At 73.4% G+C, this 53623-nt stretch carries 58 protein-coding genes (2 of these 58 only partly in view); 30 read left to right on the plus strand and 28 right to left on the minus strand.

Annotated elements, in window-relative coordinates:
• A protein-coding gene (locus ACIQFU_RS29205) for a DNA polymerase III subunit alpha (protein WP_402555383.1) crosses the window boundary here: on the plus strand, nucleotides 1-528 show its 3' portion. It extends 3042 nt beyond the left edge of the window; 528 of the gene's 3570 nt are visible here — the last part of the coding sequence; its start codon lies off the left edge, out of view; it ends in the stop codon at nucleotides 526-528.
• Nucleotides 525-1493, plus strand: coding sequence for a DNA polymerase thumb domain-containing protein (locus ACIQFU_RS29210; protein WP_402555384.1), 969 nt, complete (start codon nucleotides 525-527; stop codon nucleotides 1491-1493). The genes ACIQFU_RS29205 and ACIQFU_RS29210 overlap by 4 nt, the downstream gene beginning before the upstream one ends.
• An 18-nt stretch (nucleotides 1494-1511) precedes the next feature.
• Here the strand turns inward: ACIQFU_RS29210 and ACIQFU_RS29215 are convergent, their stop codons facing one another.
• A complete protein-coding gene (locus ACIQFU_RS29215; RefSeq protein ID WP_402555385.1) occupies nucleotides 1512-1886 on the minus strand; it encodes a cupin domain-containing protein in 375 nt (124 codons plus the stop codon).
• Nucleotides 1887-2000: 114 nt separating this feature from the next.
• Between ACIQFU_RS29215 and ACIQFU_RS29220 the strand changes: the two genes are divergently transcribed.
• On the plus strand, nucleotides 2001-2447 hold the full coding sequence (locus tag ACIQFU_RS29220; protein WP_402555386.1) for a MarR family winged helix-turn-helix transcriptional regulator: 447 nt from the start codon (nucleotides 2001-2003) through the stop codon (nucleotides 2445-2447).
• A 181-nt stretch (nucleotides 2448-2628) separates the two neighbouring features.
• Complete coding sequence (locus ACIQFU_RS29225; protein WP_402555388.1) at nucleotides 2629-3501, plus strand: esterase/lipase family protein; 873 nt, start codon at nucleotides 2629-2631, stop codon at nucleotides 3499-3501.
• 110 nt (nucleotides 3502-3611) lie between these two features.
• Here the strand turns inward: ACIQFU_RS29225 and ACIQFU_RS29230 are convergent, their stop codons facing one another.
• Nucleotides 3612-4679: a lytic polysaccharide monooxygenase gene (locus tag ACIQFU_RS29230; protein WP_402555389.1), complete on the minus strand. Its 1068-nt coding sequence runs from the start codon at nucleotides 4677-4679 to the stop codon at nucleotides 3612-3614.
• Nucleotides 4680-4857: 178 nt separating this feature from the next.
• Here ACIQFU_RS29230 and ACIQFU_RS29235 point away from each other — a divergent pair, with 178 nt between their 5' ends.
• Nucleotides 4858-5325 carry a GNAT family N-acetyltransferase gene (locus tag ACIQFU_RS29235; RefSeq protein ID WP_402555391.1) on the plus strand — a complete coding sequence of 156 codons (468 nt, stop codon included), beginning with the start codon at nucleotides 4858-4860 and terminating at the stop codon, nucleotides 5323-5325.
• Between the two features lie 25 nt (nucleotides 5326-5350).
• Here the strand turns inward: ACIQFU_RS29235 and ACIQFU_RS29240 are convergent, their stop codons facing one another.
• Nucleotides 5351-5485 (minus strand): hypothetical protein, encoded by a 135-nt coding sequence (locus ACIQFU_RS29240; protein ID WP_402555393.1) that lies wholly within the window; start codon nucleotides 5483-5485, stop codon nucleotides 5351-5353.
• A 151-nt stretch (nucleotides 5486-5636) separates the two neighbouring features.
• On the opposite strand from ACIQFU_RS29240, the gene ACIQFU_RS29245 reads away from it, so the two are divergent.
• A complete protein-coding gene (locus tag ACIQFU_RS29245; RefSeq protein ID WP_402555395.1) occupies nucleotides 5637-6254 on the plus strand; it encodes a class I SAM-dependent methyltransferase in 618 nt (205 codons plus the stop codon).
• Between the two features lie 12 nt (nucleotides 6255-6266).
• On the opposite strand, the gene ACIQFU_RS29250 is transcribed toward ACIQFU_RS29245, so the two are convergent.
• Nucleotides 6267-6755, minus strand: a complete 489-nt coding sequence (locus tag ACIQFU_RS29250) for a DUF402 domain-containing protein (RefSeq protein WP_402555396.1) — start codon at nucleotides 6753-6755, stop codon at nucleotides 6267-6269.
• Nucleotides 6736-7662 carry a GNAT family N-acetyltransferase gene (locus tag ACIQFU_RS29255; protein ID WP_402555397.1) on the minus strand — a complete coding sequence of 309 codons (927 nt, stop codon included), beginning with the start codon at nucleotides 7660-7662 and terminating at the stop codon, nucleotides 6736-6738. The genes ACIQFU_RS29250 and ACIQFU_RS29255 overlap by 20 nt, the downstream gene beginning before the upstream one ends.
• A gap of 71 nt (nucleotides 7663-7733) precedes the next feature.
• Between ACIQFU_RS29255 and ACIQFU_RS29260 the strand changes: the two genes are divergently transcribed.
• A complete protein-coding gene (locus ACIQFU_RS29260; RefSeq protein WP_402555399.1) occupies nucleotides 7734-8102 on the plus strand; it encodes a GntR family transcriptional regulator in 369 nt (122 codons plus the stop codon).
• Here ACIQFU_RS29260 and ACIQFU_RS29265 read toward each other — a convergent pair.
• Both ACIQFU_RS29265 and ACIQFU_RS29270 read right to left on the minus strand, forming a co-directional pair.
• Nucleotides 8090-8929 carry a DUF72 domain-containing protein gene (locus ACIQFU_RS29265; protein WP_402555400.1) on the minus strand — a complete coding sequence of 280 codons (840 nt, stop codon included), beginning with the start codon at nucleotides 8927-8929 and terminating at the stop codon, nucleotides 8090-8092. The two genes, ACIQFU_RS29260 and ACIQFU_RS29265, sit on opposite strands and share 13 nt — an antisense overlap.
• 20 nt (nucleotides 8930-8949) lie before the next feature.
• Nucleotides 8950-10044: a DUF5925 domain-containing protein gene (locus ACIQFU_RS29270; protein ID WP_402555402.1), complete on the minus strand. Its 1095-nt coding sequence runs from the start codon at nucleotides 10042-10044 to the stop codon at nucleotides 8950-8952.
• A gap of 216 nt (nucleotides 10045-10260) precedes the next feature.
• Here ACIQFU_RS29270 and ACIQFU_RS29275 point away from each other — a divergent pair, with 216 nt between their 5' ends.
• Nucleotides 10261-11067, plus strand: a complete 807-nt coding sequence (locus tag ACIQFU_RS29275; RefSeq protein ID WP_402555403.1) for an SGNH family lipase — start codon at nucleotides 10261-10263, stop codon at nucleotides 11065-11067.
• On the opposite strand, the gene ACIQFU_RS29280 is transcribed toward ACIQFU_RS29275, so the two are convergent.
• Nucleotides 11037-12695 carry a serine/threonine-protein kinase gene (locus ACIQFU_RS29280; RefSeq protein ID WP_402555404.1) on the minus strand — a complete coding sequence of 553 codons (1659 nt, stop codon included), beginning with the start codon at nucleotides 12693-12695 and terminating at the stop codon, nucleotides 11037-11039. The two genes, ACIQFU_RS29275 and ACIQFU_RS29280, sit on opposite strands and share 31 nt — an antisense overlap.
• Nucleotides 12696-12897: 202 nt before the next feature.
• On the opposite strand from ACIQFU_RS29280, the gene ACIQFU_RS29285 reads away from it, so the two are divergent.
• The 3 genes from ACIQFU_RS29285 to ACIQFU_RS29295 all read left to right on the plus strand — a co-directional run bounded on the left by ACIQFU_RS29285 (nucleotide 12898) and on the right by ACIQFU_RS29295 (nucleotide 14637).
• Nucleotides 12898-13440: a sigma-70 family RNA polymerase sigma factor gene (locus ACIQFU_RS29285; RefSeq protein ID WP_402555406.1), complete on the plus strand. Its 543-nt coding sequence runs from the start codon at nucleotides 12898-12900 to the stop codon at nucleotides 13438-13440.
• A complete protein-coding gene (locus tag ACIQFU_RS29290; protein WP_402555407.1) occupies nucleotides 13437-14252 on the plus strand; it encodes an anti-sigma factor domain-containing protein in 816 nt (271 codons plus the stop codon). Before ACIQFU_RS29285 ends, ACIQFU_RS29290 begins: the two co-directional genes overlap by 4 nt.
• A gap of 115 nt (nucleotides 14253-14367) precedes the next feature.
• Nucleotides 14368-14637 carry a hypothetical protein gene (locus tag ACIQFU_RS29295; RefSeq protein WP_402555409.1) on the plus strand — a complete coding sequence of 90 codons (270 nt, stop codon included), beginning with the start codon at nucleotides 14368-14370 and terminating at the stop codon, nucleotides 14635-14637.
• Nucleotides 14638-14850: 213 nt separating this feature from the next.
• On the opposite strand, the gene ACIQFU_RS29300 is transcribed toward ACIQFU_RS29295, so the two are convergent.
• Together ACIQFU_RS29300 and ACIQFU_RS29305 are read right to left on the minus strand one after the other, a co-directional pair.
• Nucleotides 14851-15666, minus strand: coding sequence for an ABC transporter permease (locus ACIQFU_RS29300; RefSeq protein WP_402555411.1), 816 nt, complete (start codon nucleotides 15664-15666; stop codon nucleotides 14851-14853).
• The gene (locus tag ACIQFU_RS29305; protein WP_402555413.1) at nucleotides 15663-16643 is read right to left on the minus strand and encodes an ATP-binding cassette domain-containing protein; all 981 of its coding nucleotides are present in this window, start codon (nucleotides 16641-16643) and stop codon (nucleotides 15663-15665) included. Before ACIQFU_RS29305 ends, ACIQFU_RS29300 begins: the two co-directional genes overlap by 4 nt.
• 63 nt (nucleotides 16644-16706) lie before the next feature.
• On the opposite strand from ACIQFU_RS29305, the gene ACIQFU_RS29310 reads away from it, so the two are divergent.
• Nucleotides 16707-17411, plus strand: a complete 705-nt coding sequence (locus ACIQFU_RS29310; RefSeq protein WP_402555415.1) for a TetR/AcrR family transcriptional regulator C-terminal domain-containing protein — start codon at nucleotides 16707-16709, stop codon at nucleotides 17409-17411.
• 428 nt (nucleotides 17412-17839) lie between these two features.
• Here ACIQFU_RS29310 and ACIQFU_RS29315 read toward each other — a convergent pair whose 3' ends face one another.
• The 3 genes from ACIQFU_RS29315 to hmgA are packed head-to-tail and all read right to left on the minus strand — an operon-like array spanning nucleotide 17840 to nucleotide 21125.
• Complete coding sequence (locus tag ACIQFU_RS29315) at nucleotides 17840-19000, minus strand: type ISP restriction/modification enzyme (protein ID WP_402555417.1); 1161 nt, start codon at nucleotides 18998-19000, stop codon at nucleotides 17840-17842.
• A 22-nt stretch (nucleotides 19001-19022) separates the two neighbouring features.
• Complete coding sequence (locus tag ACIQFU_RS29320) at nucleotides 19023-19772, minus strand: GntR family transcriptional regulator (RefSeq protein ID WP_402555419.1); 750 nt, start codon at nucleotides 19770-19772, stop codon at nucleotides 19023-19025.
• Nucleotides 19773-19799: 27 nt separating this feature from the next.
• The gene (gene hmgA, locus ACIQFU_RS29325) at nucleotides 19800-21125 is read right to left on the minus strand and encodes a homogentisate 1,2-dioxygenase (RefSeq protein ID WP_402555421.1); all 1326 of its coding nucleotides are present in this window, start codon (nucleotides 21123-21125) and stop codon (nucleotides 19800-19802) included.
• 206 nt (nucleotides 21126-21331) lie between these two features.
• On the opposite strand from hmgA, the gene ACIQFU_RS29330 reads away from it, so the two are divergent.
• From ACIQFU_RS29330 to ACIQFU_RS29370, 9 genes are all read left to right on the plus strand, one after another.
• Nucleotides 21332-21901, plus strand: coding sequence for a hypothetical protein (locus ACIQFU_RS29330; protein ID WP_402555423.1), 570 nt, complete (start codon nucleotides 21332-21334; stop codon nucleotides 21899-21901).
• Nucleotides 21902-22004: 103 nt separating this feature from the next.
• Nucleotides 22005-22622: a TetR family transcriptional regulator gene (locus ACIQFU_RS29335; protein ID WP_402555425.1), complete on the plus strand. Its 618-nt coding sequence runs from the start codon at nucleotides 22005-22007 to the stop codon at nucleotides 22620-22622.
• Between the two features lie 139 nt (nucleotides 22623-22761).
• On the plus strand, nucleotides 22762-24237 hold the full coding sequence (locus ACIQFU_RS29340; RefSeq protein WP_402555427.1) for a CitMHS family transporter: 1476 nt from the start codon (nucleotides 22762-22764) through the stop codon (nucleotides 24235-24237).
• Between the two features lie 31 nt (nucleotides 24238-24268).
• Nucleotides 24269-25522, plus strand: a complete 1254-nt coding sequence (locus ACIQFU_RS29345; protein ID WP_402555428.1) for an MFS transporter — start codon at nucleotides 24269-24271, stop codon at nucleotides 25520-25522.
• A gap of 2 nt (nucleotides 25523-25524) precedes the next feature.
• Nucleotides 25525-25740 (plus strand): hypothetical protein, encoded by a 216-nt coding sequence (locus tag ACIQFU_RS29350; protein ID WP_402555430.1) that lies wholly within the window; start codon nucleotides 25525-25527, stop codon nucleotides 25738-25740.
• 227 nt (nucleotides 25741-25967) lie between these two features.
• Entirely contained in the window at nucleotides 25968-27305 is a 1338-nt protein-coding gene (locus tag ACIQFU_RS29355; RefSeq protein WP_402555431.1) for an ABC transporter ATP-binding protein, read from the plus strand.
• A gap of 121 nt (nucleotides 27306-27426) precedes the next feature.
• Entirely contained in the window at nucleotides 27427-28815 is a 1389-nt protein-coding gene (locus tag ACIQFU_RS29360; RefSeq protein ID WP_402555432.1) for an aldehyde dehydrogenase family protein, read from the plus strand.
• Between the two features lie 21 nt (nucleotides 28816-28836).
• Complete coding sequence (locus tag ACIQFU_RS29365; RefSeq protein ID WP_402555434.1) at nucleotides 28837-29934, plus strand: zinc-binding dehydrogenase; 1098 nt, start codon at nucleotides 28837-28839, stop codon at nucleotides 29932-29934.
• 146 nt (nucleotides 29935-30080) lie between these two features.
• Nucleotides 30081-30551, plus strand: coding sequence for a pyridoxamine 5'-phosphate oxidase family protein (locus ACIQFU_RS29370; RefSeq protein WP_402555436.1), 471 nt, complete (start codon nucleotides 30081-30083; stop codon nucleotides 30549-30551).
• Here the strand turns inward: ACIQFU_RS29370 and ACIQFU_RS29375 are convergent.
• The 3 genes from ACIQFU_RS29375 to ACIQFU_RS29385 form a co-directional block, all read right to left on the minus strand.
• Entirely contained in the window at nucleotides 30548-31522 is a 975-nt protein-coding gene (locus ACIQFU_RS29375) for a DMT family transporter (RefSeq protein ID WP_402555438.1), read from the minus strand. The genes ACIQFU_RS29370 and ACIQFU_RS29375 overlap by 4 nt on opposite strands.
• A gap of 117 nt (nucleotides 31523-31639) precedes the next feature.
• On the minus strand, nucleotides 31640-32353 hold the full coding sequence (locus tag ACIQFU_RS29380) for an ArsR/SmtB family transcription factor (RefSeq protein ID WP_402555439.1): 714 nt from the start codon (nucleotides 32351-32353) through the stop codon (nucleotides 31640-31642).
• A 56-nt stretch (nucleotides 32354-32409) separates the two neighbouring features.
• Entirely contained in the window at nucleotides 32410-33051 is a 642-nt protein-coding gene (locus ACIQFU_RS29385) for a TetR/AcrR family transcriptional regulator (RefSeq protein ID WP_402555441.1), read from the minus strand.
• A 103-nt stretch (nucleotides 33052-33154) separates the two neighbouring features.
• On the opposite strand from ACIQFU_RS29385, the gene ACIQFU_RS29390 reads away from it, so the two are divergent.
• The 3 genes from ACIQFU_RS29390 (at nucleotide 33155) to ACIQFU_RS29400 (ending at nucleotide 35395) form a co-directional block, all read left to right on the plus strand.
• A complete protein-coding gene (locus ACIQFU_RS29390; protein WP_402555442.1) occupies nucleotides 33155-34306 on the plus strand; it encodes an acyl-CoA dehydrogenase family protein in 1152 nt (383 codons plus the stop codon).
• 75 nt (nucleotides 34307-34381) lie between these two features.
• Nucleotides 34382-34696, plus strand: coding sequence for a YiaA/YiaB family inner membrane protein (locus ACIQFU_RS29395; protein ID WP_030402879.1), 315 nt, complete (start codon nucleotides 34382-34384; stop codon nucleotides 34694-34696).
• A gap of 60 nt (nucleotides 34697-34756) precedes the next feature.
• On the plus strand, nucleotides 34757-35395 hold the full coding sequence (locus ACIQFU_RS29400) for a TetR/AcrR family transcriptional regulator (RefSeq protein ID WP_402555444.1): 639 nt from the start codon (nucleotides 34757-34759) through the stop codon (nucleotides 35393-35395).
• Here ACIQFU_RS29400 and ACIQFU_RS29405 read toward each other — a convergent pair.
• Nucleotides 35386-35847, minus strand: coding sequence for a MaoC family dehydratase (locus ACIQFU_RS29405; RefSeq protein ID WP_402555446.1), 462 nt, complete (start codon nucleotides 35845-35847; stop codon nucleotides 35386-35388). The two genes, ACIQFU_RS29400 and ACIQFU_RS29405, sit on opposite strands and share 10 nt — an antisense overlap.
• A gap of 142 nt (nucleotides 35848-35989) precedes the next feature.
• On the opposite strand from ACIQFU_RS29405, the gene soxR reads away from it, so the two are divergent.
• Entirely contained in the window at nucleotides 35990-36538 is a 549-nt protein-coding gene (gene soxR / locus ACIQFU_RS29410; RefSeq protein ID WP_402555448.1) for a redox-sensitive transcriptional activator SoxR, read from the plus strand.
• A 24-nt stretch (nucleotides 36539-36562) separates the two neighbouring features.
• Here soxR and ACIQFU_RS29415 read toward each other — a convergent pair whose 3' ends face one another.
• Both ACIQFU_RS29415 and ACIQFU_RS29420 read right to left on the minus strand, forming a co-directional pair.
• Nucleotides 36563-37486, minus strand: coding sequence for a 3-keto-5-aminohexanoate cleavage protein (locus ACIQFU_RS29415; protein ID WP_402555449.1), 924 nt, complete (start codon nucleotides 37484-37486; stop codon nucleotides 36563-36565).
• A gap of 96 nt (nucleotides 37487-37582) precedes the next feature.
• Complete coding sequence (locus tag ACIQFU_RS29420) at nucleotides 37583-38185, minus strand: hypothetical protein (RefSeq protein ID WP_030402884.1); 603 nt, start codon at nucleotides 38183-38185, stop codon at nucleotides 37583-37585.
• 223 nt (nucleotides 38186-38408) lie between these two features.
• Here ACIQFU_RS29420 and ACIQFU_RS29425 point away from each other — a divergent pair, with 223 nt between their 5' ends.
• Nucleotides 38409-41216: a penicillin acylase family protein gene (locus ACIQFU_RS29425; protein ID WP_402555452.1), complete on the plus strand. Its 2808-nt coding sequence runs from the start codon at nucleotides 38409-38411 to the stop codon at nucleotides 41214-41216.
• Nucleotides 41217-41232: 16 nt separating this feature from the next.
• Here ACIQFU_RS29425 and ACIQFU_RS29430 read toward each other — a convergent pair whose 3' ends face one another.
• The gene (locus ACIQFU_RS29430; RefSeq protein WP_402555453.1) at nucleotides 41233-42495 is read right to left on the minus strand and encodes an exo-beta-N-acetylmuramidase NamZ domain-containing protein; all 1263 of its coding nucleotides are present in this window, start codon (nucleotides 42493-42495) and stop codon (nucleotides 41233-41235) included.
• Between the two features lie 172 nt (nucleotides 42496-42667).
• Here ACIQFU_RS29430 and ACIQFU_RS29435 point away from each other — a divergent pair, with 172 nt between their 5' ends.
• Together ACIQFU_RS29435 and ACIQFU_RS29440 are read left to right on the plus strand one after the other, a co-directional pair.
• Complete coding sequence (locus tag ACIQFU_RS29435; RefSeq protein ID WP_402555454.1) at nucleotides 42668-43438, plus strand: SDR family oxidoreductase; 771 nt, start codon at nucleotides 42668-42670, stop codon at nucleotides 43436-43438.
• Between the two features lie 150 nt (nucleotides 43439-43588).
• A complete protein-coding gene (locus ACIQFU_RS29440) occupies nucleotides 43589-44182 on the plus strand; it encodes a TetR/AcrR family transcriptional regulator (RefSeq protein ID WP_402555456.1) in 594 nt (197 codons plus the stop codon).
• A gap of 48 nt (nucleotides 44183-44230) precedes the next feature.
• Here the strand turns inward: ACIQFU_RS29440 and ACIQFU_RS29445 are convergent, their stop codons facing one another.
• The 6 genes from ACIQFU_RS29445 to ACIQFU_RS29470 form a co-directional block, all read right to left on the minus strand.
• A complete protein-coding gene (locus ACIQFU_RS29445; RefSeq protein WP_402555457.1) occupies nucleotides 44231-45445 on the minus strand; it encodes an acyl-CoA dehydrogenase family protein in 1215 nt (404 codons plus the stop codon).
• 7 nt (nucleotides 45446-45452) lie between these two features.
• Nucleotides 45453-46487 (minus strand): phosphotransferase family protein, encoded by a 1035-nt coding sequence (locus tag ACIQFU_RS29450; RefSeq protein WP_402555458.1) that lies wholly within the window; start codon nucleotides 46485-46487, stop codon nucleotides 45453-45455.
• Nucleotides 46488-46632: 145 nt separating this feature from the next.
• Nucleotides 46633-46962, minus strand: coding sequence for a DUF202 domain-containing protein (locus tag ACIQFU_RS29455; protein WP_402555460.1), 330 nt, complete (start codon nucleotides 46960-46962; stop codon nucleotides 46633-46635).
• 2 nt (nucleotides 46963-46964) lie between these two features.
• On the minus strand, nucleotides 46965-47357 hold the full coding sequence (locus ACIQFU_RS29460; RefSeq protein WP_402555461.1) for a YidH family protein: 393 nt from the start codon (nucleotides 47355-47357) through the stop codon (nucleotides 46965-46967).
• A 390-nt stretch (nucleotides 47358-47747) separates the two neighbouring features.
• Complete coding sequence (locus ACIQFU_RS29465) at nucleotides 47748-48269, minus strand: NUDIX hydrolase (RefSeq protein WP_402555463.1); 522 nt, start codon at nucleotides 48267-48269, stop codon at nucleotides 47748-47750.
• A 42-nt stretch (nucleotides 48270-48311) separates the two neighbouring features.
• Nucleotides 48312-49211, minus strand: coding sequence for a DMT family transporter (locus tag ACIQFU_RS29470; protein WP_402555465.1), 900 nt, complete (start codon nucleotides 49209-49211; stop codon nucleotides 48312-48314).
• Nucleotides 49212-49517: 306 nt separating this feature from the next.
• On the opposite strand from ACIQFU_RS29470, the gene ACIQFU_RS29475 reads away from it, so the two are divergent.
• Complete coding sequence (locus ACIQFU_RS29475) at nucleotides 49518-50468, plus strand: hypothetical protein (RefSeq protein WP_402555466.1); 951 nt, start codon at nucleotides 49518-49520, stop codon at nucleotides 50466-50468.
• A 59-nt stretch (nucleotides 50469-50527) separates the two neighbouring features.
• Nucleotides 50528-52066 (plus strand): APC family permease, encoded by a 1539-nt coding sequence (locus tag ACIQFU_RS29480; RefSeq protein WP_402555468.1) that lies wholly within the window; start codon nucleotides 50528-50530, stop codon nucleotides 52064-52066.
• A gap of 42 nt (nucleotides 52067-52108) precedes the next feature.
• On the opposite strand, the gene ACIQFU_RS29485 is transcribed toward ACIQFU_RS29480, so the two are convergent.
• Together ACIQFU_RS29485 and ACIQFU_RS29490 are read right to left on the minus strand one after the other, a co-directional pair.
• Entirely contained in the window at nucleotides 52109-53149 is a 1041-nt protein-coding gene (locus ACIQFU_RS29485) for an L-idonate 5-dehydrogenase (protein WP_402555573.1), read from the minus strand.
• Between the two features lie 17 nt (nucleotides 53150-53166).
• On the minus strand, nucleotides 53167-53623 hold the 3' portion of the coding sequence (locus tag ACIQFU_RS29490; protein WP_402555469.1) for an SDR family oxidoreductase. The gene runs 305 nt beyond the window's last position; only the last 457 of its 762 coding nucleotides appear in the window; the start codon falls outside the window, past its right edge; the stop codon is at nucleotides 53167-53169.

Here is a 53623-nt window from a genome sequence, read left to right on the forward strand (position 1 = left end):
ACCCAGACCCCGCCGGTCCGCTCCGGGCGCCGGGTCATTTTCTCCACCCTCGACGACGGCTCCGGCCTGGTCGACCTCGCCTTCTTCGACGACTCCCACGACGCCTGCGCGCACACCGTCTTCCACTCCTGGCTGCTGCTGGTGCGCGGGGTGGTGCAGCGGCGCGGCCCGCGCAGCCTCAGCGTGGTCGGCTCCGCCGCCTGGAACCTCGCCGACCTGCTGGAGGTGCGCCGGGAGGAGGGCCTGGAGGGCGTCGCCGCCCGGCTGGCGGCCGGGAGCGGCGGGACGGACGGAGCCGGCGGAGCCGGGGACGACGACCCCGGGGGCGGACCGGCGCGCCGCCGCCTCGCCGGCTCGGACGGCCGGCCCGCGCCGGCCGGCTCCGCGGCCCAGGACCCGATGGAGCAGCGGAGGATCCGCATGTCCACCGGGTACGAGATGCACCCCTGGGCCGATCTGCGCCCCGCGGGCGAAGGGCCCGCGGTCGGAAGGAAGTTGTGGCACCAGAGTCCGGGGAGTGCGGGATGACGATTCTCTGCGTACGTTTCCAGCTGCCGCCGATGTACGAGGCGGCCCTGCCCGAACTGCTCGGGCTGTTGGAGGAGTTCACGCCGGTCGTCGAGGCGCTGCCGCCCGACGGCGCGCTGGCCGACCTGCGCGGCGCCGAGCGGTACTTCGGGCGCGACGCCGTGGAACTGGCCTCCGTGATCCGGGTGCGCGCCCTCGCGCTGTACGGCGTGGACTGCGTGATCGGCGCCGGACCCGGCCCGATGCTGGCCCGCATGGCGCTGCGCGACGCCCGGCCGGGCCTGACCCGCGCGGTGCCCGGCGGCGGGGAGCGGGACTTCCTCGCCGGCAAGCCCGTCGCAGCGCTGCCCGGCGTCGGCACCGCGACCGCCCGCACCCTGTGCGAGTACGGCCTCGACACCCTCGGCCGGGTCGCCGCGGCGCCGCTGTCCACGCTCCAGCGCCTGGTCGGTGCGAGGACCGGCCGCGAGCTGTACGAGAAGGCCCAGGGCGTCGACCGCGGCCGGGTCGTGCCCAACGGCGTCTCCCGGTCCCTGGCCGCCGACCGCCCCTTCGACCGCGACGAACTCGATCCCGGCCGCCACCGCCGCGCCCTGCTCTCGGCCGCCGGGGAACTGGGCGCCCGGCTGCGCGCCGTGGACAAGGTCTGCCGCACCCTCACCCTGACCGTCCGCTACGCCGATCGGTCGGCCACCACCCGCAGCCGCACCCTGAAGGAGCCGACCGCGCACTCGGCGGCGCTGACCCGGGCCGCGTACGACATGTACGGGGCGCTCGGCCTCCAGCGCGCCCGGGTCCGCTCGGTCGCCCTGCGCGCCGAGGGGCTCGCCCCCGCCGAACACGCCTCCCACCAGCTCACCTTCGACCCCGTGGACGAGAAGGTCCGCCGGATCGAGGAGGTCGCGGACCGCGCGCGGGCGAAGTTCGGGCCGCGGGCGGTGATGCCGGGGTCCCTGGCGGCGTGATCTCCCCTCGTGCAGGTCCTAGCCGGCCCACGGGGGAGTGAGCCGGGTGCCGTCGGCCAGCACCGCGGTCAGGCCGACGGAGGTGGTGACCCAGGAGGTGGCGGTCCGGTCGGTCGGGTTCTCGACGGCGAGGGTCGCCCCCGCGTTGACGATCACGGTGTCGCCCGCGGTGACGCGCTCGGTGCGGCCGTCGAGGGTGATCAGCAGCTCGCCGGTGAGCAGGTGGAAGATCTCCTCCCGGTCGACGGTGTGCGCGGGTGCCTTCGTCCCCGCCGGGATCTCGCCCCGCCAGGCGCACAGCTCCTTGCTGCCGGCGCGGGAGTTGGCGTAGGAGACGAAACGGGCGCCGTGGATCTCGTGGGTGACGCCTTCGGACGAGCGGACGACGGGCATGACGGGCTCCTTCTGGAGTTGTGTGGTCGCGCCATGGTCAAGCGGCTTGATTAACCCTGTTCTCCATATGGTCAAGCTGCTTGACCAAAGTGTCAAGGGTGTTTCAATGCCCCCGTGCAGAACTCCGACGCCATGGCCCTGACCGCCGCCCTGCTCGCCGCGGCCGGCGGACTCACGCAGCGCATCCAGGAGGGTGTCGTCGCCCGCGGCTTCGGGGACGTACGGCCCGCGCACGGCTTCGCCTTCGCCCGGCTCGCCCCGGACGGGGCGACGGTCACCGATCTGGCCGTGCATCTGGGGATGACCAAGCAGGCGGCCAGCCAGCTGGTCGAGGAGCTGGTCCGCAAGGGGTACGTCGAGCGCCGGCCGCACCCCGCCGACGCGCGCGCCCGGCTCGTCGTGCTGACGGAGGCGGGGTGGGCCTGCACGCGGGCCGCGGAGGAGGCGGCGGCGGAGGCCGTCGGCGCCTGGGCCGGGGCGCTCGGCGAGGACGGGGTGCGTGCGCTGCGCGACGGTCTGCTGCGGGTGGCGCCGGCCGGGCCGCTGCGGCCCGCCTGGTGAACCCGGCCCCCCCAGCACCCGCGGTACCGACGGCGTCGGTTATCACTGGAAGTTTTTACTGACGCGTAACTTCACACTTGCACTACTCGCCCGTAACTTGACGAGTGAACAGCATCCCGTGATCCGGATCACAGGGCATCCCTGCCGTCGCAACTCCCCCGATCCGCAAGGAGATCACCCGATGCTGCCCTGGAACCGAGTGTTCAGACCGCTGGCCGCGCTGCTGCTGACCGCCGCGGTCGCCCTGGTCCCCGCCGTCACGGCCACCGCCGCCCCCGCCGCCACCGCGCGTCCCGGCTCCGGCTGGAACGACTACACCTGCGAGCCCTCCGCCGCCCACCCCCGCCCCGTCGTCCTGGTCCACGGCACCTTCGGGAACTCCGTCGACAACTGGCTGGGCCTCGCGCCCTACCTGAAGAACCGCGGCTACTGCGTCTTCTCCCTGGACTACGGCCAACTGCCGGGCGTCCCGCTCTTCAACGGACTCGGACCGGTCGAGAAGTCGGCGGAGCAACTGGCCGCCTACGTCGACAAGGTGCTCACCGCGACCGGCGCCGACGAGACCGACCTCGTCGGCCACTCGCAGGGCGGCATGATGCCCCGCTACTACCTCAGGTTCCTCGGCGGAGCCGACAAGGTGAACGCCCTGGTCGGCGTGGCGCCCAGCAACCACGGCACCACGCTGTCCGGCCTCACCCGCCTGCTGCCGTACTTCCCCGGCGTCGGGGACCTGCTGAACGAGCACACCCCCGCCCTCGCCGACCAGGTCGTCGGCTCCGACGTCCTCACCAAGCTCAACGCCGGCGGCGACACCGTGCCCGGCGTGCGCTACACCGTCCTCGCCACCAAGTACGACGAGGTGGTCACGCCGTACCGCAGCCAGTTCCTCGACGGTCCCGGTGTGCGCAACGTCCTGCTGCAGGACCTGTGCCCGCTCGACCTCTCCGAGCACCTGGCGATCGGGCTGCTGGACCGGATCGCCTTCCACGAGGTGACCAACGCCCTGGACCCGGCGCACGCCACGCCCACCACCTGCGCCTCGGTCTTCGGCTGACCGTGCGGCCGGGGCGACCGGCTGCCCCGGCCACACGCCCCGCGGGGGTCCGCCCGGCCTGAGCCGCCGGACGGACCCCGCGTTCCCCCGCGTCACCCCCGTGCTCAGGGTCAGCGGCCGTGCCGGCCACCGGTCGCCGCGCGCCGGCGGACCGACGCGAACAGGGTGGCCGCGCCGAGCGCCAGGGCGGCGGCGCCGCCGACGGCGACGTAGGGCGTGCTGCCGTCCCCGCCGGTCTCGGCGAGGTTCTCGGTGCCCCCGCCCGCGGCCTTGACCTGGTTGGGACCGGCGGCGGCCTCGGGCGCCTGCTCCGCGGCGGTGGGCGCGGCCGCCGGTTCCGTCGGATCCGTGGTGGTCTCCGCGTCCTGGTCGCCGTGACCGTGGTGCTCGATCGTCGACTTGTCGGCCGCGGCCGCGATCTGCTCCTCGGACGGCGCGGAGGCCTCGGGCGCCGGCGCGGCACCCCCGGCCGTGTCACCGCTGCCGCCGCTGCTGTCACTGCCGCTCCCGCTGCTCCCGCTGCCGGTACCGGAGCCGCCGAAGGAGACGTCCGAGCAGGAGTAGAACGCCTCCGGGCTGTCCGAGCGCTGCCACACCGCGTACAGCAGGTGCTTGCCGGAGCGCTCCGGCAGCGTGCCGGAGAAGGTGTAGAAGCCGTCCGAGGCGACCGGGTCGGTGGCGGTCGCCACCGGGGCGGACAGGTCCAGGTCGCCCCAGCCGAGCGGCTGCGAGGGGTCGTAGCCGGGCTTGGTGACGTACACCTTGAAGGTGCCCTTGTGCGGAGCCGTCACACGGTACTTGAAGGTGTACGAGCCGCTGCTCACGCCGGTCGCGGGCCAGTCGTCACGGGCCAGGTCCAGCCCCTTGAACGCCGGGTCGTTGGCACTGCACAGCTTGCCGTCCGGGATCAGCTCCTGGTGCTTGCCGGCGGCGTTGCCGATGCGGATGCCGTTCCAGTCGTAGAGCGCCTGCGTGCCGCCCGCCGCGACCACCGCCTTGCACGCGGCCGACTTGGGGCTCTCGGGCCCCTCGGCGTGGCACTGCGACACCCGGCTGACCGGGTCGCCCATCGAGCCGTGCGCCGACGCGGGGGCGGCGGCCAGCGTGGTCAGGGCGAGCGGGGCGAGACCGGCGACGGCGACGGCTGCGGCCCTGCGGGACGCGGACGGTGCGGGCATGCGGAACTCCTCGAAACGGTCACGGGGGACTGGGGAACTCGGGCCGGAACCCGTGGGGTCGATCAGCAAGCTAGCCCCAGGGGACCGCGGAATCGCCTGCTGGAGACGGGTGACGGAGATCCTTATGGTCGCGTTAAGGGAGTGCTCAGGCTGGGCTGAGGTAGCTACCGTTCGAGGCATGGAACGAGAGCGGATCCGGCCGGCGGTCGCCGCGGACGTGCCGGCGGTCGAGGCGGTGACCGACGCCGCGTACCGCCCCTACGTCGAGCGCATCGGGGTGGTGCCGCAGCCCATGGAGGCGGACCACGCGGCGAACGTGGCGGCGGGGAAGGTGTTCGTCACGGACGAGCCCGGCACCGGGCTCGCGGGCGTCGTGGGACTCGTGGTCGTGGAGGTGTCGGACGGCCACCTGTTCCTCGACAGCGTCGCCGTCCACCCCGGCGCGCACGGCAGGGGCGTCGGGCGACGGCTGCTGCGGTTCGTGGACGCGCACGCGCGTGCGCTGGGCCTGTCCGAGGTCAGGCTCTACACGAACGCGATGATGTGGGAGAACCGGGAGATCTACCCGAGGTACGGGTACGAGGTCGTGGCACGCCGAGTGGACGGGCCCTACGACCGCGTCCACTACCGCAAGCGGGTGCTCTGAGGCGTCTCATGTCCGGACCTGCCGGTCAGCTCTCCGGCCACCAGGTGCGCGCGATGTCCTTGCGGACCTCCGGGCGCCTCGAGAGGTGCTCGTCGGACTCCTCGCGGACTCGGCGGGCGTCGGTCTTCTTCAGGGGCTTCTGCACGGTCAGACGGCGCATGGCTGCCTCCTTACGGATCCACCGGGTTCCGCGTTCTCACGGAGGTAGACCCTTTCCCCGAGACTCACTCATCGATGCGTCCCTGTCAGTGGCGGTTGTCACGTTCTCGTGCCCCGACTCCGTTGTCAGTGGCTCCTGTCACCCTGGGCGCATGAGTGGGAACAGTGACGAAGCGACCGCGCCGGGTGTCGACTGGGACGCGCTGGCCGCCTCCTTCGACGACGAGCCGGACCACGGTCTGCGCGACGCGGACGTACGCCGGGCCTGGGCCGCCCGGCTGGCCTCCTGGCTGCCGCAGCCGCCCGGCGACGTCCTGGACCCGGGCTGCGGCACCGGCAGTCTGTCACTCCTCGCGGCCGAGCAGGGGCACCGCGTCACCGGCGTCGACCGGTCCCCGGCCATGGTGGAGCTGGCCAGGACCAAACTCGCCGGACGTGACGCGGTGTTCCTCACCGGTGACGCGGCGGCGCCGCCCGTGGGCGAGCAGCGCTTCGACGCCGTGCTGGTCCGGCACGTGCTGTGGACGCTGCCCGACCCCGGCCGGGCCCTGCGGCACTGGCGGCAGTTGCTGCGCCCCCGGGGACGGCTGGTCCTGGTCGAGGGCGTGTGGGGGAGTGTCGCCCCGGTCGGCATACCGGCCGGCCGGCTCGTCGCCCTGCTCGGCCCGCTCGCCGGGCGGGCCCGCGTGGAGCGGCTGTCGGACGACGCGTCGTTGTGGGGCCGGGAGGTGACGGACGAGCGGTACGCGGTGGTGGCGACGTACGGATGACCCGGCGGCGCGCTAGGCGAGCAGGCCGGTGAAGCCGTCCCCGAGGGCCAGCCGCTCCAGTTCGTCCAGGGCGGCCACGGCGGCGGCAGCGGCACGCGGGTCCCGGTCCGCCAGCCCGCTCTCGGTGAACTCGTCCTCGTCGAGGCGCCGTACGTCCGCGCCGTCGGCGGAGCGCCACAGGTCCAGGTCGAGGTCCTCGACGACCAGTTCGGCGCCGGTCAGGACGGCGGGACGGGTGATGTCGCAGTACCAGCCCTTCAGCACGCCGGCCGACGTGCGGACCTCCTTCACCGAGTACCACCGGTCGCGCCAGTAGTACTCGGTGAAGACGTCCCCGGCCTCGAAGCGCACGAAGCCGAAGTCGCGCACGCCGTCACCGGCCCAGGGGGCGCGGACGGCGAGGCGGGTCCCGTCGTCGTGCAGCAGCGCGGCCGCGTACCGGATCTTCGTCCGGCCCGCCTTGACAAGTGCGACGCTCAACTCAGCGGATTTCCCGGACATGGCGCACCTCCGTCGCGCAGATCTCGTACCCGAGCCACTTGTTGACGGCGAGCATCGGGCCGTTGTCGGTGTCGTTGCCGGTGAGCGCCTCCGTGTACCCGGCCGCGCGGGCCCGGTGCAGGGAGGCGGTCTTGACGAGTTTGGCCAGGCCCCGGCCGCGCCGGCCGCGGACCGTGCCCGTCATCGCGGTCGAGTACCGGGTGCCGTCGGTGTAGGCGACGCTGAAGGCGGCCGGGCGGCCGTCGACGACCGCGACGGTGGTCAGTTCCCGGTTGAGCAGCGGGTGCCGCCAGGTCTCCGCCAGCCAGGTCTCGTAGTCCGTGAACTCGATGTCGACGTCGCCCGGTTCGTCCGCCACCGTCTCCGCGTCCAGCTCGAACACGGGCCGGGGGTCGTCGGCGAAGTCGGCGGCGGTGCGCAGCTCGACACCCGGGGGAGGGGACAACAGCGGCGGCAGCGTGGCGCGGGACAGGTCCAGCCGGAGGAAGTAGGCGGCACGGCGCCGTTCGTAGCCGTGCCGCTCGGCGAAGGCCAGGTCGGCGGGCCCGTCCAGCGCCCAGGCGTACAGCTTCGTCGCGCCCTCGCCGGTCAGGTACTCCTCGGCCGTCCGCACCAGCAGGCCGCCGGCACCGCGCCGCAGCCGCTCCGGGTGGACGTAGACGTTCAGGAAGCCCTGACCGGGTTCCGGGCTGTCGTGCACCAGCCCGATCTGGGCCGTGCCGATCACCTCCCCGTCCTCCTCGGCGACCAGGCACCGGCTCCGTGCCTCCGCAGGGGTGTGGACGAGGCGGTGCACGACGGCCTCCGGCGTCCACAGGATGAACGGCAGGGCACGGTGGCGGACCCTGGTGAAGGCCGCGAGGTCGGCCGGATCGTCGGAACGCAGGTCGCGTACGAGAACGGTCATGTGGGCGCACGCTACGGCGACCGGGCGGTCCGGTGCCTCTCATTTTTTCGGGAGTACGGGACAATCACCGGGTGACCTTGAAGATCCGTATCGACGACGGCACGCCGCCCTACGAGCAGGTGCGCGCGCAGATCTCCGAACAGGCGCGGTCGGGCGCCCTGCCGGTCGGCCACCGGCTGCCCACCGTGCGCGGACTGGCCGAATCCCTCGGGCTCGCCGCGAACACGGTCGCCAAGGCGTACCGGGCGCTGGAGGCGGACGGGGTGATCGAGACGCGGGGGCGCAACGGAACGGTGGTCGCTGCCGCGGGTTCTGCGGCGGAGCGGGAGGCTGCCGGCGCGGCGCAGGGGTATGCCGAGCGGGCTCGGCGGCTCGGGCTCACCGAGGGGGAGGCGCTTGCCGCGGTGCGGGATGCCCTGCGGGCGGCCTACGAGGAGTGAGTGCCGACTGGGTTCGGGCCGTCGCCCGGCTGCGGGTTCGTTGTGGCTGACCGCGCAGTTCCCCGCGCCCCTTCCGGGCGCGTTCTGGTGACCGTCAGGTCCCAAGCGCGGGCCCGTCTGGCGAAGACCTGTGCGTCTCGCACCGCCGCCGCGTTCGGGTCGTTGTTGAAGTAGGCGTAGACGTCGCTCGTGTTCGGCCAGGTCGTGGCGATGCGGGCGGCCCACGTCGACAGTGACCGGCGGCCGTAGTGCGGCCAGGGTGTGGCCCGGCCCTCGTGGAAGCGGACGTAGCCCCAGTCGGTGGTGCGCCACAGCGGGGTGGCCGGGCGGGAGTGGACGTCCGCCCAGCACAGCGCCGCGCGCCGGGAGACGAGAACCTCGCGGACCTCGGGCGTCCACCACGACTCGTGCCGGGGTTCCACCGCGACCCGGGTGCCGGGCGGGAAACAGGCCAGGCAGGTGTCCAGGAGGGCCGGGTCGGCGCGCAGTGTCGGCGGCAGTTGCAGCAGGACGGGGCCGAGGCGGTCGCCCAAACCGGCCGCGTGGGACATCAGGCGGCCGACCGGTTCCGCCGGGTCGCGCAGGCGTTTGATGTGCGTCAGGTAGCGGCTCGCCTTGACCGCGACGACGAAGTCCGGCGGCAGCCGGTCCCGCCACGCCGCGAAGGTCTCCCGGGCGGGCAGGCGGTAGAAGGCGTTGTTGATCTCGACCGTCGCGAAGCCGGCCGCGTAGTGCTCCAACCAGAGCCGGACGGGCAGACCGGGCGGGTAGAAGGCGCCGCGCCAGTCCCGGTACTGCCAGCCCGACGTGCCGACGAGCAGGGGCATACCCCCATCAAAGCACCGGGCTACAGATACAGCCCGGCGTCCGCGCCCGCCCGCGGTTCCGGCAGCGCGGTCGGCGAGGTGCCCCGGCGCAGCGCGTACAGCTCCGCCAGCGTGGCGCCCTCGCGGCCGACCCCCTCCTCGGTGCCGAGCCAGTCCACCGCCTCCCGCCGGGTGAGCGGGCCGACCTCGATGCGGGCCAGGCAGCGGCCGGGGCGGACGACGGCGGGGTGCAGGCGCTCCAGGTCCTCGTTGGTCGTGACGCCCACCAGGACGTTGCGGCCCTGGCCGAGGAGTCCGTCGGTGAGGTTCAGCAGGCGGGAGAGGGCCTGGCCCGCCGTGTGCTTGGCCTCGCCGCGGATCAGTTCGTCGCAGTCCTCCAGGAGCAGCAGCCGCCAGCGGCCCTTGCCCGCCGCGTCCTCCTCGCCGATGGCGATGTCCATCAGATAGCCGACGTCGGAGAAGAGCCGCTCCGGGTCGAGGACGCAGTCCACCTGGCACCAGTCCCGCCAGGAGCGGGCCAGGGTGCGCAGCGCGGAGGTCTTGCCGGTGCCCGGCGGACCGTGCAGGAGCAGCAGGCGGCCCGCGATGTCCTCGGGTGTCGTCTTCATCAGGCCGTCCATCGCCTCGGCCACCGGTGCCGTGTAGTTGGGCCGGACCTCGTCCCAGGTGCCCGCGGCGATCTGACGGGTGGTGCGGTGCGGGCCGCGCCGCGGGGAGACGTACCAGAAGCCCATCGTCACGTTCTCCGGCTGCGGCTCGGGCTCGTCCGCCGCTCCGTCCGTGGCCTGGCCGAGCACCTTCTCGGCCAGGTCGGCGCCGGTCGCCGTCACTGTGACGTCGGCGCCCCGGTTCCAGCGTGAGATCAGCAGGGTCCAGCCGTCGCCCTCCGCCAGCGTCGCGCTGCGGTCCTCGTCGCGGGCGACCCGCAGCACGCGCGCGCCCGGTGGCAGCAGCGTGGCTCCGGACCGTACGCGGTCGATGTTGGCGGCGTGCGAGTACGGCTGCTCACCCGTGGCGAAACGGCCGAGGAACAGCGCGTCGACGACGTCGGACGGGGAGTCGCTGTCGTCCACGTTGAGCCGGATCGGCAGGACTTCGTGCGGGTTCACGGACATGCCGCCATGATCCGGCACCCGGTCGCCGCGTGCACCCGCTTTCCCGGGCACGCGCGCCGCGCGGACGCTCGTGGCACCGGCCCCGGCAGCCGCTCAAACCACCCGGATTTCGTCCCGACTTGAACGAATGTCAGCCAATTCTTGGCATGAACACTTCCAGTCAACGCGCGTAGCCGCTACCACGGTTGTGGCAGCAATCCTGCTAAGGGAGGTTCCATGAGACGTTCCCGACTTGTCGGCATCCTGAGTTCACTCCTCCTCGCCGCCGGCGCCGCCCTCACCGGGGCCGCGACCGCCCAGGCGGCCCAACCCGCCGCGGCCGACGGCTATGTGGCCCTCGGCGACTCCTACTCCTCCGGGGTCGGATCGGGCAGCTACATCAGCTCCAGCGGCGACTGCAAGCGCAGTACGAAGTCCCACCCGTACCTGTGGGCGGCCGCCCACTCACCCTCCACGTTCGACTTCACCGCCTGCTCCGGCGCCCGTACGGGTGATGTTCTCTCCGGACAGCTCGGCCCGCTCGGCTCCGGCACCGGCCTCGTCTCGATCAGCGTCGGCGGCAACGACGCGGGCTTCGCCGACGTCATGACGACGTGTGTGCTCCAGTCCGACAGCTCCTGTCTGTCGCGGATCGCCACCGCGGAGGCGTACGTCGACTCGACGCTGCCCGGCAAGCTCGACGGCGTCTACTCGGCGATCAGCGACAAGGCCCCGAACGCCCACGTCGTCGTCATCGGCTACCCGCGCTTCTACAAGCTCGGCACCACCTGCCTCGGCCTGTCCGAGACCAAGCGGACGGCGATCAACAAGGCCTCCGACCACCTCAACACCGTCATCGCCCAGCGCGTCGCCGCCCACGGCTTCACCTTCGGAGACGTCCGCACCACCTTCACCGGCCACGAACTGTGCTCCGGCAGCTCCTGGCTGCACAGCGTCGACTGGCTGAACATCGGCGAGTCGTACCACCCCACCGCGGCCGGCCAGTCCGGCGGCTACCTGCCGGTCCTCAACGGCGCCGCCTGACCCGAGGCGGAAGCAGAAGAGGAGGAGGGGGAGGCCCCGTCCGTCGGGGTCTCCGTCTCCGTCCCGGTCCCGCAGGTCACCGAGAACGCCACCGCGTTCGACGTGGCACGCACCGGAGTGCGCACCTCCACGCGGACCGCACTCTCCAAAGCGGCGTCCTCGTCGTGCGTCGTCACCACCACGGTGTCCTGACGCGAACGGCCGCCGCCCGAGGGGAAGGACAGGGTCCGCCACCCCGGGTCCGAGACCGACCCGTCCGCGGTCACCCAGCGGTAGCCGACCTCCGCGGGCAGCCGCCCCACCGTGAACGTCGCCGTGAAGACGGGCGCCCGGTCGTGGGGCGGCGGGCAGGTCCCCGAGTAGTGGGTGCGCGAGCCAGCCACGGACACCGTCACCGACTGCGGTGCGGGACTGCTCTCCCCGCCGGTCTCCCCGCTGCCGCCCCGCGAGGACGCCGACGGGCTCGGCTCCCCGCCGCCGCGCGTCGGCGCCGACGCGGCCCCGGTGTCCCCGCCGCCCGAACCCCGCGCCCCCGCATCCCCGTCCGAGCGGTCCAGCAGCACGTACGTCAGCCCGGCCAGCGCCAGTACGAGCACGGCCACCCCGGCCACCAGCACGGCACGCGCCCGCCGGGCCCGGCCCCCGGTCGCACCCGACGCGCCGGTCGCCCGACTGCCCCCGGTCGCCGGCACGGGCATCGGCGGCGTCGGCGCGGTGGGCGGCCCCTGGTGGGCCACGACCGTCGGGGCGTACGCGCCGGACGGTGCCGTCCCGCCGGCCGGTCCCGGGCCGTACGGGGCCCCGCCGGCGCCCACGAGCCGCAACTCCCGTTCGGCCCGCTCCGCCAGAAGCCGCTCGGCCGGATCCTTGCGCAGCAGCCCCTCGACGACCGGCGCGAGCGCACCCGCCCGGCGCGGTGGCGGCAACTCCTCGTCGACGACGGCCCGCAGGGTGCTCAGCGGCGTGTCCTGGCGGAACGGCGTGGCGCCCTCCACCGCCGCGTACAGCAGCACGCCCAGCGACCACAGGTCGGACTCGGGTCCGGGCGTGCGGCCCAGCGCCCGTTCCGGCGCGAGGAATTCGGGCGAGCCGATCACCTCGCCGGTCATGGTCAGCGCCTCGCTGCCCTCGACCCGGGCGATCCCGAAGTCGGTGAGTACCACCCGGCCGTCGTTCGCCAGCAGCACGTTGGCCGGCTTCACGTCCCGGTGCAGCACCCCCGCGGCGTGCGCGGCCCGCAGCGCGGCCAGCACCTCGGCCCCGATCAGCGCGGCGCGCTCCGGCTCCAACGGGCCCTCCGCGTCCAGCAGATCGGCCAGGGACAGCCCGCGGACCAGCTCCATCACGATCCACGGCCGGTCGCCGTCGGTGGCCACGTCGTACACCGTGACCACATTGGGGTGGGAGATCCGGGCGGCGGCCCACGCCTCGCGCTCCAGCCGGGCGTACATCCGCCGGACGTCGGCGCCGGGCAGCCCGGCGGGGGCGCGCACCTCCTTGACGGCGACCTCGCGGTGCAGCACCTCGTCGCGGGCGCGCCACACCGTGCCCATGCCGCCCTCGCCGAGCGGGGACAGGAGGCGGTAGCGGCCGGCGACCACACGCTCACCGTCGGGTTCTCCGGACACGGTCGCCCCCTATGACGTCGTGCGCGCGGACACTCCACAAAGTAGCCCAACCCGGTGCGGACGCGACCCCCCGGAACCGATCCGGACCCGGCGACTGGCGTTTTCGGGCCGCCCGTCCGTAACCCCTGCGGAGGGCGTGCCGCCGTGCGCGCCCGGCGGTGACGTCGACGGGCCGGGCGCGGTCCGCGGAGAGGGGGGACCGGTGGAGGCGGACGAGCTGCTGGTGCTCGTGGCCGACGGCGACCAGAAGGCCTTCGAGGAGCTGTACGGCATGGTGTCGGGCCCGGTGTTCGGACTCGTGCGGCGCGTGGTGCGCGACCCCGCCCAGTCGGAGGAGGTCACCCAGGAGGTGCTGCTCGAACTGTGGCGGTCCGCCGGGCGGTTCGACCCGCGCCGGGGAAGCGCCCTGGCGTGGGTCCTCACCGTCGCCCACCGCCGCGCCGTCGACCGGGTGCGCAGCGCCCGCGCGGCCGGCGAACGCGACCGGCGCGAGGCCCGCCGCGCCCACCACCCCGCCTACGACCAGGTCTCGGAGGAGGTCGAGGCCGGACTCGAACGCGAGTGGGTGCGCCGCTGTCTGGACCGTCTGACCGCCCTGCAGCGTCAGTCGGTCACCCTCGCCTACTACGACGGCTACACCTACCGGGAGGTGGCCGAGCGCCTCTCCCTCCCGCTGGGCACGGTCAAGACCAGGATGAGAGACGGACTGGGCCGCCTGCGCGACTGCCTGGGAGGCGCCGCATGAGACTCGGCCGCCGGCTGCCCGGCCGCCGCGCCGTCCTCCACTCGCTCGCCGCCCCCTTCGCCCTGGACGCCCTGGACGGCGCCGAACGGGTGCGCTTCGAACGGCACCTGGAGGGCTGCGGCCGCTGCGCCGCCGAGGTGCGGTCCCTGCGCGAGGACGCCGTCCGGCTGGCCTGGTCCACGGCCGCCCCGGCGCCGCCCGCCCTGCGCGAGCGGGTGCTGGCCGCCGTACGCGGCACCCCGCAGGAGCCCGCGCTCCCGGCCGGGCCCGTCCCGCGGCCACCGGCCCACGGGTGGGGCGGCCGGCCCGGCGCCGGGCGCTCGCGCGGGTCCCGGCCGCGGCTCCTGCTCGTTCCGTTCGCCACGGCGACGGCCGCCGCGGCGCTCGTGGTCGCCTCGCTCTTCGCCGTGCAGGCGGCCCGCACCCAGGACGAGCTGGACGGCGCACGGGAGAGGGCAGGTGAGATCGCACACGTTCTCGCCGCCCAGGACGCCCGCGCCGCCAGGGGCGCGGACGAGCGGGGCCGCGGTGTCGCGGTGGTCGCCTCCGCGTCCGAGGGGCGCGCGGTGGTCACCCTGAGCGGGTACGGCGAGCCGTCGGGCGACCGCGTGCGCCAGCTGTGGCTGATGCGCCCCGGCGCCGAGCCGCGCTCCCTCGGGCTCTTCGACCGCGACATGCCCCTGATCGTGTCGGGTCTGAGCCGCTCCGCCACGTCACTCGCGGTGACGGTCGAGCCCGCCGGGGGGTCGGTTCGGCCGACGAGTGTGCCGGTTGTCCAACTCGCCCTGGAATCTGTCGGATTCGGAGAGTAATCGTCAACCCCCTTACGGGGAAGGTGAATCCTGTGACCGCGATACACGCATGCCGTACCGGGGCGATAGGGTTACTCTGCCCGGGCCGGGTGGACTCGTACGGGTGGGGAGTGACATGGAACAGATAACAGTGCGCAGCAGGGCAAGGGTCCCTGCCATCACCTGCGGGAGCAGCGCGACCAGCTCGCGCCTCGACCGTCATCTCGCGGTACTCGGAGGGCCCGCCCTTCCGTCGCGGGAGACCGTGGAGGCGACGTCGCTGATGCGTGAGCTGACCGCGCGTGAGCCCGCGCACAAGCGCAGCAACAGGGGTGTCCGGGTGCGCCGGGTCTCGCTGTTCGCGCCGCTGCGCCGACTGCGCCGTTCGCTGTTCGGCGGCAACTGAGGCCCGCGCGCCGGTCGTCACACCCTCCCGGCGCGGCGCCGCGGCACTCGTCCGTCATCCCCACGGCACGCAGCGGCGCCCCGGTGTGCTTCCCGAGCGCGGGCCGTCCCCGGCAGACCCGGCCCCGTACGCCCGCCCCCTGCGCGTCCTCGCCATCCTGTCCCGCGTCTGCGTCCCGCCGTCTCCCCACCGGCGGTGACGCACTCGGCCCGCTCAGCGGGCGCCGTGCGCGTACCGACGCACGGCGAGCGGGACGAACACCGCGAGCAGTAGCGCGCACCAGGCGAGCGATCCGGCCACGGGGTGCGTCACCGGCCAGGCGGCCCCGTCCGGCACGGGCGCGTTGCCGAAGAGGTCCCGCAGGGCCGTGGTCACCGCGCTGATGGGATTCCATTCCGCGAGCGTGCGCAGCCAGCCCGGCAGCCCGTCGGTCGGGATGTACGCGTTGGACAGCAACGGAAGGATGAAGGTCGCGCCGCCCAGTTGACCGGCGGCCTCCTCGTTGCGGGTGAGCAGCCCCAGGAAGATCCCGATCCACGTCGTCGTGAACCGGAACAGCAGCAGCAGCGCCACCGCACCCACCGCGCCGAGCGCGCCGCCCTCCACCCGCCAGCCCACCGCGAGCCCGACGAGCAGCAGGGGAACCGTCCCGGCGGCCGTCACCAGCACGTCGGCGACCGACTGCCCGAGCGGTACGGCGGCCCGGCTCACCGGCAGCGTACGCAGGCGGTCCGTCACGCCCCGGTGGGTGTCCTGGGCGGCCTGGAACATGCCGGTCATGATGCCGTTCGCGGCCGTGGCGACCAGCAGGCCCGGCACCAGGAAGGCCCGGTACTCCTCGCCCGGCATCGCCAGCGCGCTGCCGAAGACGTAGCCGAAGAACAGCAGCATCGTGATCGGCATGGTCTGGGTGAGGACCATCAGCCCCGGATTGTTCCGGGCCCGCCGCAGCTGGCGGCCCAGCATGGCCGACCCGTCGTACGCCAGGGCGCGGGCCGAGCCGTACGGCCCCGTCGTCATCGTGCTCATGCCACCAGCTCCTTGCTGTCGTGGCCGCTGTCGCCGTGGCCGCTGTCGCTGCCGCCGGTCAGGCGGAGGAAGACGTCGTCGAGGGTCGGCGGCCGCAGGCTCGCGTCCACCAGGGGCACGCCCGCCGCGTCGAGTTCGCGCACCAGGCGGGGCAGGGTCAGCGTCGGATCGGTGCTGACGGCGCCGGCGGTGCGCCGCTCGTGGTCGAGGGCCGGCTCCGCGCCGGTCAGCCGGTCCAGGACCGCCGCCGCCCGCGCCAGGGCGTCCGCGTCCGCGACCACGGCCTCCGCGTACGCCCCCACCAGTGCCTTGAGTTCGGCCGGCGACCCGGTGTGCGCGACCCGGCCCCGGTCCACCAGGGCGATGTCGTCGGCGAGGCGGTCGGCCTCCTCCAGGTACTGCGTGGTGAGCAGCACGGTGGTGCCCTCCTCCTTCAGGGCGCGTACCGCCTCCCAGATGCGGTTGCGGCTGGCCGGGTCGAGCCCGGTCGTCGGCTCGTCCAGGAACAGCACGTCGGGGCGGCGTACGAGGCTCGCGGCCAGGTCCAGGCGGCGCCGCATGCCGCCGGACAGCGTGGAGGCGGGCCGGTCGGCGGCGTCGGCCAGGCCGAAGCGGTCCAGCAAACCGTCGGCCCGCGCCGCCGCGTCCCGTACCCGGTGCAGCCGGGCGAACAGCCGCAGGTTCTGCCGTCCGGTGAGGTCGCCGTCCACCGACGCGTACTGCCCGGTCACCCCGATCCGGCGACGGACCGCGGCGGCCTCGCGCACCAGGTCGTGCCCGGCGATCCGCGCCGAGCCCGCGTCCGGCCGCAGCAGCGTCGTCAGCAGCCGGACCGCCGTGGTCTTGCCCGCGCCGTTCGGCCCGAGCAGTCCGCAGACCGTGCCCTCGGCCACCGCGAGATCCAGACCGCGCAGCGCGTGCACGGTGCCGAAGCGCTTCTCCAGTCCTTCACTAAGTACAGCGTACGTAGTAGTCATGCTGCGACCATAGCGCACTACGTACGCTGTACGTAACTAGGATGGTGGCCGAGGTGATGCACGATGGCGGGCCGAGCGGCCGTACCCGAAGTGATCTGGTCGCGCCCCGAGCGCACCGGCCGGGGGCCGAGACCGGCGTACACCCGCGCCGACATCGCCGCCGCCGCGGTGGGGATCGCCGACGCCGAGGGCCTGGACGCGGTCTCGATGCGCCGCGTCGCCGGCGAGCTGGGCTGCGGCACCATGTCGCTGTACAACTACGTCCCCCGCAAGGAGGACCTGTACGAGCTGATGATGGACGCGGTCAGCGGCGAGCACGAGCTGTGGGAACCCAGCGGGGACTGGCGCGCGGACATGATCCGGGTGGCCCACCAGACCCGCGCCCTGATGCACCGCCACACCTGGCTGCCCCGCCTGATGTCGCCCGTCTACGGCTTCAGCCCCAACGCCCTGCGCTACCTGGAGCACTGCCTGGCCTGCCTCGACCCCTTCGACGCGCCCTACGGCACCAAGATGGAGCTGGTCGCGATGGTGAACGGCGTCGTGACGACGTACGTCTCCAACGAGATCGCCACCGTCGAGCGCACCCGCTCGCTGCCCTGGTCCGAGGAGCAGGAGAACGCGGCGCGCATCGCCTACCTCGGCCGTCAGGTCGCGAGCGGCGCCTATCCGCGGCTGGCGGCGTCCTTCGCCGAGGACGCGGGACCGATCGACCTGGAAGGGGTCTTCGAACGGGCGCTGACGCGAGTACTGGACGGGTTCGCCTGAGCCGGACACCGACGCGGGGCGAGGCCCGGGCGGCGGCAGGGGTGCGGGCATACCGCGCAGGGACCGGGCGGGCCAGCGGGGCGAGGGCCGGGCTGCGGCGGGGGTGCGGGCATACCGAGCAGTGCTCGGGGTCGGGACCGGGCGCTCGCGGGCCGGGCCGAAGGCAGGAGCCGGGGCAGGCCCGAGGCAGGTCGGGACTGGATGCGCTGGGCGGGGGTCGGGATCGGGCGCTCCCGGGGCAGGGGTGATGGCAGGAGCCGGGCCGGGTCAGGTCGGGAGTGGATGCGCCGGGCAGGTCAGTGGGGCGAGGCCCGGGCGGCGGCAGGGGTGCGGGCATTCCGTGCAGGTCGCGGGGGTCGGGGGCGGGTGGGTTGGTGGTTCGGTGCCGGGGGGCGGGTCGTGGGGCCGGGGGTGGCGGGGTTTTGCGGTCACAGCAGCGCCAACTGGCCCTCCGGACCCTCCTCCCGGTCGTCCAGGACCGAGGCCGGACGCCGGGCCGAGCCGGGCACCGGCAGGACGCCCGCCTCGCGCAGCTCGGTCGCGGTGATCTCGTCCGTGACCGTCAACTCCCGGCAGGCGCCGAGCACTTCGGCCAGCAGGGCGAGGACCGTGATCAGCTCCAGCAGCTCGGACGTCCAGGTCTGCGGCCAGCCGGCCGGGCGGATCGCCGTCAGTGTGCCCGGCTCGCCCTCCGCCGTGCGGGCCGCGAACCACTGCTCGAGCACCCGGACCCCGCCCACCTCGAAGTCCCAGGCACCCGGCGGCACGGGGGAGACGCGGCCCTCGTCCAGGCAGAGGGCCTCCTCGTCCCGGTCGTAGCGCAGCGTCAGCGGGTGCGGGGGCAGCGGGGCGCGGACGTACGGGCGGCGACCGCCGGGCAGCTTGGGGCGCTCTCCGTCGCGGCGCATCAGCCACAGCGCGCGCCGGCCCAGTTCGACGCCGCGCTCCCACAGCGACGGGTCCGCGGTGAGCGGGACCAGCGAGCCGGGCCGCACGGCCGCCACCGACCAGGCGAGCACGTCCAGCGGGCCGGGGCGCAGGCCGAGGCGGGCGGTCAGGTGGTCCAGCAGGCCCGGGGCGAGGTTGGGCTCCGCACCGCCGGGGCGGCGGTGCAGCGGCCGGATCCGGGCGGGGCCGAACAACGGCAGCAGCGAGGTCGCCACCAGCAGCGGCCCACCGGCGGCCTCGGGCGTCTCCACCACGAACACCTGGCGTTCGTCCGCCACCCGCCACAGCTCCGGACGGGCCGCGTCGATCAGCCGGTGGTCGGGAATCAGCCACTGCTCGTCGAACGGCGCCCGCAGCACCCGGACCGGCTCCGGACAGGGCCCCGAGGCGCGCGCCAGCCGCTCGGTGCCCCCGGCGCCGCCCGGCAGTCGCCCGACCGCCGAGTGCGGTGTGCGCGAGCGGGTCGGTTCGAACAGGGCCGCGCGGTCGGGCCCCCCGGCCTTCACCAGGGCGTCCCAGCGGGCCTTCAGGGACGCCGCGTCGGGAGCCGCCGGCCACCCCCGGCCGAGCCGCGGCGGTGCGACGGACCACGGCATGAGGTCCGCCAGCGGCGGAGCGTCGTCGTGCGTCACGCCGGGCATCGTACGACGGGGCGCCCCGGCCTCACGTGGCATCCAGGGTGACCGTGAAGGAGAAGCGGTCGCCGCGGTAGTGGATGACGGCCGCGTCGAGGACCCGGCCGTCGGTGTCGTAGGTGATGCCCGTGTAGTGCAGGATCGGGCTGAGCAGCGGGACTTCGAGCAGCCGCGCCGTCTCCGGGTCCGCGAGCCGCGCCTCCACGGTGTCCGTGATCCGGCTGATGTCCATGCCCACCATGTCCCGCAGCACCTTGGTCATCGGCCACCGGGCGAGGTCGTCCGGGTCGATGCGCCCGGCCAGTTCGGGACGGACGTAGTTGCGGGCGTGGTTGGTCGGCTCGCCCGTCTTCTCGTCGCAGCGCAGCCGGTGGTACGTCGCCACCTCCGGCAGCTCCGCGAAGTACTCGGCGAGTTCGGACGGCACCGGGCCGAAACCGTGGCCCAGCAGCTCGGCCTTCATGCCGGACTGCTGCGCCACGATCGCGTCCACCGAGCCGAGCAGCCGCACCGGGGCGCCCCGGCGGGCGTGCGGCTCGATGAACGTGCCCCGCCGGCGGTGGCGGGTGATCAGCCCCTCGTCCTCCAGCTCCTTCAGCGCCTGCCGCATGGTCAGCACGCTCACCCCGTAGTGCCCGGCCAGCTGTTCCTCGGTGGGCAGGCGCAGCGGGTCCCGGGGCGAGCGGCCGAGTATCGAGGCGCGCAGCGACTGCGACACCTGGTACCAGAGCGGCAGCTTGCGGTTCAGGACGATGGAGTCCGGGGCGAAGGAGGTCACGGGCCATCCGTACCGGTAGGGGAAACCTCAGTGCAAGGGGCGGAAGTGCCGCTCCAGGCCCTGCCAGACGTCGTCGTAGCGGGGCTGCAGGTGCTCGGCGCGGGCCGCGTGGGGGGTGAGGGTCACCGGCCACCGGGTCTCGAACATGAACGCCAGCCCGTCGTCGATCCGCTGCGGCCTCAGCTCGGCGGCGCTCGCCCGGTCGAAGGTCTCCCGGTCCGGGCCGTGCGCCGACATCATGTTGTGCAGCGAACCGCCGCCCGGCACAAAGCCCTCCGCCTTGGCGTCGTAGGCGCCCTCGATCAGGCCCATGTACTCGCTCATCACGTTCCGGTGGAAGTAGGGCGGCCGGAAGGTGTCCTCGCCCACCAGCCAGCGCGGCGCGAACACCACGAAGTCCACGCCCGCCAGGCCCGGGGTGTCCGAAGGGGAGGTGAGCACGGTGAAGATCGACGGGTCCGGGTGGTCGTACGAGATGGTGCCGATGACGTTGAAGCGACGCAGGTCGTAGACGTACGGCACATGGTTGCCGTGCCAGGCGACGACGTCCAGCGGGGAGTGGTCGTACTCGGCGGTCCAGAGGTTGCCGCAGAACTTGTTGACCACCTCCACCGGGCCCGCCGTGCTCCCGTCGTCCTCGTAGGCGGCGACCGGCGCCCGGAAGTCCCGGGCGTTGGCCAGGCCGTTGGCGCCGATCGGGCCGAGGTCGGGGAGCTGGAACGGGGCGCCGTAGTTTTCGCAGACGTACCCGCGGGCGTCCTCGTCCAGCAGCTCAACGCGGAACCGCACCCCGCGCGGGATCAGCGCCACATGCCCCGGCTCGGCGTGCAGCAGCCCGAACTCGGTGCGCAGCAGCAGGCCGCCGCGCTCCGGGACGATCAGCAGCTCGCCGTCGGCGTCGCTGAAGACGCGCTCCATGGAGGCCGTCGCGTGGTACAGGTGCACGGCCATGCCGGTGCGCTGGGTCGCGTCGCCGTTGCCGCCGAGCGTCCACAGTCCGGCGACGAAGTCCGTACCGGGTCCGGGCTCGGGCAGCGGGTTCCACCGCAGGCGGTTCGGGTCCGGCACGGCCTGGTTGAAGGGCGCGGTGCGGATCGTGCCGTTGCCCGTACGGGTGAACGCCGGGTGCGCGGCCGACGGGCGGATCCGGTACAGCCACGAACGCCGGTTGTGTGCCCTCGGCTCCGTGAACGCCGTGCCGCTCAGCTGCTCCGCGTACAGGCCCAGCGGGGCCCGCTGCGGTGAGTTCCGGCCCTCGGGCAGTGCGCCCGCCACGGCCTCCGAGCTGTGCTCGTTGCCGAAACCGGACAGATAGGCCAGTCCCTCGGCGGTCTTCCGCGCGTCCCCGCTCATCGCTCGCTCCCTCGCAACCCGAATTCTCGCGACCCGATTCCTATGGCACACCGTAGGATTGCGGTTTCCCTCGCGCAAGAGGGCATAAGAGGACTTCCCCGCTCCGCCTCTTCACTCCGCCTCTTCCCCGCAGTCCTCCGCGAGGATGACCGGAACCAGCCCCCTGGGGGATCCGGACTGTCGGACCCGTGTTCTAGTCTCACGTCATGTCGTGGACGCGGGGAGTGCTCGCCGTGCTCGCGGTCTGTGTCCTGCTGTTGACGGGATCGGCGGGCTGCGACTCCGGTGACGTGGGTGAGCCGGAGGCCGGGGATTCGGCCACGCCGGTGGGCAGGCTGATCGACGCCACCGACGAGGAGGGCCGGCGCTACCGCGAGGTGGACGCCGAGCGCGCGCCCGCGGTCGGGATCGAGGTGCAGCCCGAGGCCGACGACAGCTGGGACGTCCGGCTCACCGTCCGCGACTTCAGGTTCTCGCCGGACGGCGCGGAGGCGAAGGCGGTGGCCGGCCGCGGCGTGGCCCACCTCTTCCTCGACGGCGACCACCTCACCCGCCTGCGCGGCCCCCGCTACCGCCTCGCCGCCGACCTTGTCCCGCGCGGCACGCACCAGCTCACGGTCCGCCTGTACGCCGACGACGGCACGGTCTGGGCCGTCGACGGCGAGCCCGTCGAGAGCACGGCGGACATCACGGCGTCGGAGGCGGAGCCGACCGGCGCGACCCAGCCCGAGGAGATCGGGGGACGCACGGTCACCGAACCGGCGGCCGGCCGGTGACGGCGGCCACCGCCGTTCTCCGGTGCAGGAAAGGACCGGATCCGGGAGGCGTCCCCCGCCCTGCCGGAGGCCGCGGTTCACCCGGCCGCTCCCGGAGGGCATCATGAGGACCGTGTCCCACGCGACCCCGCTCCGCCGTGCCCCCGTGCAGCGCCGCAGCGCCGAACGGCTGACCCGGATCCTCGACGCCTGCGCCGACCTCCTCGACGAGGTCGGGTACGACGCCCTGAGCACCCGGGCCGTGGCGCTGCGCGCGGACGTCCCCATCGGGTCGGTCTACCGCTTCTTCGGCAACAAGCGGCAGATGGCCGACGCCCTGGCCCAGCGCAACCTCGAACGCTACGCGGAGCGCGTGACCGAACGGCTGACGGAGGCGGGGGACGGCGGCTGGCGCGGTGCGCTGGACGCCGTGCTCGACGAGTACCTCGCGATGAAGCGGACCGCGCCCGGCTTCTCCCTGATCGACTTCGGCAACCAGATCCCGGTCGGCGACCGCCACGCCGTCCCCAACCACCGCGTCGCCGAGCGGCTCACCGAGCTGCTCTCCGGCTACCTGGGCCGCCGGCCCGACGACGGCATGCGCCGCGTCTTCCTCGTCGCCGTGGAGACCGCCGACACCCTCGTCCAGCTCGCCTTCCGGGTCGCACCGGACGGCGACGAGAAGATCATCGAGGAGGCCCGCGAGCTGCTGCGGGCGTATCTGGGACGCGTGCTCGACTGACCGGCGCAGAGCTTTGACCTGGAGTTTTGCGCTTATTGCTCGCATGTCGACGTCTTGTTGACGCTCCATGGCGCCACCTAACGTCGCTCGCACTGCCTGCCCGGTGGGATGTTCAAGGGCGAACGTTAGGTACTCACTCATGCTGACCATCCTCGGCTTCGCCATGATCGCGACCTTCCTGGTCCTGATCATGATGAAGAAGATGTCGCCGATCGCGGCGCTCGTGCTGATTCCCGCGCTGTTCTGCGTGTTCGTCGGCAAGGGTGCCCATCTCGGCGACTACGTCATCGACGGCGTGTCCAGCCTCGCCCCCACCGCGGCGATGCTCATGTTCGCGATCGTCTACTTCGGGGTGATGATCGACGTCGGGCTCTTCGACCCGATCGTCCGGGCCATCCTGAAGTTCTGCAGGGCCGACCCGATGCGCATCGTCGTCGGCACGGCCCTGCTCGCCGCGATCGTCTCGCTGGACGGCGACGGCTCCACCACCTTCATGATCACGGTCTCGGCGATGTACCCGCTGTACAAGCGGCTGGGGATGAGCCTGGTCGTGATGACCGGCGTCGCCGCGATGGCCAACGGCGTGATGAACACGCTGCCCTGGGGCGGCCCCACCGCCCGGGCCGCCACCGCGCTGAAGGTCGACGCCACCGACATCTTCGTCCCCATGATCCCGGCCCTGGCCGCGGGGCTGGTCGCGGTCGTCGTCCTGGCGTACGTGCTCGGTCTGCGCGAGCGCAGGCGGCTGGGCACGCTGTCGCCGGGCGGCGCGCCGGTGCGGGAGCCGGAGTCGGAGAGCGAGACGGTGCTGGTCGGTGCGGGTGCGGGTGCGGGTGCGGTCTCCGGGGCGTCCGGTGCGCGTTCCGGTGCCGGAGCGGCTCGTGGCGGTTCGGGCGAGGCGGCCGGCCGGGACGGCGGGACCGCCGACCGGAGCGGCGGGTCAGGCGACCGGAGCGGCGGGTCCGGCGACGACTTCAAGGGGCTCGACCCCGACCGGCCCACCCTGCGTCCCAAGCTGTACTGGTTCAACGCGCTGCTCACGGTCGCGCTGCTCACCGCCATGATCATGGAGCTGCTGCCGATCCCGGTGCTCTTCCTGATCGGTGCCGCGCTCGCCCTCACGGTCAACTTCCCGCACGTCCCCGACCAGAAGGCCCGCATCGCGGCCCACGCCGACAACGTCCTCAACGTCTCCGGCATGGTCTTCGCCGCCGCCGTCTTCACCGGCGTCCTCACCGGCACCGGCATGGTCGACCACATGGCCAACTGGCTCGTGGACACCATCCCCGACGGCATGGGCCCGCACATGGGCCTGGTCACCGGTCTGCTCAGCCTGCCGCTGACCTACTTCATGTCGAACGACGGCTTCTACTTCGGCGTCCTGCCGGTGCTCGCCGAGGCCGGGCAGGCGCACGGCGTGTCGACGCTGGAGATCGCCCGCGCCTCGATCGTCGGCCAGCCCCTGCACATGTCCAGCCCGCTCGTCCCGGCGGTGTACGTCCTGGTCGGCATGGCCAAGGTCGAGTTCGGCGACCACACGCGGTTCGTGGTGAAGTGGGCGGTCCTGACGAGCCTGGTGATCCTCGCGGCGGGCATCTTGTTCGGCATCGTCTGACCGTCGGAGATCATCAGGAAGGGACACGATCATGGTGCCCGGTGGGAACCGCGGCTGGCTGCTCCGCCTCGTCATAGCCTTCGGCTTCGCGCAGGGGGCGGTGTCGATGGCCCGGCCCGCCGTCTCCTACCGGGCCCTCGCGCTGGGCGCCGACGAACGGGCCGTCGGCGTCATCGCCGGTGTGTACGCGCTGCTGCCGCTTTTCGCCGCCGTTCCGCTGGGCCGCCGCACCGACCACGGCCGCTGTGCGCCGCTGCTGCCCGTCGGCGTGGTGCTCATCGCCGGGGGCTGCGCGCTGAGCGGCGTCGCCGGGTCCCTCGCGACGATGGCCCTGTGGAGCGGCGTCATGGGGCTCGGGCATCTCTGTTTCGTCATCGGTGCCCAGTCCCTGGTCGCCCGCCAGTCCGCGCCGCACGAACAGGACCGCAACTTCGGCCACTTCACCATCGGCGCCTCGCTCGGCCAGCTGATCGGACCCATCGCCGCGGGCGCGTTGATCGGCGGCCCCGACATGGCCGGCAGCAGCGCGCTCGCCCTGGTGGTGGCCGGCGCGGTCGCGGCGGTCGCGTTCACGTCCCTGTGGCGCACAGAGCACCCGGGAGCCGCCGGGTCCCGTACGGAACGGGGGACACGCGTCCCCGTGGCGAGCATCCTGCGCTCCCGGGGCGTGCCCGCGGGCATCCTGATCAGCCTCTCCGTGCTCTCCGCGACCGACATCCTCACCGCCTACCTGCCGGTGGTCGGCGAGCACCGGGGCATCTCCCCGGCCGTGATCGGCGTACTGCTCAGCCTGCGGGCCGCCGCCACGATCGCCTGCCGGCTCGTGCTGACGCCCCTGCTGCGGCTGCTCGGCCGCACGGTGCTGCTCACCGTGACCTGTCTGCTGGCCGCCCTGCTGTGCGCCGGCGTCGCACTGCCGGTGCCGGTGTGGGCGCTCGCCGCGATGCTGGCCGTCCTCGGCTTCTGCCTGGGCGTCGGTCAGCCGCTGTCCATGACGACGGTCGTGCGGGCGGCCCCCGACGGGGCGCGCTCCACGGCCCTCGCGCTGCGCCTGACCGGCAACCGGCTCGGCCAGGTCGCCGCCCCCGCCGCCGCGGGGCTGATCGCGGGCGTGGCGGGCGTGGCCGCGCCGTTCGTGATGCTGGGCGCCCTCCTCCTGCTCTCCTCGGGCGTCGCCCTGCGTTCGCCCGCGACCGGGGCGGCCGACCGGCGGAGTCCGGCGGTCGGGCAGGATGTCCCGGACCGGGCCGGCGACAGCCGGCCGTGCCGGGAAACGAAGGGGTGAGCATGATCCTTCTTGTTCTGTCCGTCCTCCTGCTCCTCGTCGCCGGCGGCTGCGCCTGCGTCGTGTGGGCGGCCCGCGGCGGCCCGCCCTGGACGCGCGCGGTGGCGACGGCGACCATGGCGGCGGGCGAACTGGTCCGCGCCTCCGGCCGCTCCCGCGGCAACCGGGGAGGCGGCGGCAACCGCAGCGGCGACGCGGACGGCTCGTCCGACTGCTGACCACCTTGCGGCCGATCCCGGCATGATCACGTCGTGAGACGCCCCGCCCCCTGAATCCGGCCGTCCGCTTTCTCACCAGATGGACGGTCGCGTCGAGATGTCGTCCGGTGTCTTCCCCCGGCCGGGCACGGTCCGTTAACTTCCGTGACTCACACGCCCCGTACGACCCGCACGAGGGCGTCCGACCGCGGAGCACCAGCGCTCAGTGAGTCCCCGGGGGCACCTCCATGACACGCGCCATCTCCCTGCACGACGTGAGCAAGACCTACGCGCGAGGCGTCCGCGTGGTGGACCGGCTGTCGCTGGACATCGCGCCGGGCGAGTTCCTCGTCCTGCTCGGTCCCTCCGGCTGCGGCAAGTCCACCGTGCTGCGCATGATCGCCGGGCTGGAGGAGATCACCGACGGGGAGCTGACGCTGGACGGCGCGTACGCCAACGACCTGCTCCCGGCCGAACGGCGCATGGCCATGGTCTTCCAGAACTTCGCCCTCTACCCGAACATGACCACCCGCGGGAACATCGGCTTCCCGTTGCGCGTCGAGGACCCCCAGACCGACCACACCCCCCGCGTGGACGCCACCGCCCGGATGCTGGGCATCGAGGACCTGCTCGACCGCTTCCCCGCCCAGCTCTCCGGCGGCGAACGCCAGCGGGTCGCCATGGGACGGGCCATCTCCCGCCGCCCCGCCGCCTTCCTGATGGACGAGCCGCTGTCCAACCTCGACGCCAAGCTCCGCAACCACCTGCGCGCCGAGATCACCCGGCTGACCCGGGAGCTGGGCGTCACCACGATCTACGTCACCCACGACCAGTCCGAGGCCATGTCACTGGGCGACCGGGTCGCCGTCCTGCGCGGCGGGGTCCTCCAGCAGGTGGACACGCCGCGCGCGGTGTACGCCCTGCCGCGCAACGTCTTCGTCGCCGCCTTCATCGGCACCCCGCGCATCAACCTGCTGCGCGGCCTCGTGCGCGCCCCGCTGGACGGGGCGATGACCATCAGCCTGGGCAAGCAGTTCCTGCGCCTGCCCGAACCGCTCTGCCTGGACCACCAGTTGCTCCGCGTCCAGCAGGGCCGCGAGGTGATCGTGGGCCTGCGCTCGGAGGCCGTACGGATCGCGAAACCCTCGTCCGCACGCCCCGGCGAGGTGCTGCTCACCGGGCTCGTGGAGCACGTGGAGTTCCAGGGCCACGAGGTCCTCGTGCACTTCGACACCGGTTCGCGGCCGGCCGTCGTGCCCGACCTGGAGGCCCCGCGCCCCGCCGCCCGGCCGGTCGGGCGCCGTCGCCGCGACGGCACGGTCCTGGAGCGGCTGAGGGAGCGGGCCGGCGCCCTGCGCGCCGGGCCGGTGGTCGTCATGGACGAGCCGCCGGAGCCCGAGCCCGCGGTCGCCGCGCCCGACGGACGCCTCCCCGGCGACCTGATCGTCCGCACCACCCCCGACATCGACCTCCGTCACGGCATGCAGGTGCCCCTCCTCGTCGACCTCGCCCACCTGTTCGTCTTCGACCAGCACGGCGACCGCATCTGCCCCGCCCCGGCGCGGCTGCCCGACCTGGAGGAGTGATCCCGCCCCGATCCAGCACTCCGGAAGGGTGAGCCGCGCCACCATCGTGGGTGCCCCTGGTGCCGTAAAACTATCGGCGCTAGTTTGGGGCTGACGACGAGGCCCGCCCGGAAGGAACGCGATGAAGGCACACGACGGCATGTACATCGACGGAGCCTGGCGCCCCGCCGACGGCCGGGACACGATCGACGTCGTGAACCCGGCCGACGAGCAGGTGATCGGCCGGGTCCCCGCGGGCAGTGCCCTGGACGTCGACACCGCCGTACGGGCCGCCCGCGCCGCGCTGCCCGGCTGGGCGGCCACCCCGCCCGCCGAGCGCGCCGCACACCTGGCCGCCCTGCGGGACGTGCTGCTGGCCCGCCAGGACGAGATCGCGGAGACCGTCACCGCCGAACTGGGCTCCCCGCTGAAGTTCTCGCAGGCCGTGCACGCCGCCGTCCCCGTCGCGGTGGCCGGTTCCTACGCCGAGCTGGCGGCGACGTACGCCTTCGAGGAGAAGATCGGCAACTCCGTCGTCCACCACGAGCCGGTCGGCGTCGTCGGCGCCATCACCCCCTGGAACTACCCGCTCCACCAGATCGTCGCCAAGGCCGCCCCGGCGCTCGCGGCCGGCTGCACGATCGTGCTCAAGCCCGCCGAGGACACCCCGCTCGTCGCGCAGCTCTTCGCCGAGGCGGTGGACGAGGCGGGCGTCCCGACCGGTGTCTTCAACCTCGTCACCGGCCTCGGCCCGGTCGCCGGCCAGGCGCTCGCCGAACACCCCGGCGTCGACCTGGTCTCCTTCACCGGTTCCACCGCCGTGGGCCGCCGGATCGGCGCCGCCGCGGGCGCCGCCGTCAAGCGGGTCGCCCTCGAACTCGGCGGCAAGTCCGCCAACGTGATCCTCCCGAGCGCCGACCTCGCCAGGGCCGTGAACGTCGGCGTCGCCAACGTCATGTCCAACTCCGGCCAGACGTGCAGCGCCTGGACCCGCATGCTCGTCCACCGCGACCAGTACGACGAGGCCGTGTCGCTCGCCGCCGGGGCCGCCGCGAAGTACGGCGACCGGATCGGCCCCCTCGTCAACGCCAAGCAGCGGGAGCGGGTGCGCGGTTACATCGACAAGGGCGTCGCCGAGGGCGCGCGCCTGGTCGCCGGCGGCCCCGAAGCCCCGCGCGAGCAGGGCTACTTCGTCAGCCCCACGGTCTTCGCCGAGGTGACCGAGGAGATGACCGTCGCCCAGGAGGAGATCTTCGGACCCGTCCTGACCGTCCTCCGCTACGAGGACGAGGACGACGCCCTGCGGATCGCCAACGGCACGGTCTACGGCCTCGCCGGCGCCGTGTGGGCCGGGGACGAGGCCGAGGCGGTCGCCTTCGCCCGCCGGATGGACACCGGGCAGGTCGACATCAACGGCGGCCGGTTCAACCCGCTCGCGCCCTTCGGCGGCTACAAGCAGTCGGGCGTGGGCCGCGAACTGGGCGCCCACGGACTCGCCGAGTACCTCCAGACCAAGTCCCTCCAGTTCTAGCCAAGGGGAGTCGTCCACGTCATGGCCGTCCGTACCGCAGTCCGTGCCGCCGTCGTACCCGCCGTAGGCGCCCCCCTGGAGGTCACCGGGATCGAGCTGCCCGAGCCCGGCCCGGGGCAGGTCCGGGTCGGACTCGCTGCCGCCGGGGTCTGCCACTCCGACCTGTCCCTGTCCAACGGCACCATGCGGGTGCCGCTGCCCGCCGTCCTCGGCCACGAGGGCGCCGGCACCGTCGTCGCCGTCGGCGAGGGCGTCACCCACGTCGCACCCGGCGACGCGGTCGTCCTCAACTGGGCCCCGTCCTGCGGCGCCTGCCACGCCTGCTCGCTCGGCGAGGTCTGGCTGTGCGCGAACGCCCTGGCCGGCGCGGCGAACGTGCACGCCCGTCGCGCCGACGACGGCACCGACCTGCACCCCGGCCTGAACGTCGCCGCGTTCGCCGAGGAGACGGTGGTGGCCGCGGGCTGCGTCCTGCCCGCCCCCGAGGGCATCCCCCTCACCGAGGCGGCGCTCCTCGGCTGCGCCGTCCTCACCGGCTACGGCGCCGTCCACCACTCGGCGAAGGTCCGCGAGGGGGAGACGGTCGCGGTCTTCGGCGTCGGGGGAGTGGGCCTCGCCACCCTCCAGTCGGCCCGGATCGCGGGCGCCTCGAAGATCGTCGCGGTCGACGTGTCCCCCGAGAAGGAGGAACTGGCCCGCGCCGCGGGCGCCACCGACTACCTCCTCGCCTCCGACACCACCGCCCGCGAGATCCGCGCCCTCACCGGCAAGCAGGGCGTCGACGTCGCCGTCGAGTGCGTCGGCCGCGCGGCCGCCATCCGCACCGCCTGGGAGTCCACCCGGCGCGGCGGCCGCACCACGGTCGTCGGCATCGGCGGCAAGGACCAGCAGGTCACCTTCAACGCCCTGGAGATCTTCCACTGGGGCCGCACCCTGTCCGGCTGCGTCTACGGCAACGCCGACCCGGCCCGCGACCTCCCGGTCCTCGCCGAACACGTCCGCGCCGGCCGCCTCGACCTCGGCGCCCTGGTCACCGAACGCATCGCCCTGGACGGCATCCCGGCGGCCTTCGAGAACATGCTGGCGGGCAAGGGGGGCCGGGCGCTGGTCGTGTTCTAGGGCGGGTACGGAATGGCCTGCCCGGCACGCCCTGCACGCTGTGCCGGGCTGCTCGACCGCGCCCGGGTCCGGGGGCGGTCCTCCGTCGTGCGACGTAGGTCCCCCGCCTGATGCGGCAGGGGGGCCGTACGCCATAGCCTCCCCGCATGACGGCAGCCGACTCTCACCCCAGCGGTCCCCGCAGCCCGGAGCAGCGCAAGCGCGAGGCGCTGGAACGGCTCCAGCGGGACAACGACGTATGGGTCGCCACGGCCGACGCCACCGGCGAGCCGTGCCTCGTTCCGCTGGCCTTCTGGTGGGACGGCGGCGCGGTGTGGCTGTCCACCCGCGACACCAACCCGACGGGGCGCAACCTGTGCTCCTCGGGCCGGGTCCGGCTCAGCTTCGGACACAGCCGGGACGTGGTCCTGATGCACGGCACCGCCCGCATGCTGACCCGCGAGGAGCTTCCGGCCGGGGTCGGCGACGCCTTCGCCGCCAAGGACGGCTGGGACCCCCGCGAGGACCACCCCTCGTACGTCTTCTTCCACGTCACTCCGCAGGTACTGCAGGCGTGGGGGACGGTTCCCGAGATGGCCGGACGGACCCTGATGCGCGACGGGAAGTGGCTGGTCTAGGCGGGCCCCGAACGGGTGGGCTCGGCCCGGCCCGGGGCCTCGGCGCGTTCCGGGGCCGCGGCCGGGTGCCTGCGCGAGCGAGACACCGCCACGCCCGCCAGGCACAGGCCGCCGCCCGCCAGCGTGAGCAACCCCGGCACCTCGCCCAGCGCCAGCCAGGACATCAGCACGACCAGCGCGGGCACGGCGTACGTGGTCGCGCCCATCCGCCCGGCGGTCGTACGGGCCAGCGCGTACGCCCACGTCGTGAAGGCCAGCGCGGTCGGGAAGACGCCCAGGTACACCATGTTGAGCGTCGCGGACGCGGGGGCGCCGGCCGCCTCCCGCACCAGCTGTCCCGCGAACGGCAGGCAGAGTACCGCCCCGACCAGGCAGCCGAACGTCGTCACCTGCAGTGCGCTCGCTTGCGCCAGCGCGGGCTTCTGCGCGACCACGCCGCCCGCGTACGCCACCGCGGCCAGCAGGCACAGCACCACCCCGAGCAGCGAGGAGCCGCCCTCGCCCGACATGGACAGGCCCACGGTCACCGCGCCGGCGAACGACACCGCCATCCCGGTCAGCAGCCGCGGCGGCAGCGCGTCGCCCAGCAGCCGGGCGCCGAGCAGCGCGATGAGGATCGGACCGACGTTCACCACGAGGGCGGCCGTACCGGCGTCCACCTGCTGCTCGCCCCAGTTCAGGACGACCATGTAGAAGCCGAACCACAGCAGTCCCGATATCGCGATCCCGCGCCAGGCCGAACGCGGCGGCAGGCCCTCCCGGCGCAGGAGGCAGATCACCCCGAGCGTCAGCGCGGCCGACAGCAGCCGCCCGAGCGCCAGCGCGCCCGGCGAGTACGCCTCGCCCGCGCTGCGGATGGAGACGAAGGCGGAGGCCCACAGCACCACGGTGACGGTGGCCGCGCCGGCCGCGAGCAGTTCGGGGCGACGGTGCCGGCGGGCGGGAGGGGACGTGTGGGCGGTGCTCATCATGCTCCTGAGGTTAGGCAGCGGGAAGCCGCTCCCGCTGGCGGATTTCGGACCGTGAGCCGGTGTGCACGTGTCGGCGCCCGGACGGTTGCGGCGCGGGGCTGGTGCCGGGGGCCGCGCTCAGCGCAGCGCCACCGCGTCGATGCCCAGCAGTTCGGACAGCGCCAACTCACCCGCAGGCGTCACCTTCACCGCCCGTTCGGACCCGATGCGCGCACACCAACCGGTGTCCAGGGCGTGCCGGCACAGGGCCGCGCCCGCCACGCCCGCGAGGTGCGGACGGCGTTCCGTCCAGTCGAGGCAGGCCCGGGCCAGCGGCCGGCGACCGGTGGGCCGCAGCGGGATCCCGGCGGCGTCGAACCAGCCGAGCCCCGCGTCCGTGAGCGCGAACCCGGTGTCCTGGCGCAGCAGCCCGAGCCCGGTCAGCGCGTCGGTCACCGCGATGCCGAGCCGCCCGGCCAGATGGTCGTAGCAGGTGCGCCCCCGTGCCATCGCGGACCCGGCGCTCGACGCCCGCAGGGTGCGCGGACGCCGGGCGGCGGCCTCGGGCGCGACCTGGGCCGCCAGGTCCTCCACGAGCTGCGCGATCCGGTCGTCGGCCAGCCGCACGTACCGGTGCCGCCCCTGCCGCTCCTCGGCGAGCAGCCCGCCCGCCACGAGCTTGCCCAGATGCTCGCTGAGCGTCGACGCGGCGACCCCGGCGTGCCGGGCCAGCTCGCCGGCCGTCCACGCCCGCCCGTCCAGCAGGGCCAGCAGACAGGCGGCCCGCGTCTCGTCGGCGATCAGCCCGGCCAGGCGGGCGAGCCCGGGTGCCTCCGCGTCCCTCTCGGTCATGCGTCCCAGGATGCGCCACGCACGGTTCGGCGGGCGCCGAAGTGTCGCCGGAGCCCTCAGGCGTCCGGCGCGACCTGCGCGTACTGCTGCGCGAGCCCGTCCAGCAGCGCCGTCAGGCCGGTCTCGAAGGCCCGCTCGTCGATCTTCTCCTGCTGCTCGGCCAGGAGGTGGGCCTGCTGGAGGTGCGGGTAGTCGGCGGGGTCGTAGGCACCGGCGTCGGTCACGAAGCCGCCGGCGAAGGAACCGAGCGCCGAGCCCATGATGAAGTACCGCATCAGCGCGCCGATGGACGTGGCCTGGGCCGGCGGCCAGCCCGCCCGGACCATCGCGCCGTAGACGGCGTCCGCGAGGTGCAGCGCGGCCGGGCGGCGGCCGGGGCCGTGGGCCAGCACCGGGACGATGTTGGGGTGGTCGCGCAGCGCCGTCCGGTAGGAGACGGCCCAGTCGTGCAGCGCGGTCCGCCACTCCCGCCCGTCCTCGAACATCGACAGGTCGACCTGCGCGCTCACCGAGTCGGCGACGGCCTCGAGGATCTCGTCCTTGGTACGGAAGTGGTTGTAGAGGGAGGGCCCGCTGACCCCCAGTTCCGCGGCCAGCCGGCGCGTGGAGACGGCCGCGAGGCCCTCCGCGTCCACCAGCGCGCGGGCCGTCTCGACGATCCGGTCGGTGCTGAGCAGGGGCTTGCGCGGTCGGGCCATGGCGCACATAGTAGGGCTGCACAGATAAACTAGCAGTGCTAATTTAAATGTACGGCTTTCAATGTACCGCTTCCAAGATCTCTTTCCTGTGGGGTGACTCGGCATGAACCTGGAGCTCAGCGAGGAGCAGACCGCCGTACGGCAGCTCGCCCGGGACTTCGTGGAGCGGGAGATCACCCCTCACGTCGTCGCGTGGGACCGTGCCGAGGAGGTGGACCGGGCGATCGTGAAGAAGCTCGGCGAGGTCGGCTTCCTCGGGCTCACGGTCGACGAGGAGTACGGCGGCTCCGGCGGTGATCACCTCGCGTACTGCCTGGTCACGGAGGAGCTGGGGCGCGGCGACAGCTCCGTGCGGGGGATCGTCTCCGTCTCCCTCGGTCTGGTCGCCAAGACCGTCGCGGCCTGGGGGAGCGAGGAGCAGAAGCGGCGCTGGCTGCCGGGACTCACCTCCGGCGAGTACGTCGGCTGCTTCGGCCTCACCGAGCCCGGCACGGGATCGGACGCGGGCAACCTCTCCACCCGCGCGGTGCGCGACGGCGACGACTATGTCGTCAACGGCACCAAGATGTTCATCACCAACGGCACCTGGGCCGACGTCGTCCTGCTCTTCGCCCGCTCCACCGACGCGCCCGGCCACAAGGGCGTCTCCGCCTTCCTCGTGCCCACCGACACGCCCGGTCTGACCCGCCGCACCATCCACGGCAAGCTCGGACTGCGCGGCCAGGCCACCGCCGAACTGGTCCTGGAGGACGTCCGCGTACCCGCCTCCGCGATGCTGGCCCCCGAGGGCAAGGGCTTCTCGGTCGCCATGTCGGCCCTGGCCAAGGGGCGCATGTCGGTCGCGGCTGGCTGCGTCGGCATAGCCCAGGCCGCGCTGGACGCGGCCGTGAGGTACGCGGGGGAGCGCGAGCAGTTCGGCAGGACCATCGCCCACCACCAGCTGGTGCAGGAACTGATCAGCGACATCGCCCTCGACGTCGACGCGGCCCGGCTGCTGACCTGGCGGGTCGCCGACCTGATCGACCGCGGACAGCCCTTCACCGTCGAGTCCTCCAAGGCCAAACTGTTCGCCTCCGAGGCCGCCGTCCGCGCCGCCAACAACGCCCTCCAGGTCTTCGGCGGCTACGGCTACATCGACGAGTACCCGGCCGGCAAGCTGCTGCGCGATGCCCGAGTGATGACCCTCTACGAGGGCACCAGCCAGATCCAGAAACTGGTCATCGGGCGTGCGCTGACGGGCGTCTCGGCCTTCTGAGCGCCGGGCTCTGAGTACCCGAACTGAGTACGGCGGCGGATGTGGCCCCGGCCACATCCGCCGACCCTTGTCCCCATGAGTGACACACCGGTCAAGCAGCAGAACACGGCGGCCTTCTACGGGCAGGCCGTCGCCTCGTTCTCGGTGGCCATGGCCGCCACCGCCATCGGCATCTACCGGCTCCAGGCCGACGCCTGGGTGCGGGCCTTCCTCGCCATCGCCGTCCTGTACCTCGTCACCTCGGCCTTCACCCTGGCCAAGATCATCCGTGACCGCCAGGAGGTCGGCCAGATCGTGAGCCGGGTGGACCAGGCACGGCTGGACAAGATCCTGGTCGAGCACGATCCCTTCCAGAAGCCGGGCGGCACCCCTGCGGGCCAGCGCCCCTAAGCGATCGCTCACCTTCGGCGGTATGGTGGTGCTCCTGTCACCGAGAGGGGCGAACAAGCCATGAGTACGGCGGCCGAGACGACGGGCGGCGACATCGAGCCGTGGGAAGAGGTCACGCCCGACGCGGCCCGGCGGCTTCTGGTCGCCGCCGTGGAGGCGTTCGCCGAACGCGGGTACCACGCGACCACGACCCGCGACATCGCCGGGCGGGCCGGCATGAGCCCGGCCGCGCTCTACATCCACTACAAGACCAAGGAAGAGCTGCTCCACCGCATCAGCCGCATCGGTCACACCAGGGCGGTGGCCATCCTCCGCTCCGCGGCCCAGGGCGAGGGCGGCCCGACCGAACGGCTCGCCGACGCGGTGAGCTCCTTCGTACGCTGGCACGCCGGGCGGCGCACGACCGCGCGGGTCGTGCAGTACGAGCTGGACGCGCTCGGGCCCGAGGCCCGGGAGGAGATCCTCGCGCTCCGCCGGCAGTGCGACGCCGCGGTGCGCGGCATCATCGACGACGGCGTGGCGACGGGCGAGTTCGACGTGCCGGACGTCAAGGGCACGACGCTCGCCGTGCTGTCCCTCTGCATCGACGTGGCCCGCTGGTTCAACGTGAACGGCCCCCGGACGCCCGACGAGGTCGGCGCGCTCTATGCCGACCTCGTGCTGCGCATGGTGGGGGCCGGCGACGCGTCTCAGACGTAGTAGCGCGAGACGGACTCGGCGACGCACACCGGCTTGTCGCCGCCCTCGCGCTCCACGGTGAAGGCGACGCTCACCTGGATCCCTCCCGCGACGTCCTCGACACCGGTGATCGTCGCCGTGGCGCGCAGGCGCGAGCCGACCGGGACGGGGGAGGGGAAGCGGACCTTGTTGGTGCCGTAGTTGACGCCCATCTTCACGCCCTCGACCTGGATCAGCTGCGGTCCGAAGAGGGGGAGCAGCGACAGGGTCAGATAGCCGTGCGCGATGGTGGTGCCGAACGGTCCGGCGGCGGCCTTCTCCGGGTCCACGTGGATCCACTGGTGGTCCCCGGTCGCCTCGGCGAACAGGTCGATCCGCTTCTGGTCGACCTCCACCCAGTCCGTGTACCCCAGCTGTTCGCCCACCGCCGCCTTCACCTCGTCGGCGGACGCGAAGATCCTCGGCTCTGCCATGTCCCGGCCTCCCAAGTCGTCCCGGCCCAAGTCGTCCTGGTCCAAGCGTGTCCGTGTCAGTCTAAGCAACTGCTTAGCATGGCGCTCCGCGGGGCCGGTGTCAACGGACCGCACGGGTGACCGGGTCGGTAGGGTGCGAGGGGTGCCTCAGATTCCCGAGAAGATCCAAGAGCTCACGGTCGGCCAGCTCGCCGCACGCAGCGGCGCCGCCGTCTCCGCCCTGCACTTCTACGAGTCCAAGGGTCTGATCAGCAGCCGCCGCACCTCGGGCAACCAGCGCCGCTTCAGCCGGGACGCGCTGCGCCGGGTCGCCTTCGTCCGCGCCGCACAGCGGGTCGGCATCCCGCTGGCCACGATCCGCGAGGCGCTCGCCGAGCTGCCGGAGGGACGCACGCCCACCGCGGACGACTGGGCCCGGCTCTCCGAGTCCTGGCGCGCCGAGCTGGACGAGCGCATCAAACAGCTCAACCGGCTGCGCGATCACCTCACCGACTGCATCGGCTGCGGCTGCCTGTCCCTGGAAACCTGTGTCCTGTCCAACCCCGACGACGCCTTCGGCGAACGCCTCACCGGCTCCCGGCTGCTCGTGGAGCGCCGCGACGCCACCGCCACGGCCGCCTCCGCCACCGGCGGCAGGCGGCAGAGCCGGGTCCAGGACCGGGACCGGGAGCCGAACTGCTGCGACGGCTGACCGCGGGGTGCCCGGGCCGGGCCCTCAGCCGTCACCCCGTCGGGCCGAGGTCCACTCCGCCACGGCCGCGGTGACCAACTCGGCGTTCGAGGCGGCCCGGCTGCCGTCGGGCAGGAACAGGGTGTCCTCCAGGCCGATCCGGGTCGCCAGGCCCAACCGGCCGGCCAGCCGCAGCACCGGCCACGCCCCGCCGTCCTCGCCGTGGAGCAGGACGGGGCGGCCGTGAGCCGTGACGAGACCGGTCAGGGGGTGTCGTTCGGATCCTGCCGGGGTCGCGGGGTCCGGCACGCCCATCTGCGGCGTTGTGGTCGGTTGCCGGGGCTCCGCCCCGGCGCCCTCCTCCGTCTCGCAGCTGCACGCATCGCAACCCTCTCGGGTCGGCGGCGAGGCACCGTCGCCCGGAGCCGGCCTGATCCGAACGACACCTCCCAGCAGGGCGCACGCCGAGTCCCGCGCGGTCGCCGGGTCGGTGTCCGTGACCTCCGCCAGGACCCGCAGCACCTTCGGCCCGAGCGGTGAGCGCAGGAACCGGGCCGCCCCGTCCGTGCCGGACCAGACGCCCGCCTCCACCGCCACTCCGCGCTCGATCAGCGCGGCGGCCGTCTCCTCGGCGCCCGGCTCGTGCCAGTTGACCGACGCGTGGTCGGGCAGCACCGTCCAGCTCCGGATCCGCGCCACCCGGGCCGCCGGGTCGGGCTCGGCCCAGGCGCCCGTCGTGACCCCGACCGGCACGCGCGCCGGGATCCGTGCCCGTATCGCCTCCAGCGTCGCCTCGAGGGCGCGCGGCGACAACGTGTCCCGCCCGCACGGTGTCTTCGGGTGGACGTGGACGTCCGTGGCCCCCGCGGCGACCGCTTCGGCCACCGAGTCGGCCATCGCACCGGGCGACAGCGGCACCACCGCGCCGTCGGCGCCGTCCCGCGCCCCGTTCACACACACCTGCACCATTCCCCCATGGTGCCGGGCGCCACCGACAACGCCCGCCGAATCCGTGCCGTACCGGCCACCGGGGGTGCGGCGTCCCCGGCACACCCCCGCGGCCGGCTACGCCGACATCAGCAACCGGCCGCGCCGGGCGTCCGCCCGCGCGTCCGGAGTGAGGACGGGCCGCGGCACGAGGATCCCGCAGTCCGTGCAGACGGGGCCCGTCGAGGGCTCGTGGTCCAGGTCGTACTTCCAGGCGAGGCGCTCCCCGTCGCACACCGGGCACACGGAGCCCGGTTCACGCTCCAGCGCCGAGATCAGCCGGCGCAGCACCTCCGCCAGCGGTCCGTCGGGGTGGACCCGGGGGTCGTCGCACCACGCCACCCCGAAACCGCCCCAGGTCAGCCGGTGCCAGTCGTCCACACTGCCCGGCCTGCGCAGCCCGTCGTGCTTCTCCTTCCTGCGCCGCTCGGCGAAGGCGACCTCGTAGGCCAGCCACACCGAACGCGCCTCCTCCAGCTCCTCCAGTGCGGCCACGAGCCGCGCTGGGTCGGGGGAGCGGTCCTCGGGACCGAACCCGGCCCGGGAGCAGAGATGGTCCCAGGTCGCCCTGTGCCCATAAGGGGCAAAACGCTCAAGGCACTTGCGCAGCGAATAGCGCCGCAGCGCCAGGTCGCACCGTGGATCGCGCACCTGTCTCGCCAGACTTCGGAAACCGGCCATCGCCCTGCACCTCCGTCACACCTGCACCTGCACTTGGGTCACTTCGGCGTCGCCGTACGGACGTCGCCGAATAGACGTATCGACAACCGATTCGGCTCCATCCGATTTCCGATGCCCCCCATAAGCCGATCCACCCGCTCCCAAAAAGTGACGCATGTTCATCTTCCAACTCGGGGATACCGGCGGTAACGTCCCGCCACACCCCACGTCGGGAGGAGCTGCCATGCCACGGCGCACCCCACGCAACGCCCTCGACAGACTGAGAACTCCCCGCGGCTTCCACGGGTTCCTGAAGACCGTGTCCGTATGCGCGCTCATTGCCGGAGCTTTGTCACCGCTTTCCCCGGCGATGGCCGCCGGCACCGGATCCACCGGGACCACGGCCGTCCGGGCCGCCGCCAACGACCACTGCGGCGGGCAGTGTTCCGACATTCTGCCGCCCGGCCAGAACGGCAACGCCACCCTCGCCCAGATCCTCCTCAACCAGGCGTTCGGCACCCAGCCCGCGCACGCCGAGGACCAGCTCGGCCCCTACGCGAACCTCGCCACCGGCTATCAGGGCCTCACCAACGACAAGATCAACACCTTCTTCAACGATGCCTCCTTCGGCGTTCCCGACGGGCAGGCCGCCTCCACCGTCCGGCCCGCCGGACGCGACGACGTGACCATCGTCCGCGACAAGAAGACCGGCGTGCCGCACATCACCGGTACCACCCGCTACGGCACCGAGTTCGGCGCGGGCTACGCGGCCGCGCAGGACCGGCTGTGGCTGATGGACCTCTTCCGGCACGTCGGACGCGGTCAGTTGACCCCCTTCGCCGGCGGCGCTCCCGCCAACCAGGGCCTGGAGCAGCAGTTCTGGCGCAGCGCCCCCTACACGGAGGCCGACCTGGAGGCGCAGATCGAGAGCGCCGCCGCCAAGGCGGGCGAGCGCGGCGAGCTGGCCCTGGACGACGTGGACGCCTACGTCGCCGGCGTCAACGCCTACATCGACGCCTCGGACAAGGGCCGCTACTTCCCCGGCGAGTACGTCCTGACCGGCCACAAGGACGCCATCACCAACGCCGGCACCATCGAGCACTTCAAGCGCACCGACCTGATCGCGCTGGCCTCCGTCATCGGCTCCCTCTTCGGCGCCGGAGGCGGCGGCGAGGTGAACAACGCGCTCTCCCTGCTCGCCGCCCAGGAGAAGTACGGCGTCGCCGAGGGCACCGAGGTCTGGGAGTCCTTCCGCCAGCGCAACGACCCCGAGGCCGTCCTCACCCAGCAGGACGGCAGCTTCCCGTACCTGCCCACCCCGGACGACCCGCAGGGCCGCGCCCTGCCCGACGCCGGTACGGTCGAGGCGGAGCCGCTGGTGTACGACCGTACGGGCAGCGCCGCCGCCGCGAACGCGAGCGGCGCCTCCACCACGGCGGCGAAGACCGCCACGACCTCGGCGCGGCGCGGCATGTCCAACGCCCTCGTCGTCAGCGGCGAGCACACCGCGAGCGGCCACCCGGTCGCCGTCTTCGGACCGCAGACCGGCTACTTCGCCCCGCAGTTGCTCATGCTCCAGGAGATCCAGGGCCCCGGCATCAGCGCCCGCGGCGCCTCCTTCGCGGGCCTGAGCATGTACGTCGAACTCGGCCGGGGCCAGGACTACGCCTGGAGCGCGACCACCTCCGGCCAGGACATCATCGACACCTACGCCGTCGAGCTGTGCCAGGACGACCACCACTACCTCTACCGAGGCACCTGCACGCCCATGGAGAAGGTCGAGCGGCACAACGCCTGGAAGCCGACCGTCGCCGACTCCACCGCGGCCGGCTCCTACACGATGCGCGTGTGGCGCACGAAGTACGGACCGGTCGAGTCCCGGGCCACGGTCGGCGGCAAGAAGGTCGCCTACACCACCCTGCGCTCCTCCTACCTCCACGAGGCCGACTCCATCATCGGCTTCCAGATGCTGAACGACCCGGACTACCTCAACAGCCCGGAGCGCTTCCAGGGCGCCGTTCAGCACATCAACTACACCTTCAACTGGTTCTACGCCGACTCCGGACACACCGCGTACTACAACAGCGGCGACAACCCGGTGCGCGCGGATGGCGTCGACGCCGAGTTCCCGGTCTGGGCACGGCAGGCCTACGAGTGGCAGGGCTGGGACCCGGCCGACAACACCGCCCGGTACACCGGCGCGTCCGCCCACCCGCAGTCGGTCGACCAGGACTACTACATCTCCTGGAACAACAAGCAGGCCAAGGACTACCCGGCCGCGTCCTGGGGCAACGGCTCCGTCCACCGCGGCAACCTGCTCGACGACCGCGTGAAGAAACTGGTCGCCGACGGCGGCGTCACCCGCACCGCGCTGGTCGAGGCCATGGCCGAGGCGGCGTTGGCCGACCTGCGCGCCGAGGACGTCCTGCCCGGCCTGCTGAAGGTGGTCGAGTCCGCGCCGGTGACCGATCCGGCGGCCAGGACGGCCGTGGACGGACTGAAGGCGTGGCTGTCGGCGGGCGGCCTGCGCACGGAGACCTCGGCGGGAGCCAAGAAGTACGCCCACGCCGACGCGATCCGCACCCTCGACGCCTGGTGGCCGCTGCTGGTGAAGGCCGAGTTCGAACCCGGCCTGGGTACCGATCTCTACACCGCCTTCACCCGCAACCTGCCCGTCGACGAGTCCCCGTCCGCCGCCCACGGCCCGACCGGCGCCCACGCCGGCAGCGCCTTCCAGTACGGCTGGTGGAGCAATGTCGACAAGGACATCCGGACCGTGCTCGGCGAGTCCGTCGAGGGCCCGCTCGCGCACGCGTACTGCGGCGACGGCGACCTCGCCGCCTGCCGGGACACCCTGGTCTCCACCCTGAAGGAGGCGGCGGGCCGCACGGCCGCCCAGGTCTACCCCGGCGACGACAGCTGCTCGGCGGGGGACCAGTGGTGCGCCGACTCGGTGATCCACCGCACCCTGGGCGGTATCAAGCACGGCGGCATCAGCTGGCAGAACCGGCCGACCTACCAGCAGGTCGTGGAGTTCACGTCCCACAGGTGACCGGCCGGCACGAAGGTCACCTGTAGAGCAGGTACTGGCGGCGCGTCCTGCGGAACACCGCCAGTTCCCGCTCCCAGCCGTGCACCACCTCGTCGGTGTCCGCGCCCGCGTCGATCATCGTGCGCACCCGCGTGGACCCGGTGAGCTTGTCGATCCAGTCGTCCGACCGCCAGGCGAAGCCGTCCCAGGTGCGCTTGGCGGTCACCAGGAGGGCGATTCCGGTGCGCACCGGGTCGAACGCCGCCCGGTCGTGCACGTGGAGCTGCACACCCCCGACGGTCTTGCCCTGGAACTTGGAGAAGGTGGGCGCGAAGTACGCCTCCCGGAAGCGCACGCCCGGCAGGCCGACGTCGTTCGCGGCGGTGGCCCAGGCCCCGTCGATCCCCTCCGCGCCCAGCAGTTCGAACGGGCGGGTGGTGCCGCGCCCCTCGGAGAGGTTCGTGCCCTCGAACAGACAGGTCCCCGAGTACACCAGCGCGCACTGTGGGGTCGGCATGTTCGGGCTCGGCGGCACCCAGGGCAGCCCGGAGGCGTCGTAGAACTCCGAGCGCTTCCAGCCCGTCATCGTCACCGTCTCCAACGGCACCGGCGACTGGAGGAACTCGCCGTTGAAGAGCAGCGCCAGCTCGGCGACCGTCATGCCGTGCGCCTGCGCGATCGGCTGCCGGCCGACGAAGGTCGCGAACTCCTTGTGCAGGACCGGCCCGAGGGCCGCCCGGCCGGTCACCGGGTTCGGCCGGTCCAGGACCACGAACCGCTTCCCCGCGAGCGAGGCCGCCTCCATGCAGTCGAACAGCGTCCAGATGTACGTGTAGAAGCGTGCGCCCACGTCCTGGATGTCGAAGACCACGGTGTCCACGCCGGACGCCGTGAACACGTCGGCGAGCGGCTGCCCGCTCTTCAGGTACGTGTCGTAGACCGGCAGCCCCGTCGCGGGGTCGTCGTAGCGCCCTTCGGAGCCGCCCGCCTGCGCCGTGCCCCGGAAGCCGTGCTCGGGCCCGAAGACGGCGGTCAGGTTCACCCGGTCGTCGGCGTGCATGACGTCGACGATGTGGCGCACGTCCCGGGTGACGCCGGTCGGATTGGTGACGACGCCGACCTTCTGTCCCTTGAGCGGGGCGTAGCCGCCGTCGGCGAGGCGCTCGAAACCGGTGCGCGGCCGGCGGCCCCCGTGCCCCGCGGGCGCCGCGTGTGCCGTGCCCGCCGCCGCGGTGGCGGCGGTGGTGCCGGCCGCCACCGCGGCCGTCGTGGCGAGCAGATTCCGTCTGGACAGCGTCATGCGGTGACCTCCGTGATCGCGGCGGGTGTCATGCGCACGCACGCTAACCCGCACCCCGGGGCCCGGGGAATGGAGTAGACCGCGGTTCGCCCCTTCCGTACGACATACCGACTGGTTAGTCTGGCGCTGCAACCGGGGGCGAGCAGTGCCCGATCCGTGTCGAAGGAGACCGATGGTGGAAGCCGTGCAGGACGCCGGAGTCGTCGTCACCGGGGCGGGAGGCGGCATCGGGGCCGCCCTGGCCCGCCGCTTCGCGGCCGGGGGAGCCCGGGTCGTCGTCAACGACCTGGACGCCGGGCGGGCGAAGGCCGTCGCCGACGAGATCGGCGGCACCGCGGTCCCCGGCGACGCCTCCGCGATCGTCTCCGAGGCCCGCGAGGCACTGGGCGGCACGGTCGACGTGTACTGCGCCAACGCGGGTGTCGGCTCCGGCGGTTCGGAGGCCGCGGCAGAGGCCGTGTGGGCGCTCGCCTGGGACGTCAACGTCATGGCGCACGTCCGCGCGGCCCACGAACTGCTCCCCGACTGGCTGGAGCGCGGCAGCGGCCGCTTCGTCTCCACCGTCTCCGCAGCCGGACTGCTCACCATGATCGGCGCCGCCCCGTACAGCGTCACCAAGCACGGCGCGTACGCCTTCGCCGAGTGGCTGTCCCTCACCTACCGCCACCGCGGGGTCAAGGTCCATGCCATCTGCCCGCAGGGGGTGCGCACCGACATGCTGGCCGCCACCGGCAGCGCGGGCGACCTGGTGCTGCGGCCCACCGCGATCGAGCCGGACGACGTCGCGGACGCCCTGTTCAAAGGCATCGACGAGGACCGCTTCCTGATCCTTCCGCACCCCGAGGTGGCCGAGTACTACACGGCGCGGGCCGCCGACCCCGACCGCTGGCTGCACGGCATGAACCGGCTCCAGCGGCAGTGGGAGGAATCGACGGCCGGGTGACCGCCGGCCCGGCGCGCGCCCCGCGCCGGACCGCCCTGCCCGACGTACCGAAGCCGGAGAGTGGGAAGATCCTCCGTCGGGAACCGCGTTCCCGTACGCGGCAGGACACGGCAGTGAACGGACAGTGAAACGGAAAGGCAGGTGACGGCAGTGCCCAGGACCACGGACGGGGACGGCACTCCGGTGCCGCAGCGGCTCCTGGCAGCCGCCACCCGGCTCTTCGCCGAGCAGGGCTACGACCGCACCTCGGTACAGGAGATCGTCGAGGCGGCAGGCGTCACCAAGGGGGCGCTCTACCACTACTTCGGCTCCAAGGACGACCTCCTGCACGAGGTGTACGCGCGCGTGCTGCGCCTCCAGCAGGAACGCCTGGACGCCTTCGCGGACGCCGACGAGCCGGTCGAGAAGCGGGTGCGGGACGCGGCGGCCGACGTCGTCGTCACCACCATCGAGAACCTCGACGACGCGTCGATCTTCTTCCGCTCCATGCACCAGCTCAGCCCGGAGAAGAACAAGCAGGTGCGCGCGGAGCGCCGGCGCTACCACGAACGCTTCCGCGCGCTCATCGAGGAGGGCCAGCGAACCGGCGTCTTCACCAAGCAGACCCCGGCCGACCTGGTGGTGGACTACCACTTCGGGTCCATCCACCACCTGTCCACCTGGTACCGCCCCGACGGCCCGCTCAGCCCGCAGGAGGTCGCCGACCACCTCGCCGACCTGCTGCTGCGCGCTCTGCGCCCGTGACACGCACGTGAGGTGACGCGCCCCCGGGACCCGGGGGCGCCGCCCCGCTCAGAGGTACTTCTTGATCTCCCGGCGGGCCAGCGAACGCTGGTGCACCTCGTCCGGGCCGTCGGCGATCATCAGCGTCCGCGCGCCCGCGTACAGCTCGGCCAGCGGGAAGTCCTGGCTCACGCCGCCCGCGCCGTGCAGCTGGATCGCCCGGTCGATGATGCCGACCACCGCGCGGGGCGTGGCGATCTTGATGGCCTGGATCTCGGTGTGCGCGCCCCGGTTGCCCACGGTGTCCATCAGCCAGGCCGTCTTCAGCACCAGCAGCCGCAGCTGCTCGACGGTGACCCGGGCGTCCGCGATCCAGTTGTGGACCACGCCCTGCCGGGCCAGCGCCTTGCCGAAGGCGTCGCGCGAGACCGCGCGGCGGCACATCAGCTCGATGGCCCGCTCGGCCATGCCGATCAGCCGCATGCAGTGGTGGATCCGGCCGGGGCCGAGCCGGGCCTGGGCGATGGCGAAGCCGCCGCCCTCCTCTCCGATCAGGTTGGACACCGGCACGCGCGCGTGGTCGAAGGTCACCTCGGCGTGGCCGCCGTGGTAGTGGTCCTCGTAGCCGAAGACCTGCATGGCCCGGTTCACCGTCACCCCGGGCGTGTCGCGCGGGACCAGCACCATCGACTGCTGACGGCGGATGTCCTCGCCGTCCGGGTCGGTCTTGCCCATCACGATGAAAATGCCGCAGTCCGGGTTCATCGCCCCGGAGATGTACCACTTGCGCCCGGTGACGACGTACGCGTCACCCTCGCGCTCGATGCGGGTGGTGATGTTCGTGGCGTCGGAGGAGGCCACGTCCGGCTCGGTCATCGCGAAGGCCGAGCGGATCTCCCCGGCGAGCAGCGGCTCCAGCCACTGCTTCTGCTGCGCCTCGTCGCCGAACTGGGCCAGCACCTCCATGTTCCCGGTGTCCGGCGCCGCGCAGTTCGTCGCGGTCGGCGCCAGCTGCGGGCTGCGGCCGGTGATCTCGGCGAGCGGGGCGTACTGGAGGTTGGTGAGGCCGGCGCCGTGCTCGGCGTCGGGCAGGAAGAGGTTCCACAGGCCCTGGCGGCGGGCCTCGGCCTTGAGGTCCTCCACGACCTGCGGGGTCTCCCAGGGGGAGGCGAGGCGGGCGCGCTGCTCGTGGGCGACCTGCTCGGCCGGGTAGACGTACTCGTCCATGAAGGCGAGCAGCCTGGAGCGGAGCTCCTCGGTGCGTGCGTCGTACGCGAAGTCCATGGCGGGGTCAGCCCTTCTGAAGGGTGGTCAGGCCGTGCTCGATGAAGACGGGGACGAGGTCGCCGATGCGGTCGAAGCCACGGCCGACCGTCTGGCCCAGCGTGTAGCGGTAGTGGATGCCCTCCAGGATCACGGCGAGCTTGAACCACGCGAAGGCCGTGTACCAGGCGACCGCGGAGACATCGCGCCCCGAGCGGGCGGCGTACCGCTCGATCAGCTCGGCGGGCGCGGGGTGGCCGGGGGCCTGGGCGGTGGTGGAGACGGGGGAGTCGGGCATGCCGAGCGGGCTGCTGTACATCACCAGCAGGCCGAGGTCGGTCAGCGGGTCGCCGAGCGTGGACATCTCCCAGTCGAGGATCGCCTTGATCCTGTCCTTCCCGCCGTCCCCGTCGCCGATCAGGACGTTGTCGAGGCGGTAGTCGCCGTGCACCACCGTCGGGGCGGGGGAGCGGGGCAGCTCCCGGCCGAGGGTGGCGTGCAGCTCGTCGATGCCGGCCAGGTCGCGGTTGCGGGAGGCGTCGAGCTGCTTGGCCCAGCGGCGGAGCTGCCGGTCCAGGAAGCCCTCGGGGCGGCCGAAGTCCGCGAGGCCGACCTCGGCGGGGTCCACCGCGTGCAGTCCGACCAGGGTGTCGACGAGATCCAGCACGGCGGCGCGGGTGCGCTCCGGGCCGAGGGGGGCGAGCTGCTCGGCGGTGCGGTACGGGGTGCCGTCCACGTACTCCATGACGTAGAAGGGCGCCCCCAGCACCTCCTCGTCCTCGCACAGGAGCACCGGGCGGGGCACGGGCACGTCGGTCGGGTGCAGGGCGCTGACGACGCGGTGCTCGCGCCTCATGTCGTGCGCGGTGGCCAGGACGTGGCCGAGCGGAGGGCGTCGTACGACCCAGCGGGCGCTGCCGTCCGAGACGGCGTAGGTGAGGTTCGACCGTCCGCCCTCGATCAGCCGGGCGGACAGCCGCCCGGTCACCAGACCGGGCCGCTCGCGGTCGAGCAGGACGCGCAACCGGTCGAGATCGAGTCCGGGCGGGTGGTCGGGGCTCATCGGCTCTCCCTGGGGGGCAGGCGAACGGTACCCGACACATGATGCCGACCGGTCGGTATGCCGTCCAGTGGGCGGACCGAACGTGATCGGCGTTACGGGCCGGCCGCGCGAGGGTCCCTCGGCCCGCGGAGGCGCGGCGGGGCCGTCAGAGGACGAGGAACGCCCCGCACACGGCGAGGGCGAGCGTGCACAGGGCGGCGGCGGTGGCGAGCGGCGGGGTGAGCGCACGGGGTCTGCTCGCCGCGGCGAGGGCGTGGATACGGCCGTGGGCGATACGCAGGAGGGCCAGCCAGAGCGCACAGCACAGGGCGGCGGCCAGTACCGAGACGGTCGTCGCGCCGCCGTGCAGCGCCGCCTTCACGGCGAGTACGGCGGCGACCGTGCCGGACAGGGTGGTGCGGCGCCAGGCGAGCCGGGTGCGCTCCGGCTGGAGCCCGGGGTCGCGTTCCGCCGGTGCCGCGTCGGCGCCGCTCACGCTCAGCCCTCCCAGCCGACGAGCACCACGACGACCATGACGACGGCGACCACGGCCACGACCAGGCTGAGCAGCGCCGGGAAACGGGAGACGGGCAGGTCCTCGCCCCGGCGCATGGCGCGTTCGCAGCGCACCCAGTGGTTCACGGCCCGCAGCGAGCACAGCACACCGGCGGTGAGCAGCGCGAGCGCGAGCCCGACCCGCCAGCCCCACCGCAGGTCGGGCAGGAACTGGTCCACCGCGAACCCGCCGCCGATCAGCGCGAGTGCGGTGCGCAGCCAGGCCAGGAACGTACGCTCGTTGGCCAGCGAGAACCGATAGTCGGGGGTCCCCCCGTCCCGCCGCACCTCCTCCGGCACAAACCACAACCGAACGTTCCGCACAAAACCGATCACCCGTGGACCATACAACCGTCAGCAACCACCCTCTGACTACGCCCAACCACGCCACCGCAACCGCCGCAGCCACGCCGCCGTCGCCGCGCTCAGTCGCCGCGCCGCCGTCGCCGCGCTCAGTCGCCGCGCCGCCGTCGCTGCGGGCAGTCGCCGCGCCGCCGTCGCCGCGCTCAGCCGCCGCGCCGCCGTCGCTGCGGGCAGTCGCCGCGCCGCCGTCGCTGCGCTCAGCCGCCGCGCCGCCGTCGCCGCGCTCAGCCGCCGCGCCGCCGTCGCTGCGGGCAGTCGTGCCGCTGGGGCGGCACGGGTGGGCGCAGCGGCACCCCGCAACGCCGGGCCGCGCACCCACCCCGGCGCCCACCACCACGCCGGACCACCGCACCACGCGCCGGCTCAGTCACCGCCCCGCCAGGCCCGCAGCCGCGCATACGCCGCCACCCCGTCCGGCACGAACTCCCACTCGCCCTCCCCGAGCCGCCCCTCCAACTCCGACTCGGAGAGAAACCCGTACCACTCCACCTCCTCCACCTGAGGAGCCACCACCCCCGCACACCGCACCTCGTACACCGCCGACCACCAAGTCCGCCCACCCCCGTCGTCGTACAGGAACTTGAACAGGAACTCCGGCCGCGGCAGGCCGCTCACCCCCAGCTCCTCCTCCGCCTCCCGCAGCGCCGCGTCGTCGTAGGACTCCCCCGCGCCCACCACCCCACCGACGAACATGTCGTACAGCGCGGGAAACACCAGCTTCGAAGCCGTACGGCGGTGGACGAACACACGCCCCCCGGGGTCCCGCGCCCACACGAACACGCACCGGTGCCGCAGCCCCCTGGCATACGCGTCACCCCGCCGGGCCCGCCCGACGACGCGGTCGTTCTCGTCGACGACGTCGAGGATCTCGTCAGCAGAACTCATCCGCCCATCCAAGCAGCCGCCGCCCCGACACCGCAGATGCCGTCAGCTCCGCTCCAGCGCCCGCTCGCGCCCGCTCTCCCCCGTGCCCGTGCCCTGCGGCAGCGCCGGATGCAGGCCCAGCAGGACGATGCCCGCCACGACCGCCGCGAGCCCGCCCGCCTCCCACGCGAGGGCTCCGGCATCGGTGTGCAGCCGGTCGCCGAGGAAACCGACCCCGCAGACGATGCCCGCGAGCGGCTGAGCGGCCGTCAGCGCGGGCAGCGACCTGCGCAGGGGCGCCGTCTCGAAGGCGCTCTGGACCAGGACCAGGCCGGTGACGCCGAGCACCACCACGGCGTACGGCTGCCAGCCCGTCAGCAGTTCCGCGAGACCGCCCGCCGAGAAGCGCCGCCCGCTGACCCGGGTCAACGCGTCCTGCACCCCGTACAGCAGACCCGCGGCCAGGGCCAGCAGCGTCGGGCCCCAGGTCAGCCGCAGACGGCCGGCGCCCAGCGTGAGCAGGAGGGCCAGGCCCAGCATCACGCCGACGATCAGCCAGTGCCGCAGCGGATCGGTCACCGCGCTGCCCCCGCGCGGCTCGCCCGCCAGGATGAAGGCGGTCACCCCGCCCGCGAGCAGTGCGAGGCCCGCCCAGCCCTGGCGGCCCAGCGGCTGCCGGGTCTGGACACGGGAGAGGGCGAGGGCGAAGAGGAGGTTCGTGGCCAGGAGCGGCTCGACCAGGGTCAGTTCACCGCCGCCCAGCGCGATCGCGCCGAGCACCAGACCGGCCACCATCAGCCCCATGCCGGCCAGCCAGCGCGGCACCCGAACGAGGTCGAGGAGGAGGCGGGGCGAGAGGAAGTCGCCCAGCGGAGCGCGCTCGGCCGCGTTCTGCTGGAGGACGAAACCGAAACCCAGACAGCACGCGGCGCACACGGCGAGAACCAGAACCAGAACCGACACGCTGCGTACCTCGATCGTCAGTCGGGTCACGGGGGCGTCGGGGACGACTCTAGTGCGGGGGAGCCCCCGATGCCGGGCGAGCGGCGCATTCGGGGTGCGGCCCGGCGGCGGGCGCCCGGGGTCAGGGCGACGGCCGACGCGGCACAAGTTCCCCTGCCGTCACGTCAGTTGACGCGTGTAACAGCCTGATTCCTCTTGACGTCAAGCCTTGGCTGCCGGTTTGCTGTGCGTGATCAGTTCATGGCAATCCGGTCATGGCAGTCCGGCTACGACGACCTACCGCGTCGCGTGAGGAAGTTTCCCGCGGTGTCCCCACCTCCGCCTCCCCTCGGCCGCGGCCGCAAACGCGCGGCCCAGACCTTCGACGAGGCCCTCGACGACGCCGAACTCGTGGCCGTCCGAGCCGCGTTGGCCCAGGGCCGATGGCAGTCAGTCCGCTCCCTGCTGGTCCACACGGGTGAGGACTGGGACCGCCGGGGGCACCGGGTGGCCGTCCTGGCCAAGGAACCCCACTGCGCCCCCTGGGCCCGCGAGTGGCTGCTCGCCGACCCCGGCTCCGCCGACGCGTCGGTGCTGCTCGCCTTCGCGCTGGTCCACCGCGCCCTGCGGGGCAAGGAGAAACCCGCGCGGGTCCGCGAGGCCTGCCGGGAGGCGGCCGCCCTCGTGCCCGGCGACCCCACGCCCTGGCTCGGGCTGCTCGTGCTGGAGCGCTCCCTGGGCGCCGACGAGGCCGTCGTCCGCGTCTTCGACGAGGTGCGCGGCCGGTACGCCGACCACCACCACGCCCACCACCTGATGGTGGCCCGGCTCGCCGAACGCGCCGGCGACGGCGGCCCCGACCCGCTGCACGAGGTGTACGACTTCGCCAACTGGGCCGCCGAGCAGGCCCCCGCCGACTCCCCGCTGGCCATCCTCCCGGTCGTCGCGCACGCCGAGCGCTACCGGGTGCTGGCCGCCGCCGGACACGAGTCCCCCGACCCCGCCGCCTCGGGCCACTGGGTCGGCCGGCGCGCCCGGCTGGTGATGAAGGCGGCCTTCGACTGGTGGCTGGAGTGGGAGCAGGACGGCCACCCGCGCCGGCTGATCGACCTCAACTTCCTCGCCCACGCCAAGTCCTGCGAGGGCCGCGGCGCCGAGGCCGCGGCCCTGTTCCACCGCATCGGCGAGCACGCCACGCCCGCACCGTGGTCGTACCCCGACCGCGACCCGTTCTCCGCCTTCCGTGCCGCACGCGCGGGCGCGCTCGGCACGGCCTGACCGCCCGAAAGACCCGACGCACACCACCCACAAGAGACACGAGAGAAGGACGTCCTCCGATGACCACGGGCAGTTCGAGCACGAGCAGATCCGCGAGCGGTGGCGCCATCAGCACCTTCAAGGGCGAGGAGCGCGCCCTGCGCGCCGACCGGCTGGGCACGGGAGGACTGCTCCTGTCCGTGCTCGCCGCCACCGCCCCGCTGATGGTGGTCGCGGGCGTCATGCCCACCACCTTCGCGGTCATGGGCATCGTCGGACAGCCACTGCTCTTCGTGGTGCTCGGCGTGGTGCTGATCCTCTTCAGCATCGGATACGCCGAGATGAGCCGGCACGTCCACAACGCGGGCGCCTTCTACGCCTACATCTCCCGCGGCCTCGGCGGCACCGCCGGCGCGGGCGCCGCCCTGGTCGCTCTGGTCGCCTACAACGCCCTCCAGGTCGGCATCTACGGCATCTTCGGCTTCGAGGTCTCCGGACTGCTGTCCACCTACGCCGACCTCGACGTGGCCTGGTGGATCCCGGCCCTGCTCGCCGTGCTCGCGGTCGGCGCGCTGGGCTGGCTGAAGATCGACGTCAACGCGCGCGTACTGGGCGTCCTGCTCCTCATCGAGGTCGTGCTGGTGGTGGTGTTCGACATCGCCGCCGTCGCCGACCCGGGGGCACAGGGCCTGTCGCTGCACGCCTTCAACCCGGACACCCTGACCGGCGCCGGGGTCGGTACCGCGCTGTGCTTCTGCATCGCCGCCTTCCTCGGCTTCGAGCAGGCGCCGGTGTACGCGGAGGAGACCAGCCGGCCGCACGTGCTCGTCCCGCGTGTCATGTTCCTGGCGGTTGCCGGGGTCGCCGTCTTCTTCGCGCTCAGCAGCTGGGCCCTGACCGTGGCCACCGGCCCCGACAAGATCGTCGGAGCCGCCCAGGAGCAGAGCGCCGGACTGCTGTTCTTCCTGACCGAGTCACGGCTCGGCGACACCTTCACCGACGTGCTGCACGTCCTGTTCGTCACCGGCATGTTCGCCGCGCTGCTCAGCTTCCACAACGTCGTCGCCCGGTACGCCTTCGCCATGGGCCGCGAGGGCCTGCTGCCCCGCGCCTTCGGGCGGACCAGCGGCACCAGCGGCGCGCCCGGCACCGGCTCGCTGCTCCAGACCGCCGTGTCCGCGGTGGTCGTCGTCGGTTTCGCCGTCGCCGACGACAAGCCGAACGGCGACCCGACCCAGCCCGTGCTGCACCTGTTCACCTGGGGCGGCAACATCGGCGCCCTCGGCGTGATCGTGCTGATGGCCGCCGCCTCGTTCTCCGTCGTGGCCTTCTTCGTCCGGCGCGGCGCCGCCGGGGCCCAGGGCGTACGCCTGGTCACCTCCACCGTCGCGGGCCTCGCCCTGCTGGTGATCGCCGGCTACACGGTCAAGGACTTCGACGTCCTCGTCGGCGCGGGACCCGACTCCGCCCTGAGCTGGGTGCTGCCCGGCATCATCGGCCTCGCCGCGGTCGCCGGCGTGGTGCAGGGACTCGTCCTGCGCTCCCGGGCGCCCGAACGGCACGCCCGCATCGGCCAGGGCAACGAGGCGTTCCAACTGGACAAGGCCGCCTCCTCCTGACGCAGGGGAGGGGCGGCCTCGCGTGTTCCCGGCTCCGGCCGCTCAGCCGGCCGGAGCCGCGCCGAAGTCCAGCAGCACCTTGCACGACCGGCTCCGGTCCGCGGCCAGCTCGAACGCCGACGCCGCCTCCCGCACCGGCACCACCGCGCTGACCAGCGCGTCGAACGCGGGCTCGGCGGCGAGCAGGCGCAGCGCGTCGTCGAACTCGCCGTCGAAGCGGAACGCCCCGCGCAGCTCGATCTCCCTGCTCACCACCAGGTTCCCGGCGAAGGGGCTCTGCCCCGGCGGCAGCATGCCGAGCTGGACGACCACACCGCCGCGCCGCACCAGCCGCAGACAGGTGTCGAGACCCGCGGCCACCCCGGACGCCTCGACGGCGGCGTCCACTTCCACCGGCCGGCCGGAGTCCTCCGGGACGTCGGCGCGTACGAGGGTGTCGGCGCCGGCGGCCCGCGCGTACTCCAGGGCCGCGGGCAGCGGGTCCGTCACCGTCACGTGTGCCGCGCCCGCCGCCTTCGCCGCCGCGACCACCAGGCAACCGATCGGCCCGGCGCCGGTGACCAGCACATGCCGGCCGGTCGGGTCCCCGGCCCGGCGCACGGCGTGCAGGGCGACGGACAGGGGCTCGGCGAGGGCGGCCCGGCGCGGGTCCAGACCGGCGGGAAGGGGCCGCAACTGCCGGGCGGGGACGACGATCCGCGCCGCGAATCCGCCCTGGACGTGCGGAAAGCGGGCGGCGCTGCCCAGGTAGCGGGTGTCCCGGCAGACGTTGCGCCGCCCGTCCACGCACTCCGGGCACTCCCCGCACGGGGTCGCCGGGTGCACGGCGACGGACGTACCGGCCGCCGGGCCGTCCGGGTCGGGGGAGCCGTACGCCACGACCGTCCCGACCACCTCGTGCCCGAGCAGCATCGGCTCCCGCAGGCGGAAGTCGCCGACGCCCCCGTGCCGCCAGTAGTGCAGGTCCGAGCCGCACACCCCGCCGTACCGGACGGCGACCAGCGCCTCACCCGGGCCGGGGCGGGGCACGGACACGTCCTCGACCCGCAGATCGCCCGCACCGTGGATCACACAGCCCCGCACGCGGTCGGCCCCGGCGCTCACAGGACGCTCGTCATTCCGCCGTCGACGTACAGGATCTGTCCGCCGACGAAGTCCGCCGCGGGCGAGGCGAGGAACAGCAGCCCGCCCACCAGATCCTCCGTACGGCCCCAGCGGCCCGCAGGAGTGCGCCCGCGCACCCAGGCGCTGAACTTCTCGTCCTCGACCAGCGGCCGGGTCAGCTCGGTCTCGATGTAGCCGGGGCCGAGCCCGTTGACCTGGACGCCGTACGGGCCCCAGTCGGCACACATGCCCTTGGTGAGCATCTTCAGCGCGCCCTTGGTGGCGGCGTAGGGCGCGATGCCCGGGCGGACCACCTCGCTCTGCAGCGAGCAGATGTTGACGATCTTGCCGTGGCCGCGCTGCGTCATCCGGCGCGCCGCCTCCCGGCCCACCAGGAAGGCGCTGGTGAGATTGGTGTCCAGGACGCGGTGCCAGTCCGCGTCCGCGAACTCC

Origin of the sequence: Streptomyces sp. NPDC093065 (genome assembly GCF_044754585.1) — a bacterium.
GTDB lineage: Bacteria > Actinomycetota > Actinomycetes > Streptomycetales > Streptomycetaceae > Streptomyces.

Coding starts and splice junctions, on each gene's coding strand:
- ACIQFU_RS29335 (WP_402555425.1), top strand. CDS start 22,005: ATGAGGACCGTGTCCCACGCGACCCCGCTCCGCCGTGCCCCCGTGCAG.
- hmgA (WP_402555421.1), bottom strand. CDS start 21,125: ATGAGCGGGGACGCGCGGAAGACCGCCGAGGGACTGGCCTATCTGTCC.
- ACIQFU_RS29340 (WP_402555427.1), top strand. CDS start 22,762: ATGCTGACCATCCTCGGCTTCGCCATGATCGCGACCTTCCTGGTCCTG.
- ACIQFU_RS29385 (WP_402555441.1), bottom strand. CDS start 33,051: ATGGCCCGACCGCGCAAGCCCCTGCTCAGCACCGACCGGATCGTCGAG.
- ACIQFU_RS29240 (WP_402555393.1), bottom strand. CDS start 5,485: ATGCGCCGTCTGACCGTGCAGAAGCCCCTGAAGAAGACCGACGCCCGC.
- ACIQFU_RS29435 (WP_402555454.1), top strand. CDS start 42,668: ATGGTGGAAGCCGTGCAGGACGCCGGAGTCGTCGTCACCGGGGCGGGA.
- ACIQFU_RS29360 (WP_402555432.1), top strand. CDS start 27,427: ATGAAGGCACACGACGGCATGTACATCGACGGAGCCTGGCGCCCCGCC.
- ACIQFU_RS29235 (WP_402555391.1), top strand. CDS start 4,858: ATGGAACGAGAGCGGATCCGGCCGGCGGTCGCCGCGGACGTGCCGGCG.
- ACIQFU_RS29395 (WP_030402879.1), top strand. CDS start 34,382: ATGAGTGACACACCGGTCAAGCAGCAGAACACGGCGGCCTTCTACGGG.
- ACIQFU_RS29465 (WP_402555463.1), bottom strand. CDS start 48,269: ATGAGTTCTGCTGACGAGATCCTCGACGTCGTCGACGAGAACGACCGC.
- ACIQFU_RS29215 (WP_402555385.1), bottom strand. CDS start 1,886: ATGCCCGTCGTCCGCTCGTCCGAAGGCGTCACCCACGAGATCCACGGC.
- ACIQFU_RS29300 (WP_402555411.1), bottom strand. CDS start 15,666: ATGAGCACGATGACGACGGGGCCGTACGGCTCGGCCCGCGCCCTGGCG.
- ACIQFU_RS29370 (WP_402555436.1), top strand. CDS start 30,081: ATGACGGCAGCCGACTCTCACCCCAGCGGTCCCCGCAGCCCGGAGCAG.
- ACIQFU_RS29350 (WP_402555430.1), top strand. CDS start 25,525: ATGATCCTTCTTGTTCTGTCCGTCCTCCTGCTCCTCGTCGCCGGCGGC.
- ACIQFU_RS29295 (WP_402555409.1), top strand. CDS start 14,368: ATGGAACAGATAACAGTGCGCAGCAGGGCAAGGGTCCCTGCCATCACC.
- ACIQFU_RS29355 (WP_402555431.1), top strand. CDS start 25,968: ATGACACGCGCCATCTCCCTGCACGACGTGAGCAAGACCTACGCGCGA.
- ACIQFU_RS29365 (WP_402555434.1), top strand. CDS start 28,837: ATGGCCGTCCGTACCGCAGTCCGTGCCGCCGTCGTACCCGCCGTAGGC.
- ACIQFU_RS29375 (WP_402555438.1), bottom strand. CDS start 31,522: ATGATGAGCACCGCCCACACGTCCCCTCCCGCCCGCCGGCACCGTCGC.
- ACIQFU_RS29275 (WP_402555403.1), top strand. CDS start 10,261: ATGAGACGTTCCCGACTTGTCGGCATCCTGAGTTCACTCCTCCTCGCC.
- ACIQFU_RS29305 (WP_402555413.1), bottom strand. CDS start 16,643: ATGACTACTACGTACGCTGTACTTAGTGAAGGACTGGAGAAGCGCTTC.
- ACIQFU_RS29430 (WP_402555453.1), bottom strand. CDS start 42,495: ATGACGCTGTCCAGACGGAATCTGCTCGCCACGACGGCCGCGGTGGCG.
- ACIQFU_RS29380 (WP_402555439.1), bottom strand. CDS start 32,353: ATGACCGAGAGGGACGCGGAGGCACCCGGGCTCGCCCGCCTGGCCGGG.
- ACIQFU_RS29415 (WP_402555449.1), bottom strand. CDS start 37,486: ATGGTGCAGGTGTGTGTGAACGGGGCGCGGGACGGCGCCGACGGCGCG.
- ACIQFU_RS29425 (WP_402555452.1), top strand. CDS start 38,409: ATGCCACGGCGCACCCCACGCAACGCCCTCGACAGACTGAGAACTCCC.
- ACIQFU_RS29255 (WP_402555397.1), bottom strand. CDS start 7,662: ATGACCGTTCTCGTACGCGACCTGCGTTCCGACGATCCGGCCGACCTC.
- ACIQFU_RS29315 (WP_402555417.1), bottom strand. CDS start 19,000: ATGCCCGGCGTGACGCACGACGACGCTCCGCCGCTGGCGGACCTCATG.
- ACIQFU_RS29390 (WP_402555442.1), top strand. CDS start 33,155: ATGAACCTGGAGCTCAGCGAGGAGCAGACCGCCGTACGGCAGCTCGCC.
- ACIQFU_RS29310 (WP_402555415.1), top strand. CDS start 16,707: ATGGCGGGCCGAGCGGCCGTACCCGAAGTGATCTGGTCGCGCCCCGAG.
- ACIQFU_RS29225 (WP_402555388.1), top strand. CDS start 2,629: ATGCTGCCCTGGAACCGAGTGTTCAGACCGCTGGCCGCGCTGCTGCTG.
- ACIQFU_RS29270 (WP_402555402.1), bottom strand. CDS start 10,044: ATGTCCGTGAACCCGCACGAAGTCCTGCCGATCCGGCTCAACGTGGAC.
- ACIQFU_RS29450 (WP_402555458.1), bottom strand. CDS start 46,487: ATGAGCCCCGACCACCCGCCCGGACTCGATCTCGACCGGTTGCGCGTC.
- ACIQFU_RS29250 (WP_402555396.1), bottom strand. CDS start 6,755: ATGTCCGGGAAATCCGCTGAGTTGAGCGTCGCACTTGTCAAGGCGGGC.
- ACIQFU_RS29345 (WP_402555428.1), top strand. CDS start 24,269: ATGGTGCCCGGTGGGAACCGCGGCTGGCTGCTCCGCCTCGTCATAGCC.
- ACIQFU_RS29480 (WP_402555468.1), top strand. CDS start 50,528: ATGACCACGGGCAGTTCGAGCACGAGCAGATCCGCGAGCGGTGGCGCC.
- ACIQFU_RS29290 (WP_402555407.1), top strand. CDS start 13,437: ATGAGACTCGGCCGCCGGCTGCCCGGCCGCCGCGCCGTCCTCCACTCG.
- ACIQFU_RS29265 (WP_402555400.1), bottom strand. CDS start 8,929: ATGCCCCTGCTCGTCGGCACGTCGGGCTGGCAGTACCGGGACTGGCGC.
- ACIQFU_RS29245 (WP_402555395.1), top strand. CDS start 5,637: ATGAGTGGGAACAGTGACGAAGCGACCGCGCCGGGTGTCGACTGGGAC.
- ACIQFU_RS29210 (WP_402555384.1), top strand. CDS start 525: ATGACGATTCTCTGCGTACGTTTCCAGCTGCCGCCGATGTACGAGGCG.
- ACIQFU_RS29420 (WP_030402884.1), bottom strand. CDS start 38,185: ATGGCCGGTTTCCGAAGTCTGGCGAGACAGGTGCGCGATCCACGGTGC.
- ACIQFU_RS29445 (WP_402555457.1), bottom strand. CDS start 45,445: ATGGACTTCGCGTACGACGCACGCACCGAGGAGCTCCGCTCCAGGCTG.
- ACIQFU_RS29405 (WP_402555446.1), bottom strand. CDS start 35,847: ATGGCAGAGCCGAGGATCTTCGCGTCCGCCGACGAGGTGAAGGCGGCG.
- ACIQFU_RS29330 (WP_402555423.1), top strand. CDS start 21,332: ATGTCGTGGACGCGGGGAGTGCTCGCCGTGCTCGCGGTCTGTGTCCTG.
- ACIQFU_RS29400 (WP_402555444.1), top strand. CDS start 34,757: ATGAGTACGGCGGCCGAGACGACGGGCGGCGACATCGAGCCGTGGGAA.
- ACIQFU_RS29230 (WP_402555389.1), bottom strand. CDS start 4,679: ATGCCCGCACCGTCCGCGTCCCGCAGGGCCGCAGCCGTCGCCGTCGCC.